This is a genomic window from Aquamicrobium zhengzhouense (genome assembly GCF_016124105.1).
Taxonomy (GTDB): Bacteria; Pseudomonadota; Alphaproteobacteria; order Rhizobiales; family Rhizobiaceae; genus Aerobium; species Aerobium zhengzhouense.
On the sequence record NZ_JADGMQ010000001.1, the window covers coordinates 230,687 to 286,859 of the forward strand.

Sequence of the window (56,173 nt, forward strand, 5' to 3'; positions counted from 1 at the left end):
CGGTGCTTCATTAACAGCTGCGTATGCTGTCGCCGCGGCAGGAGCATCAACCTGCGGGCGCGGTACCGGGACTGCGCTGGTTCCGCTGTCTTGCGGAACAGAAGCAGCCGGAATCGGCGCGCTCGGCGCTGCAGGCGGCTGCGCCGAGAGGGCTGCAGTCACAGCTGGTGCTTGAGGCTGCTCGGCTGCAAATGCCTGCCGCTGTTGTTGCAACGCTTCTGCCTGTTGCTGAAGAGTGGTCTCTTGCAATTGCGAAACCTGAGCGGCTTCACCTTCCTGAAGCGGGCGGACACCGGGGGCAGACGCAACCATCTCAGGCAGTACCGGGTCATCCTCATTCTGTACGAATGGAGGCGTCGCGGATGGAGAAGCTTCGGAATTGTCTACGCTTAAAGAGGCGAGGGGTTGGCTAGCGTTAGCTTGCAACGATGCCGAAGTCGGCGAGAACCCCATGAATTCGTCCGACCCGCTCGTGCTACACGAGGCCAGAAGGACTGACGCCAGCGTCGTTAATACAACGCGCCTTCCGGCGCGTACGAAGCGCGTGTCGCCAACTTTCAAACCGTACCCCTTCCAGGAACTGCGCGTGCCGAAAAAAAACACGGCCCTAAAGCTGAACCAGCTCAGATTTGCGATATCCCCATCCCAGCACAGACGTACCGAATCGTGAGCAGTTCCGCAACCAAAACGGCTAAGAGCGAAATGAGGCGGGAACATGGTCGGAGGCAATGAACCACGAAGCCTGTACGAGGCTTAACCGCATTACGTTTCGGCAGAAACGTTGTTTAACCCTGTTAAATCAAGCAAGAACCGCTTGGAGTCGATCCAGCTCAGCAAGCTGGTTTCTTGTGGTCTCATAGCCGATTCTTATGGCTTCATCGGCTCGATGGAACTCGGTGAGACCGATATGTCCAAGCTTGGGAAGGAGCGATAGATCCGGCGGATCACCGGCCATTCGTGCTCGAGAAATGCGATCCTGGATGATGTTGAAGGCTTCAACCATGACCCCGGTTATGCCGAGCCGGGTCTCGTTGTCGTTGCGGTGCTGCTCGAGCGACGCTTTGTCCTTCACCGGAGCAGCTGGCACATCGCCCGCATTGTGCTTGATGATGGCTGCACGGCCGAAGAGGTCGTAGTGGAGGTTCACCGCAACCACCAGCTGTTGCTCATACGCCCGACAAACGGATACCGGAACGGGATTAACCAGCGCGCCGTCGACCAGAACGCGACCATTGCAGAGCACAGGCTCGAAGACTCCGGGAAGGGCGTAAGAAGCTCGCATTGCGGTTATAAGCGAGCCGCTCGACAGCCAAACTTCATGACCAGTTCGAATCTCCGTGGCCACGCATACGAAAGGTTTCGCCAGGTCGGAGAAGGTGACGTCAGCCAGATGTTCCTGCATCCTCGCCGTCAGCTTCATCCCGCCAAACAGCCCGTTCCCACGCAGTCGAATATCGAGCAGATTGAAGATGCGCCGTTTGGTCAGCGACCTTGCGAAATCTTCAAGTTCATCCAGCTTGCCTGCGAGATAGCAGCCACCTACGAGGGCTCCGATCGATGTGCCGGCGATCATGCCGATCTCGATGCCTGCTTCATCCAAAGCGCGAAGCACGCCAATGTGTGCCCAGCCACGAGCGGCACCACCGCCCAAGGCAAGAGCTATCGGAGACTTCAGTGGCGCGGGCTGAGGGGCTTCTTGCGGGGCAGCAAGTGAAACGCCGCTCCCGTCATCTGGTTGAGTACGTAGGGAAGCCCATTGAAGCATCATGATCACTCCGTCCCCTGTCACTATTCATATAGTGCAGGTGGTATCGAAATGATAAATTGTAAGCTTCTTCGGCGCGTCAGCTTCCGTATACACCCTTTGGATCAAATCGGGCTGCATCGCCATCATCCGATAGCTTTGCGCTGCCATCTTCGGCAGTTACGATCCTGTAGAAGCAGGACCGACGCCCGGTATGGCAGGTCGCATCATAACCGGACACTTTGACCTTCATCCAGACCGCGTCCTGGTCGCAATCGGTACGCATTTCGATGACATGCTGAAGGTTACCTGAGCTTTCCCCCTTTTTCCAAAGCGTCTTGCGGGACCGCGACCAATAGTGCGCGATCCCCGTTTCAAGCGTCTTTGAAAGAGCCTCGGAATTCATGTGAGCGACCATCAGCAGAGTTCCATCCGTCGCATCGGTAACGACGGCTGTTACGAGGCCGTCGCGGTCGAAACGTGGCGAGAACTCCGCACCTTCTTCAAGAAGTGCCTTGTCGCTCGAAGGTGCGGGAAATTGCATGCGAAATCCGAATCAGCGGCTCGAACCGGCGCGCAACATCATCATGAAGCGTGCCTGCTCTTGAGGATCGTCCTGGAACGCTCCGGTGAAGGTAGAGGTCAGAGTGGTGGAGCCCTGCTTGCGGATTCCGCGCATCGCCATGCACATATGCTCGGCCTCGATCATGACAGCAACACCACGAGGATTGAGCACATCCTGGATAACGCCAGCGATTTGCGCAGTCATGGCTTCCTGCGTCTGCAGGCGGTGCGCATAAATATCGACCACACGGGCGATCTTCGACAGCCCAACGACCTTGCCGTCCGGCAGGTATCCGACGTGGGCGCGACCGATGATCGGCACCATATGGTGTTCGCAGTGCGAGTGAAACTGGATGTCCCGGATCAGGACGAGGTCGTTATAACCTTCGACCTCTTCGAAGGTCCGGCCAAGCTCGTCTGCCGGATCCTGCGAGTAGCCGGCGAACATCTCGCGATAGGCCTTGGCGACACGCTTCGGCGTGTCGAGCAATCCCTCGCGCTCCGGGTCGTCCCCTGTCCAGCGCAGCAGCGTACGCACGGCTGCTTCAACTTCCGCCTGAGTGGGGGCGGGCTCGGCTTGTCTGATGTTGTCCGCGCGGGGCGGGAAGTTCTTGACGATGGCATCCATGAAGGTGTCTCCCGTAGTCCCTTTCGGGGAAGGGACGAGTTAACGGACCACAGCCATTCACGGGGAACATCCACATCCCGGGAAGCGGCGTGCATTCCATATCCGAGCTCCCAGCAGCGCTTGTCGCTCGTGACGTCCGGCCATTATATATGCAGGTGAGAAGCGATTTGGAAGACGCAGGAATGGTAAACTGTTCGTCTTCCGGAACATGAGGGCGTGAGCCATGATTGACGACGTCTACAACGCGAAAATCCTTGGTTATGCAGGGAATATCAGCCGCATAGGGCGTCTCGACGCACCAGATGCGTCGGCTACTGCACATTCAAAGCTCTGTGGTTCAACCGTGACCGTGGACATTCGTATGGATGACGACGTCATCACCGACTTTGCCCATGACGTGAAGGCCTGTGCTCTTGGCCAGGCCTCGTCATCAATAATGGCGCAGCAGATCATCGGAGCGACAGCCGCTGAGCTTCGCGAAGTTCGCGCAACGATGCTGAAGATGCTGAAAGAAAATGGTGCGCCGCCGGCGGGTCGGTTTGGCGAACTGAAATATCTCGAGCCGGTGCGTGACTATAAGGCGCGCCATGCTTCCACCATGCTCACATTTGATGCGGTGGTGGATGCGATCGAGCAGGTAGAAAAGAAGCGTGCAGGGGAGGCGGCCTGAACCTCCTCCCCATTAATCGACTAATCCTTGGCAAGAATATCCTTCACCATCGGCATGACCCGCGTGCCATAAAGTTCGATGCTTTTCATGAGTGTCTCATGGGGCATCGGACCCGACGCGTATTTGAGGTCAAACCGTTTGATCCCTAGCGTTTTGATCGTGTTCGCGATCTTCTTCGCAACTGTCTCGGGAGATCCGACGTAAAGCGAGCCCATATCGGTTTCCATCCGCATGCGCTCTTTCGTTGTCCGGCCCCAGCCTCGCTCCCCGCCGATCCGGTTTTGCAAAGCCTCGTATCCAGGCCACAGGTCCTCAAAGGCCTGCTCGTCGGTCTCGCCGACATGGCCGGGAGAGTGAACGCCCAGAGGCTGGACCTCACCACCCAGTTGATCAACCGCGCGGTGATACAGGTCGATAAAGGGCAGGAAGCGCTTTGGCTCACCGCCGATAATCGCCAGCATCATCGGCAGCCCATAATTGACCGCGCGGACAACCGATTCAGGGCTGCCGCCGACGCCAACCCACGTCTTCAAGGTGCCGTTCTCGATAGGCGGGTAGATCATCTGGTTCTGCAGCGGCGGTCGAACTGTGCCTTGCCAACTTACCGGGCCGCCCTTCAGCAGTCCGGCAAACAGATCCAGCTTTTCGGAGAATAGCGTCTCGTAGTCGTTGAGCGCATAGCCGAAGAGCGGGAAAGACTCTGTGAAAGACCCACGCCCCAGAATGACCTCAGCCCGACCATTGGAGATCGCGTCGACCGTCGAGAAGCGTTGAAATACCCGCACCGGCTCGTCCGAACTCAAAACCGTGACGGCCGAGCCGAGGCGAATCCGTTCCGTCCGCGCGGCAATTGCCGCCAGGACCACTTCCGGTGCGGAAATTGCGAAATCGTCGCGATGGTGTTCGCCAAGCCCGATGAAATCGATGCCAACCTGGTCGGCAAGGATCCCCTGTTCAACCACGTCGCGCAGCACCTGAGCCTGGTGTTTCAACCTGCCCCCTTCGCCAGTAGTGACGTCGCCGAACGTATCGAGGCCGAGTTCAATATCATCGATCATGGCTGTTCCTTCCTGCCGCTGTCCCGCGCGGCATGGCATTTCGTTGCGTTAGCACTCAGATATATGAATATCCCGGCCGTTCAATTTTGCGTAGTTGAACGGAGTGTCACCCAAGTGTGGACTTGAAGCATCGATGCAGGATCATGAGCGGACCATTCGGCGGAGCCGGAATTGGCAGGGACCGTGGCGCAGAACACCGGGCCGGTTGCTTGGAACCGGCTTGGTGCGGCTTTACCAGCTGACCTTATCGGGGTTCGTAGGTAATTCGTGCAGGCATTTTCCGACCTGTTCGGAATATGCCTACGAGGCCATCGCTCGACATGGCCTGTGGAGCGGGGGCTTCATGGGCCTGTTCCGCGTCTTGCGCTGTGGTCCGGGCGGTACTCACGGGGTCGATCTGGTGCCCGAGAAGCTGGAGCCTCGTTATGTCTGGTTCTTGCCGTGGCGTTACTGGACGATCTCGCGAAAATAGCAGGACTCAATCTGTGTATGCTGTGTAGCATCTTGTTCTTGCCACTTGACGCGCGCTAGGTGAGGGCGGCAACCTTCCTTCGATTAATACCGGTGAAGAGAGGGCTTCATGCACAAGTTCGAAATCTACAAGGACAAGGCTGGCGAATTCCGCGTTCGGTTCAAGTACAACAGCGAAATCATGTTCTCGACCGAGGGCTATAAATCAAAAGCGAGCGCGCAGAACGCGATCGACTCAATCAAGAAGAATGGGCCTGAAGCTCCTGTCGAAGACATCAGCGTCGCCTGAATTTTACCAAGCCTGTGACTTGAAGGGCCCGCGTCGCCAGAGCGCGGGCCCTTTACCTTTCGGGAAGCCGCGATTATGTCTGCCCGCCGTGGCAGCCGACGACGTGCGCCACGATCAATGTTGAGGCCACCCGCGTTCGTAGGCGGGACTGGATAGGAGAATATGATGGCTTCCGTTTCCCTTACATTTCCCGATGGATCCGTGCGCGAATACGACGCCGCGACGACTGGCGCCGCGCTCGCAGAATCCATCTCCAAGTCGCTTGCCAAGAAGGCAGTCGCCTACGTGGTTGACGGCACTTTGCGCGACCTTTCAGACCCTATTGGCGCATCCGGTGCCGTCGAGATCGTAACGCGTGATGATCCGCGTGCGATCGAACTGATCCGTCATGACGCAGCGCACGTCCTCGCAGAGGCAGTCCAGGAGCTTTGGCCGGGTACCCAGGTCACGATCGGCCCCGTGATCGAGAACGGCTTCTATTACGACTTTGCGCGCGACGAGCCGTTTACGCCGGATGACTTTCCAGTCATCGAGAAGAAGATGCGCGAGATCATCCAGCGCAACAAGCCGTTCACCAAAGAGATCTGGTCGCGTGAAAAGGCCAAGCAGGTGTTCGCTGAGAAGGGTGAAGCCTACAAGGTCGAACTCGTTGATGCGATCCCTGAGGGGCAAGACCTGAAGATCTACTATCAGGGCGACTGGTTCGATCTTTGCCGTGGTCCGCACATGGCCTCCACCGGGCAGATCGGTAACGCCATCAAGCTCATGAAGGTGGCTGGCGCCTACTGGCGGGGTGACTCCAACAACCCGATGCTGACTCGTATTTACGGGACGGCCTGGGCCACGCAGGAACAACTCGACCAGTACCTTCACATGCTGGAAGAAGCCGAGAAGCGCGACCACCGTCGCCTCGGTCGCGAGATGGACCTCTTCCATTTCCAGGAGGAAGGTCCGGGCGTGGTTTTTTGGCACGCCAAGGGCTGGAAAATGTTCCAGACTCTGGTCTCCTACATGCGCCGGCGGCTTGATGATGACTACCAGGAGGTCAACGCACCTCAGGTATTGGACCACGGCCTCTGGGAGACGTCCGGTCACTGGGGCTGGTACAAGGAAAACATGTTTGCCGTGCAGTCGGCCGGTGAAGACGCGGAAGACAAGCGCGTCTTTGCTTTGAAGCCGATGAACTGCCCCGGTCACGTTCAGATCTTCAAGCATGGCCTGAAGTCATATCGCGAACTTCCCATCCGCATGGCCGAGTTTGGTGTTGTCCATCGTTACGAGCCATCCGGTGCTTTGCATGGCCTCATGCGCGTGCGCGGCTTCACACAGGACGACGCTCACATCTTCTGCACCGAAGAGCAGCTCGCGGAAGAATGCCTGAAGATCAACGATCTCATCCTCTCAGTTTACGAGGATTTCGGCTTCAACGAGATCGTCGTCAAGCTCTCGACGCGCCCTGAGAAGCGTGTCGGTTCGGACGAGAACTGGGATCACGCCGAGGCGATCATGACCCGTGTGCTCGAGCAGATCGAGCAGCAGTCAGGTGGCCGGATCAAGACCGAGATCTTCCCGGGTGAGGGCGCTTTCTACGGGCCGAAGTTCGAATACACGTTGCGCGACGCCATTGGTCGCGAGTGGCAGTGCGGCACGACGCAGGTCGATTTCAACCTGCCGGAGCGTTTTGGTGCTTTCTATATCGGCGCTGACTCCGAGAAGAAGCAACCGGTGATGATCCATCGCGCCATCTGCGGTTCGATGGAGCGTTTCCTCGGCATTCTGATCGAGAATTTTTCCGGTCACTTCCCGCTATGGCTGGCACCGCTGCAGGTTGTCGTGGCGACGATTACCTCAGACGCTGATGATTACGCCCGGTCCGTCGCAGCGAAACTGAAGGCCGCGGGACTTTCCGCGGAGGTGGATCTGCGCAACGAGAAGATCAATTACAAGGTCCGCGAGCATTCGCTGGCGAAGGTTCCGGTCATTCTCGTATGTGGCCGTCGCGAGGCTGAGGAGGGCACCGTCAACGTGCGTCGTTTCGGCTCGCGCGATCAGCAGTCAATGACCTTCGATGAAGCTCTTGCCCAGCTTATCGATGAAGCGACACCACCAGACGTCAAGCGCGCCCGCGAGGCTGTTGTCTGATTAAAATAGCGCTCCGGCGGACTGGGATTACTCAGCCGCCGGATCCGCTGCCGCTTCGGACACCAGGACCTCAACGTCCTGGTTCCGACCAGCCTCAACGGTAAAATCGCGCTGGTAAATCTTGTCGCGGTTCTTCGCGACGACGGCATAGTCACCCTCTGCCAGAACCAGCGATGAGAAGGCGCCCACGCTTTCTCGCACGATATCGCCGGCGTCCGACAAGACGACCCACGACGTGTCGGCAATCGCTTCGCCACCCTTTTCGCGTACAAGCTTCAATGTCACTTCCGCAGCGCGATGCTCAACCGTTGCTTCGGTGAGCTTGCCCGCCTCGACGATAATGTCGGAGCGGATCACGGCATTCACATCGCCGTAGGTAGACACGACGTGGTAGGTCCCTGCCTTGAGGCGTACGACCGTATTCGGCTTCACTTGAGGCGCGATGAGGGCGCGATCACCGTTGGCGTCCGGGTCTGCTTCATAGACGGAGAAGCTCAATTTGCCCGTAGGGATGCGCATTCCCCCGGCGAGGATGGCGTCAAGCTTCATGCCGCCAGCGTCCAGCACGACCGTTTCCGTCTTGGGATCATCTCCCACCGTAATTCGCTTGGTCGCACCAGCGCGTCCGAAGGAGGCGTGGACGAGATAGCTACCGGGCTCGAGATGGAAGACACTCGAACCGCCCTGCGCCGAGGCAATCAAGGGCAGTTTCCCATCTGATCCGACAACGGGACTGAATACCCGCCAGACAATTCCTCTGGAGATTTCGCTGCCATCTTCAGTCATCAGGGCGGTGAGCTTCAGTTCGCCGATACCTGTTTGCGCGAGCGGTAGGTTTGTCGAGGGCGGCGCGTAGGTGGACAGTCCGGGCAGGCGCAGGCCATCGATCGCGCCGTCTGGCGCGGTGTCCTGCGCAAGTGCTGGCATCGTCGCAAACAGTGCGATCGCGCCGGCGAGTGTGAACAGTCTGGAAACCCCTCTCATGGCTTGCTTTGAATCGTATGCGAGTGGCAATTTCAAGGCATTTGACGCATCTCCAGATAAGGTTAAGGCGATAAGACCCCGTCGACCTAGCTACGAAAGGAAAAAATTGTCCACGAGTGTCATCGAGTTCTTGCTGAACCGAAGTTCGGCTCCGATCGCGGAACTGAAGGAGCCAGCGCCGTCGGGAGACGAAATCAAAACGATCCTGACAGCCGCATCGCGTGTGCCGGATCACGGACGACTTGCGCCATGGCGCTTCATTATCTACCGCGGCGATGCACGGATCCAGGTTGGGGAGAAACTCCTTGAACTTGCCGTGCAGCGCGAGCCGGACCTTAGCGAAGCGCGGCAGCAGCAAGAGCGCAGCCGGTTTTCGCGCGCACCGCTGGTAATCGGGGTTGTCTCGGTTCCACGCGAGCACCCAAAGGTGCCGCAATGGGAAATGCTGCTCTCCGGCGGCGCGGCAGCGATGAAGCTGTGCCTTGCGGCGAACGCGCTGGGTTATTCAACAAACTGGATCACCAACTGGTACTCGGATGACGCCGAAGGTCGCCGCATTCTGGGCCTCGCTCCTGAAGAGCGGGTTGTCGGTTTCATTCACATCGGGACGTATGAGGGAGAGAAGCCGCAGCGTCGTCGGCCTGACATCGACACCATCGTCACCGAGTATTCAGGTCCACATGAGGATTGAGCATGTTCTATGAACCAGCCAAGGGCCACGGCCTTCCCCACGACCCGTTCAAGGCGCTGGTCTCGCCGCGCCCCATCGGCTGGATCTCGACCCAAAGCAACAGCGGCGTGCTGAACCTTGCGCCTTATTCGTTCTTCAACGCTATTGGCACCAATCCGCATATGGTCGTGTTCTGCTCCGAAGGGCCCAAGGATAGCTATCGCAATGCAGAGGAGACGGGGGAGTTCGTCGCCAATATTGTGACGAGCGATCTGATCGAGCAGATGAATGCCTCATCGGTCGACGCGCCGGCGGGCGTTTCAGAGTTCGAGTATGCGGGACTGACACCAGAGCCGTCGCGCCTTGTAAAACCGCCCCGCGTACGTGAGGCGCACGCGGCTCTCGAATGTAGGGTCACCGAAATTCATCGTCCTAAAGCGCTCGATGGCAGCCTGACGGATCGATTGATGGTCTATGGTGAAGTTGTGGGAGTGTACATAGCGGACGATGCTTTGGTCGATGGAATGTTCGACGTCGTCAAGGCTGGGAATGTCTCCCGGCTCGGCTACTTAGACTTTTCGACCGTTACTCAAGTATTTCAGCGAACTCGCCCACGCTGGGAAGGGTGATGCGGCAGGATTTGTAAGGTAAGGGTTGACTTCTTGTGCGTTTGAACCAACCTTAGCAATATGAACACGCGCAAGCACACTCGTCTTTTTCGACCGTTTCCGATCGCGGAATAGCGGCCCCGGCTCGGCAAAAAGTCCCCGAGTCCGGGGAGCGTGCACACCTTCTCAGCGATATAGCATCCAGTTTTTGAGTGCCCGGTTACCGGGGTTTGGAATGCGCAGTTATGCGCGGCTGTCGTCCGGGATTCGCGTGAAAAGAATGAATTCCCACCACTGAAAGTGAACAAAATGGCTAAACCGAAGATTGTTATCGGAAAGTCTGACCACTCAAGGCTGACACAGCTTGCGAACGGTTTGCTTGAGCGCAAGCCCGAGGTCGCTGATCTGCTGCTGAACGAACTGGAACGCGCACGCGTCGCTGAAGATAAGAACGTTCCTGCGCATGTGATCCGCATGGGATCTAGGGTGACCTACAAGACCGCCGAGGGGCAGGAGCGTACAGTCACACTCGTTTTCCCCGGAGACGCTGATATTGAAAAGGGCTGGATTTCCATCCTCACCCCTATCGGTACAGCGCTCCTTGGTCTCGCAGTCGATCAGAGCATCGACTTCACGACCAATGATGGGCGCCAGCACCGGTTGAACGTCGTCGCTGTCGATCAGGTGTCGGAACCAGCTGCCTGAACTCAGGCGTAGCAAAGCGCGAACGAGCGGTATCTGCTCGTTCGCTGCCATAGGATGTATAGTTCTCTGCGAGGCTCAATCGCATGCGCCTACCTGATGCGGATAGATCGAGGCGCTCGTCCAAATTGACTTGAGCCTGGGGCTAATGCGGGAGGCGGAAATGACGGTGGGATCTGTTGTTCGTCTATCGACGGACGACCATCGATTGCTCGAAAAGATCAGCCAGAGTGAAGATCACCCCAGCGGTAATTACGCTCTCATTCTCAATAAAAAGCTGGCGGCTTCGGAGATAGTTTCGCCGCAGAACATGCCAGATGATGTGGTCGTGACCGGATGCCGGGTCGTGTATTCGATCAATGGCGAGCGCAAGGGGCCGATGATGCTCTCTCCGCAGCACGACGCGTTTTCGGTTTACTCGCTGCACGGACTGGCGTTGCTCGGCCGCAGGGTCGGCGAAGCCGTGGAAGTGCAGACCGAGACGGGGACGATAGAGCGCCTTGTGATCGAGCACGTCTTCAGTGCGGTGAAGACACCGTGCGCGAGTTCCGCAGTCCGCAGTGGTGATACTTCGGCAAATGTTATTCCGATCCAATTCGGGCGACGTGCGGTTCAGCCGGTCGTCAGCCAGGGCGGAGATGACGACGATCCGGGTCCAAGCGCAGCCTGAGTTATCGCTCGATGAGCGCAGTCCTGGCGAGCACCCGCTGGGCGCGCTTGAAGTGAGGTAGATCGTACATTCGGCCGTCGATTGCGATGACGCCGGGATTTCCTTCGTTCTCAAACGCACCGACCACCCGGCGCGCTTCGCTCACCTGGTCGGGTGACGGCGTAAACACCTCATTGATGATCGGGACCTGGGCAGGATGAATTGCCATACGCGCGGTGAAACCATCACGCGCACTGCTGACGCAATCCTTCAGGAAACCAGCTTCGTCGCGGAAGTCGGGATAGACCGTATCGATTGCCGGAAGCGCCGCTGCCGAGGCAGCGAGGATCGTGTTAACGCGAGCCAGGCGGAAAACTTCCGTATAGCTCCCGTCCTCAAGCCTGGTTGAAGAGGCACCTATCTCGGCAGACAGGTCTTCAGCGCCCCATGTGAGTCCCGCCAATCGGCTTTCGCCGCGGCCGTAGGTGGCGGCATTGAGTACGCCGAGTGGCGTTTCGGTTATGATTGGGATGATCTGCGTGCTGCTATCCGGCATCCCATTCTCGGCCTCATGCACCCGAAGCTTAGCGGACAGTCTGCAAACATCATCGATGTGGTTCGACTTGGGGAGCATGATCCCATCAGGAGCCGCCTCCATGATCGACCGAAGATCATCGTCGATGAGGCCTGTAGAAAGGTCATTTACCCGGACATAGATCGTGGCTCGTTCCTTAGCGTGCGGGATGAATGAGCTCGCCAGCGCTCTTGCGCTTTCCTTGTTCTCGGCGCCAACCGAATCTTCCAGATCAATGATCAGAACGTCAGCGTCGGAAGTCAGCGCCTTTTGAAGCTTTCGTTTCGAGTCGGCGGGGACGAAGAGGAGTGAACGCATCAGGTCGGTCTCTTGTAGATCATGGTCTGCCGCAGGCAGCGGGCGACCAGAATGTTATTCTGATTGTAGGCTCGATGCTCCATTTCCACGATACCGCGATCCGGCTTTGATTTCGATGCTCGCACCCCTTTGATTTCAGTCTCCACGCGGATTGTGTCTCCGTGGAAAAGTGGGTGCGGAAACGACGTTTCCGTCATGCCAAGGTTAGCGACAATGGTCCCGAGGGTCGTGTCATGTACAGAGATGCCGATCATCAGTCCTAGGGTGAAGAGGGAATTGACCAATGGCCGTCCCCACTCGCTTCTGGACGCATAGTCAAAATCAATATGGAGCGGCTGCGGGTTCATCGTCATCATCGAGAACAGCATGTTGTCGCTCTCGGTGATTGTCCGGGTCACCTGATGCCGAATGACGTGACCAACTTCAAATTCTTCAAGATAAAGTCCCGTCATCGCGCTTCTCCTTTGTGAAAGGCAACCAGTGATAGCGTTGATGCCAGCTTAACAACTATGGTGAACCCTTCGTAAACCATTTTCGACTTAGCGTGCAGCGGGTTTGAGTGGTGTGGGCTGGCTGGAATGGTCGTCAGGAAATTTCTCCATTGGCTGAACAGCGCGCCCGTTGCAGAGCGGGCTGCAGCGGCAACTGCACTCGCACGGGCGTTCGTGGAGCGTGAACTGCCATTCGAAGATCGATGTGCCGCGGAAGCTGCAATGACCTTACTTCTTGATGATCCTTCGCCGAAGGTGCGGGCAGCATTATCAGAGACGTTGTCGATGAGCAGAAACGCGCCGCACCATATCGTGGCAGCTCTCGCATCAGATCAGCCGGAAATCGCCCAATTCGTTCTGGTTCGCTCACCCCAATTGTCGGATATGGATCTTGTCGACCTTGTCGCAACTTCCGGTGGGCGGTTGCAGGCGTTGATTGCCAGCCGGCCGATCGTCTCTGCAAGCATTGCAGCCGCGATCGCTGAGGTTGGGGAGGTGGATGCGTGTATTGCACTTCTCAAGAATGACGGCGCGCATATTGCGGCGGTATCATTCAGGCGCATTGCGGAAAGGCATGGAACACATGCCGGGCTACGCGAGGTGTTGCTCGCCGATCCGCGCCTACCTGGTGATTGCAGGCACATGCTCCTTCTGCGGGTCAGCGAGGCTCTGCAGAGCTCTCCCTTCGTTATTGCGTTGATGGGGAAGGCGCGGGCAGGGCAGGTAGCACGTGAGGCCTGCACTCGCGGTGCACTGCTTTTGGCGGAGCACACCGACCCGCAAGAGCGTACCGCCCTGATCGAGCATCTGCGTTTGCGAGGTGAGCTGACGCCAGGTTTTCTCGTTCGCGCGGTGGCGCATGGAAAGATCGATTTTGTCGGATCGGTGATGATCCAATTGACTGGCGCGTCAGAGCGCCAGGTCCGCGCGCTTCTGGCCTCAGGGCGCGATGTGGCGGTGATCTCCCTATTCCGCAGGTGTGGCCTCACCGACGATTATGCGGGTGTCATCCTGCACGCCCTCAAGGTTTGGCGGGAGGTGGCTAACGAGGAATGTGTAGCAGGTCCGCAGGAAGTCAGCTGGATGATGCTCAAACACTTGAATGCCGCGCCGGGGCAGGCCGGGCCCACGGAAGCTGACCGCGAACTCGCATCGCTGATCAAGCGCATCCATCTCGAGGTCTTGCGCGACAACGCTCGAACTCACGCGATGGCGATCGCCGCTGCCTGAGTGGACGGCTCCCAGTTCCGGTCAGATATCCAGTTCTTCGACGAACTCCGCACGCTCCTGAATGAAACGGAAGCGTAGCTCGGGCTTCGTGCCCATCAGTGCGTCGACCGACGCTTTAGTGGCGTCCGCATCGTCATGGATCTCGACGCGGAGCAGGGTCCGCTTGCCCTTGTCCATCGTCGTCTCCTTAAGCTGGCTGGCCATCATTTCGCCTAGACCCTTAAAGCGACCGATTTCGATCTTGCCGCGCCCGGTGAATTCGGTGCGCAGCAACTCATCCTTATGGGCATCGTCTCGTGCGTAGGCGACCTTCCCACCTTGGCTGATCCGATACAGGGGTGGAACAGCCAGGTAGAGATGGCCGTTTCGTATCAGCTGCGGCATCTCCTGATAGAAGAAGGTGATAAGGAGGGTCGCGATATGAGCACCATCGACGTCCGCGTCAGTCATGATGATGATGCGGTCGTAACGGAGATCTTCCTCGCGATACCTCGAGCGCGTGCCGCAGCCGAGCGCCTGAACGAGATCTGTGATCTGCTGGCTGCTGGCAAGCTTGTCGGCGCCAGCGCTCGCGACGTTCAGGATTTTGCCGCGCAGCGGTAGGACGGCCTGACTCGCGCGATTGCGCGCCTGCTTCGCCGAGCCACCAGCCGAGTCACCCTCCACGATAAAGAGTTCCGCGCCTTGAGCGGCTGTTTGGGTGCAATCGGCCAGCTTGCCCGGCAGGCGAAGTTTGCGCACCGCAGACTTGCGGCTGACTTCTTTTTCCTGACGTCGCTTCAGGCGCTCATCTGCGCGCGCGATCACCCAATCTAGGAGCTTTGAGGATTCCTGCGGGTTGGCAGCGAGCCAGTGGTCAAACGCATCACGAATTGCGCTGTCTACGATCCGCTGGGCTTCTACGGTCGCAAGACGATCCTTCGTTTGCCCGACAAATTCCGGCTCACGAATGAAGACAGAAAGCATTCCAGCAGCCGAGATCATCACGTCATCGCCGGTAACGATCGCAGCACGTTTGTTGCCGATGAGTTCGCCATAGGCCTTCAAGCCACGAAGAAGAACGCTTCGGAATCCGAGTTCGTGAGTTCCGCCATCGGGAGTCGGGATGGTGTTACAGTATGACTGGACGAAGCCGTCGCCGCCGAACCAGGAGACTGCCCATTCGACAGCGCCGTGACCACCCTGCTTTTCGGTCTTGCCGGAAAAAATCTCTCGGGTGACCTGGAAGTCCGAGCCGAGCGATGCCGCCAGATAATCCTTCAATCCACCCGGGAAGTGGAAGACGGCCTTGGTGGGCGTGTCGTCCTTGCCACTGATCAGTTCTGGTGCGCAGCTCCACCTTATTTCTACGCCGCCGAACAGATACGCCTTCGAGCGCGCCATCTTGAACAGCCGCGCCGGCTCGAACTTTACGTCCTTGCCAAAAATCTGCGGATCGGGGTGAAAACGAACTCGTGTGCCACGCCGATTATGAACGTCGCCGAGGTTTTCGAGCCCGCCCTGCGGCAGCCCGCGGGAAAAGCGTTGGCGAAACAGCTTCCGGCCGCGCGCAACTTCGACCTCAAGCAAGTCGGAAAGCGCGTTGACAACTGACACGCCGACGCCATGAAGGCCGCCGGACGTTTCATAGACCTTGGAATCAAATTTCCCGCCGGCGTGGAGCGTCGTCATAATGACTTCTAGCGCCGACTTATCCTTGTACTTCGGGTGCGGATCTACCGGGATACCGCGTCCGTTATCCGTGACGGACAGGAAGCCTTCAGCGTCGAGCTCAACCTCGATGAAAGTCGCGTGGCCAGCCACCGCCTCGTCCATCGAGTTGTCGATGACTTCTGCAAAAAGGTGGTGCAGCGCCTTCTCGTCTGTACCGCCAATGTACATGCCTGGACGGCGGCGTACGGGCTCAAGGCCCTCGAGAACCTCAATGTCGGCTGCATTGTAGCTCTCCTCACCACTGCGTGGTGCGGGAGCAACAGCTGGCGTCGCCGGGCGGCTCGCTGCCGCAGCCGGTTCTGCAGGCTTTGCTGCTGGCTGTTGCGGCGTGGAGATGCTGGCGAAAAGGTCTTGATCGTCCATGAAAACCTGACGTGGGTAAGCTGCGAATCACGAACGATATTGGCATGCTTCCTATTGGAAGGCGAAGCGAGTTCTTGTTCCGTTCGAGTGAAGGAGCTCGTTTATCCAGATAATAGAGGCGAGAATCCGGCGAGAGCGGAGCATTGTGTGCCGCAATGAAAAGGGGCGCCAGGTTTCCCGGGCGCCCCACCGTGTCAGCTTGCCAGCGCTTCAACCGGCGGGCAGGCGCAAACGAGGTTTCGGTCGCCGCCGACATTGTCCACCCGCGAAACGGGAGGCCAATATTTTGCAGCGAAGTCCGATTGGCCAGCCGGGAAGGCTGCTGCCTGACGCGAGTAGGGGTGCTTCCACTCGTCTGCCATTACTTCAACTGCAGTGTGTGGCGCGTTGACGAGCGGATTGTCGTCCTTCGGCCAGGTGCCATCGGCAACCTTGGCGGCCTCCTGGGCTATTCCGATCATTGCGTCGCAGAAGCGGTCCAGCTCATGCTTGGGCTCGCTCTCCGTCGGCTCAACCATCAGGGTTCCCGCCACCGGCCAGGACATGGTCGGAGCGTGGAAGCCGTAGTCGATCAGACGCTTGGCAATGTCCTCGACGCCGATGCCGGCTGTGTCTTTCAAGACGCGTGTGTCGAGGATGCACTCGTGGGCGACCCTGCCATTACGACCAGTATAGAGGACCGGATAATGGCCCTTCAGGCGCTCGGCGATGTAGTTTGCCGACAAGATCGCAGTCTCGGTCGCACGCTTCAGTCCGGAAGCTCCCATCATCCGGATGTACATCCAGGTGATCGGAAGGATCGAGGCAGAACCATATGGAGCGGCTGAGACCGCATTGTCGGTTCCTAGAGCGACATGCCCGGGGACGAACGGTGCTAGGTGCGACTTGACGCCGATCGGGCCAACGCCGGGACCGCCACCGCCGTGCGGGATGCAGAAGGTCTTGTGCAGGTTCATGTGGCAGACGTCGGCACCCAAATCTCCGGGGCGAGCCAGCCCGACCATCGCGTTGAGGTTTGCGCCATCGAGGTAAACTTGACCTCCATGTTCATGCACGAGGGCGCACATGTCACGTACACCTTCCTCGAACACACCGTGCGTTGAGGGGTAGGTGATCATAAGGGCCGCGAGACGATCCGAATACTGCGCAGCCTTGGCTTTCAGGTCCTCGACATCAATGTCACCGGCATCCGTACATTTGACGATGACGACGCCCATGCCTGCCATTGCCGCACTGGCGGGGTTGGTGCCATGTGCAGATGACGGAATGAGGCAAACGTCGCGTCCAGCGTCTCCGCGCGACAGATGATAGCGTCGGATTGCAAGGAGGCCTGCATACTCGCCCTGGCTGCCTGCATTCGGCTGCAGAGAAACTGCGTCGAAGCCGGTAATTTCCGCCAGCCAGCTTTCAAGTTCGTCGGTCATCGCCTTGTAGCCCGCGGCGTGTTCTGCCGGAGCCATTGGGTGAAGCCCGCCGACAGAGTGCCAGCTGATCGGCATCATTTCTGCGGCAGCGTTCAGCTTCATTGTGCACGAGCCGAGCGGGATCATGGCACGGTCCAGCGCCAGATCCTTGTCCGCCAAGCGGCGAAGCAGGCGCATCATTTCCGTCTCCGAGCGATGTTCGTGGAACATCGGCTGCGTCAGGAACTCCGCACCTCGTGCCTCGCCGGGAGCCGTTGAGGGGGCTTCTTCGGGAACGGTGACTCCAAACAGCGCGGCAATCGTCTCCAGATCCTCATCGGTCGACGTTTCGTCGAAGGCGATGCTGAGGCGGTCTTCATTGATGACGCGCAGCAGCAAGCCTTTGCTTTCCGCCTCTGCGGCAATGGCCTGCGCCTTGCCCGCAGCAGTCACCGTTACCGTGTCGAACAGCGGAGCATCGATACCGAGCGCAGAGGCAAGGCGCGAGGCAAGGCCGTTGACATGGCGGGCGATGTTTTGAAGCCCTTCCGGACCATGCCAGATCGCATAGGCGGTCGCCATGTTTGCCAGTAGCGCCTGGGCCGTGCAGATGTTCGACGTCGCCTTGTCGCGGCGAATGTGCTGCTCCCGCGTCTGGAGGGCCAGACGATAGCCGGGGCGACCATGCGCATCCTCGGACTGACCGACGAGACGACCTGGCATCAGGCGGGTGAGGGCGTCGGACACCGCACAATACGCGGCGTGCGGACCACCGTAGCCCATCGGTACGCCGTAGCGCTGCATAGAGCCGACGGCGATGTCTGCTCCCAGCGAAGCCGGCGAATCGGTGATCGTCAGCGCCAGAGGATCCGCCACGAAGATCACAATCGCGCCAGCGTCGCGTGCCTTGGCAATGGTCTCTGCATGATCGCCATAGACACCGTAAGTATCTGGCCACGGAACGATCAGCGCTGCAGTGTCCGCTCCGATTTCTTCGGCGCCGATATTGATCCCGAGCGGTTCGGCGCGGGTCCTGACAACGTCGAGGGTCTGTGCGTGCAACTCGCCCGCGAGAACCACATCGTTCTTTTTGGAGCGATGATGACGCCATGCGATGCCGATTGCCTCGGCAACGGCAGTCGCCTCGTCGAGCAGAGATGCGGATGCGACCGGCAGGCCGGTCAGCTCGCTCACCAGCGTCTGGAAGTTGAACAGCAGTTCCAGACGTCCCTGGCTTATCTCCGACTGGTAAGGCGTGTAGGCTGTGTACCAGGCCGGATTCTCGAAGAGGTTGCGCTGGATGACGGGCGGCACGTTGACGCCGTGATAGCCTGCGCCGATGAAGCTCTTCAGAACCTTGTTCTGCCCCATCTTCTGCGCAAGTTCGGCAAGCGCTTCAGCTTCTGTAGCCGGTGCGGGAAGATCAAGCGGACGATCAAGGCGGATTGACTTCGGGACCGCCTGGCTGATCAGCGTCTCCAGCGACGGAACGCCGAGTGTTCCGAGCATGGCGCGCAAATCAGCGGCGTTCGGCCCGATATGCCGGTCCGCAAATGCGGAGTGAATTTCTGTCATGACCAGACCCTATCCAATGAGGGCGTTGTAGCCCGCCTCGTCCAGCAGTCCCTCAAGCTGGCTCTCATCGCTGAGCTTCATCTTCCAAAGCCAGCCGTCACCTGTCGCTGCCGAATTGACGAGCGCAGGCTCTGCATTAAGCGCCTCGTTGACCTCGGCGACGTCGCCATCGACTGGCGCGTAAACGTCGGATGCTGCCTTTACCGATTCCACGACAACAGCTGCGTCGCCTTTCGCAAAGGTGCGGCCAACTTCAGGCAGTTCAACGAAGACGAGGTCGCCGAGCTGTTCCTGCGCATAGTTGGTGATGCCAACCGTAGCGACGCCGTTCTCAACGCGAAGCCATTCGTGATCGTCGGTGTAATAAGTCGTTGCCATGACATTTATCCTTTGCGGTAGCGATGCTGCGTGAAGGGAAGAGGATGGACAGACAGCGGGACGCGGGTGCCGCGCACTTCTGCGTAAACGGTGGTTCCGTGGGCGACGAGATCCGTTTCCACGTAGCCCATGGCAACTGGATGACCGACCGATGGTCCAAAACCGCCCGACGTCACTTCGCCAACGGTCCTGCCGTCGGCATTGATAAGAGCGGTGCCACCACGGACAGGCTGACGGCCTTCTGGCTTGAGACCAACGCGGGCGTGCTGCGGACCGGCGGCAATTGCGGCGCGCAGGGCATCCGCGCCGTTAAAGGTCCCGCTTTCGCGCAGAGATTTGGCGATCGCCCACATCAAACCGGCGTCCACCGGGTTCGTTGATGCGGAGATGTCGTTGCCGTGCAGGCAAAGCCCGGCCTCAAGGCGCAGGCTGTCGCGAGCTGCGAGGCCGATCCACTCGACATCTTCGTGCGCAAGGAGCTTTTCGATGAAGTCTTTTGCTTCTTCGAGCGGTATCGCGACCTCGAAGCCATCTTCGCCGGTATAGCCCGAGCGGCTGGCGAACCAGTTTTCGCGCGGCTCGATGCCCTGCATGAAGCTGAGCGAGGATAGATCCAGTCCGGCTGACAGCAGCGCGCCTTCGGCCGATGGGCCCTGCAGCGCGACGAGGACACGGTCGAGAGGTTCGACGGTTGCGTCTAAGCCGGACGCCGCCTTGGTCAGCGTATCAATGTCCTGCGCGGCATTTCCCGCATTGGCGACCACGACATAGCGGTTTTCCCCAAGGCGCGTGACGATGATGTCGTCATCGATACCTGCCTCATCGTTGAGCAGGAACGTGTATTTCGACCGACCAAGACTGATCGTTTCGGGAGCAAGCGGGCAGGCGCGTGCGATTGCATCGGCGGCCTGCGGTCCCGAAACCACGATCAGCTTCATGTGCGAGATGTCGAAAAGCCCGGCCTTCTCTCTGGTGTGAAGATGCTCCTTCAGCACGCCGAGCGGGTAAGTCAGCGGCATGTTCCAGCCGGCAAATGCGCCGAAACGGGCCTTGGCGGCCTCGTGAAACTCATGCAGCGGCAGGGTTTTCAGATTGCCGGAATTGGTGGCGTCCAAATCATTCCTCCAGACAAGCACTAACGAACTGCATGATTGCAGCACGTTCGCGCCCCTCTGTCGGAAGCCTGAGAGACTCGGCCCGCCGGAACTCTGTCGGCAAAGACCTTACACCTTCGGCGCGGGAGACCGTTCGATCGTCCCGACTTTCCAGAGTGTCCTGTCCAGCGGCGGTTCTTTTGCCTGAGAGATTTCGGGCGATTTCCCCTTCGGCGGCAGCTGTGCTGCTCTCTCCCGCAAGCCGGTGGGTCATACAACCCGGACGACTATTGTGTAGCGGATGCCGAGACCTTTGTCATCCCCGGCAACAGCTACAATTATTTGTATTAAATCAGGAGGCTGCGCGAGTAATGTCGCGTTCAAGCCGGCCGATCAAGTCTGCTGTCTGGCGATGCAGTCGCTTGAGTTGATCGAGTTGCTGTGAAAGCTGCGGCACGAACTCCGTGCGCTTTTCGGTTGCAGGGCCTTTACCGATTCCATGGAGCAGCCAGGGAAGGCTGACATTCAGAACGCCAGCGACCATGGAAAGCCGGTTTCCGCGCGGCTGATCTCGGTCGCGTTCCCACGCTTCGAGCGTGTTTTCTTGTACGCCAATGCGGCGGGCAAGTTGTGGTGCGGACATGCGGGCATTTTCTCTGGCTCGCGAAAGCCGGCCGCCAAGCGTGTCATCATCGGGGAGTTCGGAGTAGATCGTCGTCGTGGTGTCGGGCACCCGCCCACCTCCATTTCTAGTGGAAAATTCCGCCCCCTAAATGTGGGCAATGAATGTGCAAGCATAGGGGGCGAGCCTCATCGCGCAACCTTTCTGCCCGAAAAAATCACAAAAATGTCTGCCTTTTGGGGTGTTTTTGACGCCAAACGCACTTGTTCTCGCCGGTTTCTGATTGGCTGATGAGGAAAGGGCATGCTTCGCTCAACCTCGCTTACGCCACAATCGCCGATACGAATGTTCGTCCATTGTGAGGAGCCTCATTTATGACCACAACCACCATCTCCCGCCGCGTCTTATTGCAGGGGCCTGCCTGATTGCTGCCGGTCTTGCCTCCCGCGCGATGGCCGACGCTCCGGAAATTCTCGAACCGGCGAATGAAAGCCTGACTCTTCACCGCGAATGGATAGTAGAGGACGTGATGGGCGGCGGCGTGATCGACAATGCGCAGCTAACGCTCAATATCGACGAAGAAGGCCGCGCCTCCGGACACAGCGGCTGCAATCGCTTCATGGGGCAGGCGACGATTGACGGCGAAAAAATCTCCTTTGGCGCTCTGGCCGGAACCCGAATGGCCTGCGCCGAAGCGCTAATGGACATCGAGCAGAAATATCTCGACGCCCTAAGCAAAACCGCTTCGTTCCGCATCGATGAGACCGAGCGAAAGCTGGTGCTGGTGGATGCGGAGGGAGAGGAAGTGGTGAGGCTGGCGGCGGGTTGAGGGGGAGAGCGCTTCTGTACCTTCCGTCGGACATCACGAAATTCGCCGCGACGATCGTGCCGAGTTGTTGACCCAGCGGCACCCCTGAATTAGAGCAACTCCGATAGCAGAAGGAGCTTCATGCGCAGAGGATTGAGCTGAGCCGCTCAAGCGGAATTGCCGGCACCCATCGGGTCGCCGAACCTCTACGCATGTTTTCCGTCTGGAGTTCTCATGAAGAACAACCCTATATCCATCCGCGCCTATGCGCCGGAAACCGACACTCACGCTCTCTCTCAGATCTGGCTCGAAGCCGCACTCATCGCTCATTCCTTTATTGGCGAGGCAACGCTTTGCGAGCAGAGAAGCTTGATTGAGAAAGTCTATCTGCCAAAGGCGGAAACATTCGTCGCTTGCAGTGATGGCGTGCCCGTCGGTTTCGTTAGCCTTCTCGGAGATTTTATCGGCGGGCTGTTTGTCGCTCCAGCCTATCAAAGCCAGGGGATCGGCCGAATGCTGGGAGAACATGCGCTTACATTGGTGAGCGAGCTATCGCTGGAGGTCTACACTGCCAATGAACAGGCAATGCGTTTTTATCAAAAGCTTGGCTTTGTCGAGCAATCACGCAGGCAATACGATGATGAAGGCTTGCCCTTCGAGAACGCCCTGATGCGGTTCAGCCGCTAAAGGAATGGCGGGCAGGGTAGTGCCTTGTCCCGCCAAAGGCTGGCATTCACAAGCTGTCCACATGTGGCTTTGTCGCTCCTAGACTTAATCGGCGTGGTCCTCGAAAATAGGACTCAGATTCTCCTCAGGCGGCCAAAGGCAGCGACATGGCATCGACAGGCGACCCGATTGTAGGGGCTGCGCAGCGCGCATCGGCGCCCGATGAAGGCAAGACGCGTTTCATCCACCTGCGGGTGCATTCTGCCTATTCCCTGCTGGAAGGCGCTTTGCCGGTGGGCAAGATCATTGGCCACGCGCTGAGAGATCGCGCACCGGCTATTGCGGTCACCGACACCAACAATCTGTTCGGCGCGCTGGAGTTTGCCCAGAAGGCGACCAAGGATGGCGTTCAGCCGATCGTTGGCTGCCAGCTGGATAGCCGGTTTGAGGAAGGGGATGATCCCTCACGCCAGCATCGCCGTGGTGGGCCGGTTCTGCAGCCTCTGTTGCTGATCGCGGCAACGGAAGATGGCTACGCCAATCTCGTTCGCCTCGTCAGCCGTTCCTACCTCCAGGGCAAGGACGATGAGCCGCCGCATATCACGCGTGACTGGCTGGAAGAACTGGCGGACGGCATCATCTGCCTGACCGGCGGAGAACGCGGTCCGATTGGTGCATGCCTGAAGAGTGGCCACCCTGCTGAGGCCGAGGATCGGCTTGTGTTCCTCAAGCGTGTCTTTGGTGATCGGCTCTACGTCGAATTGCAGCGCCAGCGCGGTTACGATCGTGCCGTCGAAAGTGCGTCTATCGATCTTGCTTACAAGCATGACCTGCCGCTCGTGGCGACGAACGAGGCGTTCTTCCCATCCTCGGAAGATTATGAGGCGCATGACGCGCTGCTGGCGATTGCCGAAGGCTCAGTGGTAGCGGTCGACGAGCGCCGCCGGCTGACAGACGAACACTATCTGCGTACCCAGGCCGAGATGGCTGCTTTGTTCGCGGATCTGCCGGAGGCACTGGAGAGCGCGGTCGAGATTGCGCGTCGCTGTTCCTATTACCCGCGTAACCGGCAACCGATCCTTCCGCGCTTTACCGGCGCGGATGTGGAGGATCCGGAAGAGGCGGTGAAGGCCGAGGCGGACGAATTGGCGCGTCAGGCCCGAGAAGGTCTCGACAAGCGCCTTGCGGCGCACGGGCCGACCAACGGCTACACAGTCGAGGATTATCGCGAACGTCTCGAATTCGAGATCGGCATCATCACCCGGATGAAGTTTCCGGGCTACTTCCTCATCGTTTCGGACTTCATCAAGTGGGCGAAGGCGCACGACATTCCGGTCGGGCCGGGCCGTGGTTCGGGTGCAGGCTCGCTCGTAGCCTATGCGCTGACGATTACCGACGTTGATCCGCTGCGTTTCTCTCTGCTGTTCGAGCGCTTCCTCAATCCGGATCGTGTCTCGATGCCGGACTTTGATATCGACTTCTGCCAGGATCGCCGCGAAGAGGTGATCCGCTATGTGCAGCGCAAATACGGGCGCGATCAGGTCGGGCAGATCATCACCTTTGGTACGCTGCAGGCGCGCGCGGTGCTGCGCGACGTGGGCCGCGTGCTGCAAATGCCCTACGGCCAGGTCGACCGGCTGTGCAAGCTGGTGCCGTCGAACCCGGCCAACCCGGTCAAGCTGAAGGATGCGGTCGACGCCGAGCCGCGCTTTGCCGAAGAGGTCGAGAAGGAGCCGGTTGTCCAGAACCTGCTCGACATCGCGATGAAGCTGGAAGGGCTTTATCGCCACGCCTCGACGCACGCCGCAGGTATCGTGATCGGTGACCGTCCGCTTTCCGAACTCGTGCCGATGTATCGCGATCCGCGATCCGATATGCCGGTGACGCAGTTCAACATGAAATATGTTGAGCAGGCCGGGCTCGTAAAATTCGACTTCCTCGGTCTGAAGACGCTGACGACGCTGGATACTGCGGTCAAGTTCATCAGACGGCGTGGAGTTGACATCGATCTGGCGAGCATCCCGCTGGACGATCAGAAGACGTATGAGATGCTGGCAAGGGGCGAAACGGTCGGCATCTTCCAGGTGGAATCTGCCGGCATGCGCAAGGCGCTGATCGGCATGAAGCCGGACTGCATCGAGGACATCATTGCGCTCGTGGCGCTCTATCGTCCGGGTCCGATGGAGAACATCCCGGTCTACAATGCGCGCAAGCACGGCGAAGAAGAGATCGCATCGATCCATCCGATGATCGACCATCTGGTGAAGGAAACGCAGGGCGTTATCGTTTACCAGGAACAGGTGATGCAGATCGCGCAGGTTCTGTCGGGCTACTCGCTCGGTGAAGCAGACTTGCTGCGCCGCGCCATGGGTAAGAAAATTCGCGCTGAGATGGACAAGCAGCGCGAGCGTTTCGTGAAGGGAGCGCTTGAGAAGGGCGTCTCGAAGCCGCAAGCCAATACGATTTTCGATCTGCTAGCGAAGTTCGCGGATTACGGCTTTAACAAATCTCACGCCGCGGCATATGCGATCGTCTCCTATCAGACCGCATATCTGAAGGCGCATTACCCCGTGGAGTTCCTGGCAGCGTCAATGACGCTCGACATGAACAATACGGACAAGCTCTCTGACTTCCGCGCTGATGCGATGCGGTTGGGGATTCAAGTTGTCCCGCCTTCCGTCAAGACTTCCTATCGTGCCTTCGAAGTCGGGGAGAACTGCATCTATTATTCGCTGGCTGCGATCAAGGGCGTGGGCGAAGCTGCAGTCGATCACATCGTCGAAAAGCGCAAAGAGAAGCAGTTCGAGTCGCTGGAAGACTTTTGCTCACGCATCGATCCACGGATCGTTGGCAAGCGAGTTTTCGAAAGCCTGATATCTGCAGGAGCGTTTGACTGCTTCGGCTATGACCGTGCGCAGCTGTTCGCCGGCCTCGAAAGAATGATGGGTATGGCGGCGCGGGCCCAGGAGAATGCCGCATCCGGGCAGGCTGACATTTTTGGCATGGGGGGCGGACCGACCGAAAAGCTGGTTCTGCCAGCCTGCGAGCCGTGGACGGCTGCGGACAAGCTGCATCGCGAATTCGCCGCCATCGGTTTCTATCTGTCGGCACATCCGCTCGACGAGTATCGCGGCGTGCTTGAAAAGATGCGCGTGCAGAACTGGACGGATTTCCAGGCGGCAGTGAAGCGAGGTGCCACTGCCGGGCGCCTTGCCGGAACGATTACAGCCAAGCAGGAGCGAAACACTCGAACCGGCAACAAGATGGGCATCGTCAACCTGTCGGACACCACCGGTCAGTTCGAGGCCGTGATGTTCTCTGAGACCCTCGCGCAATACCGGGACATGTTGGAGGCCGGCCGTTCCGTTGTGATCACGGTGGCAGCAGAAGATCGACCCGAAGGCGTGAATCTGCGCATCCAGACAGCACAGGATCTCGATACTGAAGCGTCACGTGTTCAACGGCAGATGCGCATTTTTGTCCGGGATCCGGGGCCGCTGGACGTTATCGCAGGGCAGTTGGCGACACGCGGCGAGGGACAGATATCCTTCATCGTGCTCAAGCCGGATGGCGAAGGCGAGATCGAAGTTGAGCTTCCGAACCGATACCGTCTTTCACCTCAGCTCGCCTCCGCGATGAAGGCAGTTGCGGGCGTCGTGGATGTGGAGCTGGTTTAGCGAGCCCGCTGCGGTTCTTCCTTATCTTCTACTTCAGAGGTTGAAGGTCAGGTCGGAGAGTTGCTCTGGGTCGTGTTGTCGGTAAGTGTGATTGATCAGAAGATAGGTCGATTATTGCCGAGTATTGACAATAGTTCAATAAGATAACAATCCTTTCATACGGTCGGGCAGGAGGAGATGTCGCGGTCGGTTTTGGGAGGAACATAATGATACGACGTACATCAGTGGCCTTGGCCGCTTTGTTAGCTGCATCCGTTTTGCCGGTGAAGGCAGCGGAGGTTGAGTTCAGCCTGGCGCACTGGCTGCCACCGACGCACCCGATGCATACAGGCGGGATCGCAGAGTGGGCAGACTCCGTCAGCAAGGCCTCGGACGGCCGCATCAAGATCAACATCTTTCCGGCTGCTCAACTCGGGTCAGCCGCAGATCACTACGACATGGCCAGGGACGGCATTGCCGACATTGGCTACGTCAACCCAGGTTATCAGGCCGGGCGTTTTCCAATCTATAGCCTCATTGAGGTCCCGTTCCACGTTCGGGAAGTCGATAACGGGTCTGGCGCTATCCACGAGTGGTACGCTAAGTACGCCGAAATCGAGATGCCGGACGTCAAGTTCTGCCTGACAAACCCGCACGATCCTGGCACCATTCATGCAAACACAGAGATCAAGGTTCCTGCCGATATCAAGGGCAAGAATATCCGGGCGGCCCACGCCACGATGGCGCGGTTCGTGTCTCTGCTCGGCGGTTCCAGTGTGCAGGTTCCCGCCAACGAAGCTCGCGATGCCATCTCGAAGGGTATGGCTGACGCGATCACCTTCCCGTGGAATTCCGTCTATATTTTCGGGATCGATCCGGTCGTGAACCACCATCTCGACTTCCCGTTCTACATTTCGAACCAGCTGCTACTGATCAACCGCGGCGCGTATGACGGGCTGTCCGACGAAAACCGCAAGGTGATCGACGAACACTGCACACCGGAATGGTCGCAGAAATTTTCAGCAGGCTGGGCCGAGAACGAACGTTCTGGTCGCCAGAAGATGATCGATTCAGGCACCCACATCCTCTACCAGCCAACCGAGGATGAAATCGCACTCTGGCGCGAAGCAGCAGCTCCGCTTGTTGACCAGTGGAAGGAAGACGTGCGTAAGGCGGGGCAGGATCCGGACGCCATCTATGAAGAGTATCGTTCAGCTCTTCAGAAATACGGGTCTCTCTACTAGCAATCGGTTGGGAGCGCGTCGATGGCGCGCTCCTTGGCCTCAATCCTGATCAGGGCGCGCCGTCTTTCCAGGTAACATCCTGACCAAAAAGCGGTACTGTTGAGACAGCCATTTTAGCCGAGCCGTCTTGAACTTGGCGCGAATGCGACAAGTAGATCAACGTATTGTTGTCTTTGTCGTAGATACGCTTCACGACCACGCTTTTCCAGATTAGCGATTGGCGCTGCTGAAACACCTCCTCGCCGCTTTTCCTCAGCTCAATGTCGCCAATGACGATCGGCCCTGTCTGGCTGCAGGAGATCGCGTTGTTGGACGGGTCTTCAAACCAGTTGCCTTTTTGCAGGCGGTCGATGATCCCGCGTTCAAAATAGGTGACGTGGCAGGTGACCCCTGCGATCTTCGGATCTGCGATCGCCTCAATGACGATGTCGTTGCCGAGCCAATCGACACCAACCTTGCCGACCTCCTTGGCGAGAGCGCCAAAGCTGGAAAGAGTCGCTGCCAATGCTACTGCGGTGAAGGACAGAAATTTGCTCAAGCGTCTCTCCGCTCTGCTCCTGAAGGAATGAGGTTCAGCAGGATATAGGTACTATATCGCAGTGTCGGAGGGGAGCCTGGGCCTACTGCATATAAAAACAGCCCGGCCAGTGAAAGGGCCGAGCTGTGACGTCTGAAATAAAGAAATGCTTTAGCGCGAACGGCAGAAAGCAGTGGTTGTTCTCTCCTTGTCACCATCTTCATAAATGATGGCGAGGTTCTCACCCCCAAGCGAGGTGATCTTGCCAGCGTACCAGTCGCCCGCGCCGCGGTAGTTGCATTCAATTTGGCTGCCGATCTTCCAATCGTACGGACGGACGCTCCGGCGATTAAGAACTTCGCGGTCGCCGTCATCGTAGACGACTATGATGTTTGAGCCTTTGACAGACTGAACCACGCCCGGAAACCAGTAGTTACCGTCTTGGAAACGGCCAAGAACCCAGTCGCCTGCCGTAAAAGCCTGGGCCGAGCTGAGTGACGCGCCGAGAATTGCAAGCGCCAAGAGAGAGCGTTTCACGAGGATTCCCCCCAAATAACAAATCACAAAAATTAATCCGCCGACTGAAACGGCAGATGACGCCGCGTCATGCCCCAAAGCTGATCGTACGTCCATCCTCGTGTTGGCGTTGTCCGCCTGGATCTATTGTGCCATAGCGCCGGTATCCCGTTGATCATGGTGTTTGATCCTGATGCCCGCCCAAGACGCTATAGCTTTCCGAGTTCCGCGGACGGTGTGGATGCTTGGCCTGGTGAGCCTCCTCATGGACATCTCTTCAGAGATGATCACGACGCTTTTACCGCTCTACCTGGTGAGCGGGCTCGGAGCTTCCGCGCTGGCAATCGGCTTCATCGAAGGCTTTTCTGTATTTATCGCGACCGCCACGAAGTTGTTCTCCGGTTATTTTGTGGATTGGAGCCACCGGGCGAAACCTCTTGCAGTTTTGGGCTACGGTTTAGGGGCGCTTTCCCGATTGATATTTCCACTCGCCGCAACCATTGACCAAATTGTTCTCGCAAAGGCGATGGACCGGGTCGGAAAGGGCATCCGCGGTACTCCACGTGACGCGATTATCGCCGCAGTGTCGCCGGCGGAGATTCGGGGAGCAGCTTTCGGCTTGCGCAAGTCGCTCGACACTGTCGGAGGTTTTCTGGGGCCGTTAATTGCTGTCGCGCTGATGCTGATCCTTGCTGGTGATATCGCTGCCGTCTTTTGGTGGGCAGCGGTACCCGCTGCGCTGGCGATTGGCGTGTTGGTGCTGTTTGTGCGAGAGCCCGCTCAAGGTCTGGATGCGAAAAGTGAGGCTTTCAGCTTAAGGAGAGCAATCTCTTTGAATCGCGGCGTCTGGACGGTGATCGGTTTGGCAGGATTGATCATGTTGGCCCGCTTCAGTGAGGCATTTGTTCTGCTGAAGTCGCTGGATGCAGGCTTCTCTCCCGCCTATGTCCCGCTCGCGATGGTCGTGATGCACGCCGTTTACGGGCTGGCCGCCTACCCGGTTGGCAAGATTGCAGATCGGGTGGGCGCTGCGGGCCTGCTGGCTACCAGCCTCGCATTTCTGGGCCTGGCTCATTTGCTGCTGTCAGTGGCGGATAACGTCCCACTTTTCCTGGCAGGCACGATATTCTGGGGGCTGCATATGGGCTTTTCTCAGGGCCTGCTCGGCGCTCTGATTGCGGTAAAGACGTCAGCGTGTCTGAAAGGTAGCGCTTTCGGTACCTTCAACATGGTTACAGGCGTTGTGGTTCTGGTTGGAAATCTGGCTGCCGGTTGGCTTTGGACCACCGGTGGTTCGCAGCTACCGTTCCAGATAGGCGCAGGGATTGCGTGCGCGGCAATGCTGGTGACCTTGGCGCTGCGCAAATCGCTCGTTCTGCGCTAGTGCGACTGGCACTAAGGCTATGGTCCGCTTTTCGCCGCAATCTGTGGTACAAGCGCCAACAGGGCGCGATTCAGCAGGCTAACCTGTAGCGCGGCCGGGCATATTCAGGAGAGGGATTTCCTATGAAGAAGATCGTTCTGGCACTGACTGGTGCCGTATTTCTGGCCGGCTGCACGACCGACCCTTATACTGGACAGCAGAAAGTTTCGAACATGGCGGGCGGCGCTGCCATCGGTGCGCTTGCCGGTGCGGGCGTGGGTCTGCTGGCTGGCGGTGATGATCGCCGAAACGCGCTGATCGGTGCAGGTGTCGGGGCGTTGGCGGGTGGCGCGATAGGCGGCTACATGGATCAGCAGGAAGCTGAACTTCGCCGCTACCTCCAGGGTACGGGCGTATCGGTCAGCCGCGTCGGCGATCAGATTATCCTCAATATGCCGTCGAACATCACCTTCGCGAGCGATCAGTACGATGTCGTGCCAGCTTTCTACGAGACGCTGAATGCGGTGGCGCTGGTTCTGAACAAATACAACCGAACCTATGTCGACATTAACGGTCACACCGACTCGACGGGTGGTCTGCAGCACAACCAGACCCTTTCAGAGCGCCGTGCTGATTCAGTTGCGCGCTTCCTGGCACAGGGTGGCGTCGACAGCCGCCGCTTCCAGATTCGTGGCTTCGGCCCCTCGCAGCCCATCGCGACCAATGCGACTGCAGACGGCCGCGCGCAGAATCGCCGCGTCGAGATCCATCTGACCCCATTCAGCTAAGCCGCCAGGGAAGCCGCAATCCTCGCCGCCAGACGGGCATTGTTTTCGACAAGTGCGATGTTGGTGACGAGGCTGCGGCCTGCGGTTAGCTCCAATATGGTGCTGAGCAAAAATGGCGTGACGGCCTTGCCGCTCACGCCATTTTCGTGAGCCAGGCGGTGTGCCGCCTCGATGATGCCTTTCATATCCGCTGCCGCAATTTCGTGGGTTTCCGGGACCGGATTGGCAATAAGCACGCCGCCGCCCAGTTGCAGATCCTCTCTGGTACGGAAGAAGCTGGCGATCGCGCTGACGTCATCCAGGCGTAGCGGCGCAGGGTAGGGCGATTGGCGAGACCAGAACGCGGGCATTGTGTCTGTCTGATAGCCAATAACCGGCACCCCTCGCGTCTCAAGCACCTCCAGGGTCTTCCCGATGTCCAGAATCGCCTTTGCGCCAGCTGAGACGACAATGACTGGCGTTCGCGCCAGTTCATCAAGATCGGCCGAGATGTCGAAGCTGGTAGCCGCGCCGATGTGAACGCCTCCGATGCCGCCGGTTGCGAACACTTTGATTCCGGCAAGATGGGCAGCAATCATCGTTGCCGCGACCGTCGTCCCGCCGGTGCGGTTTTGCGAAACAGCGAAGGCGAGGTCGGCACGGGAGAGCTTCATCGCGTTCGATGATTGGGCGAGTTGGTCTTTTTCCGCTTGCGACAACCCGACCTTGATGACGCCGTCGAGCACAGCGATCGTTGCCGGAGTTACGCCTTCTTCTTCAATGATCCGCTCAACCCGATCCGCCATTTCTAGGTTTTCAGGGCAGGGCATGCCGTGCGTTATGATGGTGCTTTCAAGCGCAACGACAGGCCGTCTGCGCGAAAGTGCATCCTGCACCTTGGGGGAAATATCGATGTGCCTGGAAGACATGTAGCGCAGCCCCTAACGGTTGATCCCGATTTCCGTGAAACGTTGCGGAGCGCCGACACTCGCGAGGACGACCTCGAACGTCTGGTCGTCATAGTCTGCCACGCAGCTTTCCGCAGCGATTGTAAGTGTCGACGCCGCGATTCCCCGGCGAACCGCTTCCGGAAATGCGCAGTCTGATATCAATGCTGCCGTTGCAGCACCCGCAAGAGCGTCCCCGGCACCAGTCACGTCAACGACTGCATCAGATCGCGGAGGTCGCAGCGAATAGCACCCGCTATCGTCGAACATGATCGTATCAGCCTCGCCAGCGGTGATAACTCCGCGCCTTAGTCCTGAATTTCGTAGCGCAACCATCGCCTGGGGCAAGGATGACATGCCCGATAAGGCAAGTGTTTCGAGGCGGTTCATGAAAAGACAGGACAGGGCGGGCAGGACAGGCTCGAGACGTCTTACTTTTCCCGGTGACACGGCAATTGCGAAGACGGGACGTTCTCCTGCGCTTTGTACAAGACGCTCGAGAGCGTCAGTCGGCATATTGGCATCGCAGAGCACCGCGTCGGCGGCATCGATAGCATCGCGGATCTTTCGGCGGCGCAACTGCTTGGCGAATGCGAGGTCGTAGAGCGCCATATCAGCTACGGCTGAGACGAGTTCGCCTTGGTGGTCGAGCAGAGCCGTGTAACTCGGAGTGCTACGGTCGAGAAAGACTGCTGAAAGATCGTGGATCGACCATCTGTCGAGTGAACTGCCTACGAGATCGCCGATCATATCGCCGCCGCGGACTGACATCAGGCTGACATCCGCCCCATGACGCTTCGCGTTGCGCGCTGCATTTAACGCTCCACCACCGACTTCCTCACGTAACGTGCCCGGGTTCGACGCCCCCGATCTTAGGGGCTCAAAGCTTCGGGCGCGTCGGTCAATGTGAGCTGCACCGCAACCGAAAAGGTTTGGTCTTTGCATCACCGATCCGTCCGGCTAATTCGCAGGCACAGCCTAGTGATGAGCACCCCCGGTCGCAATGGCACGTATGGTCGGCGCGGCGCGGATTTTTCCACGCCCAGGAGGGCGCTTATCGCCGCATGCAGACGCACCTTTCAAAGACAAATAGAGAACAAAAATTGATACCGCATTTATTCCAATGAGTTAGTGCTCTTGCGAAATTGGAACAAATGCAGTACAAAAAACCATTGGACACAAGACATCCGGCTTCGCGGTCCATCAAGGGGTAAGGTATCATGGCGCAGAACACATTACGGCTTGTTGAGGACGGTTCAGTGGATAAATCCAAGGCTCTGGATGCAGCGCTCTCGCAAATCGAGCGCGCTTTCGGCAAGGGCTCGATCATGCGGCTCGGCGCGAACGAGCAGGTGGTCGAGATCGAAACCGTTTCGACGGGCTCGCTCAGCCTTGATATCGCGCTCGGTGTTGGCGGTTTGCCGAAGGGACGTATCATCGAGATTTACGGTCCGGAAAGCTCCGGTAAGACGACCATGGCGCTTCACACAATTGCTGAAGCCCAGAAAAAGGGCGGTATCTGCGCCTTCGTTGACGCCGAGCACGCCCTTGATCCGGTCTACGCGCGCAAACTCGGTGTCGATCTCGAAAATCTGCTTATCTCGCAGCCTGATACTGGCGAGCAGGCGTTGGAGATCTGCGACACCCTGGTCCGCTCGGGCGCCATCGACGTTCTGGTGGTCGACTCGGTCGCCGCACTTACCCCCCGTGCGGAAATTGAAGGTGAGATGGGAGATTCGCTGCCGGGTCTTCAGGCTCGCCTCATGAGCCAGGCTCTGCGCAAGCTGACCGCGTCGATCTCGCGTTCCAACACCATGGTGATCTTCATCAATCAGATCCGCATGAAGATTGGTGTGATGTTCGGGTCACCAGAGACGACCACGGGCGGTAATGCGCTGAAGTTCTATGCTTCGGTCCGTCTGGATATTCGTCGCATCGGCGCGGTCAAGGATCGCGACGAGGTGGTGGGCAACCAGACCCGCATCAAGGTGGTGAAGAACAAGCTGGCTCCTCCCTTCAAGCAGGTCGAATTCGACATCATGTATGGGGAGGGCGTCTCCAAGACGGGTGAGATCATCGATCTCGGCGTCAAGGCTGGCATCGTCGAGAAGTCGGGTGCCTGGTTCTCCTACAATTCTCAGCGTCTTGGTCAGGGACGTGAGAATGCCAAGAACTTCCTGCGCGAAAATCCTGAGGTGATGGGCGAAATCGAACTTATGCTTCGTCAGAGCGCTGGTCTGATTGCAGAAAAGTTCCTCGAAAATGGCGGTCCGGGAGATCAGGATGGCAACGATGCGGACGATGCGGCCGCGATCTAGCCTCTTGTTCGTCGGTTGAAGCTGAGATTGGGCCGCTGGAAGCACTCCGGCGGCCTTTTCATGTGGGGATTGACTGTATTCATCCGGATTTCTGGACAGCTTGAGTGCTGGACGTTAAAAGGCCTTTCCTTTCGGCCGCAAGGGGTGCGGCCGCTCTACCTGAAGGCATCGGCATGAGTGGTGGCGTCAACGAAATTCGGTCGACTTTTCTCGACTACTTCCGCAAGAACGGGCATGAAATTGTAGCGTCGAGCCCATTGGTTCCGCGCAATGACCCGACATTGATGTTCACCAATGCGGGTATGGTTCAGTTCAAGAACGTTTTTACCGGGCTTGAATCACGTCCCTATTCGCGTGCCTCGACTGCGCAGAAGAGCGTCCGCGCTGGTGGAAAGCATAACGACCTCGACAATGTTGGTTACACCGCCCGCCATCTCACTTTTTTCGAGATGCTCGGCAATTTTTCGTTCGGGGATTACTTCAAAGCCGACGCCATCGAGTTGGCCTGGAAACTGATCACCACGGAATTTGGTCTTCCGAAAGACAAGCTTCTCGTCACCGTCTATCACACCGACGATGAGGCGGCGGATCTGTGGAAAAAGATTGCCGGTTTCTCCGATGACAAGATCATCCGGATTCCGACCAGTGATAATTTCTGGGCGATGGGTGACACCGGTCCTTGCGGACCTTGCTCCGAGATCTTCATTGATCGCGGCGAGCACATCTGGGGGGGGCCTCCCGGAAGTCCGGAGGAGGATGGCGACAGGTTCCTTGAGTTCTGGAACCTCGTCTTCATGCAGTACGAGCAGATCACCAAGGAGGAGCGGGTCGACCTACCGCGTCCGTCGATCGACACCGGCATGGGCCTCGAGCGCATGGCATCGATCCTGCAGGGCGTCGAGAGCGTCTTTGAAACCGATCTATTCCGACACCTGATCGATGCAACGGCCTCTGCTATAGGCAAGGGCCCGGATGCGTCCAATGTCGCCTCGTTCCGCGTGATCGCTGACCATCTGCGGTCTTCCTGCTTCCTGATCGCTGATGGCGTTCTCCCATCGAATGAAGGTCGTGGCTATGTGCTTCGCCGCATCATGCGTCGCGCCATGCGCCATGCGCAGCTGCTGGGTGCTGGCGATCCTTTGATGCATCGTCTCGTTCCCGCGCTAATCCGGGAGATGGGGCAGGCCTACCCTGAACTGGTGCGGGCGGAAGCACTCATCACCGAGACGCTGAAGCTGGAAGAAACACGCTTCCGAAAGACGCTTGCGCGTGGTCTGGGGCTTCTCGCAGATGCGACTGAGGGCATGGATGAGGGCGCTCGCCTCGATGGCGAAACTGCGTTCAAGCTTTATGACACCTACGGTTTCCCCCTTGATCTGACGCAGGACGCTCTGCGTCAGCGCGGTATCCAGGTTGACACGGATGGCTTCGCATCCGCCATGGAGCGCCAGAAGGCCGAGGCACGTGCGAATTGGGCCGGCTCCGGCGAGGCAGCGACGGAAACGGTCTGGTTTGGTCTACGCGATCGCCTCGGTGCAACCGAGTTTTTGGGATACGACACCGAGAAGGCCGAGGGCGTGGTTACAGCCCTCCTCAAGGACGGTGCGGAGGTTGCTGAGGCCGGCGAGGGCGAAAGCGTATTCGTCATTGTCAACCAGACGCCGTTCTACGGCGAATCCGGTGGTCAGGTCGGCGACACCGGCATCTTCACCGGTGAAGGCTTCTCGGTCGAGATCGTGGACACGCAGAAGAAGGCAGACGGGCTCTTCATTCACTCCGGAAAAATGCGTTCCGGGACTGTCAGCGTTGGTGATGCCGTCGAGATGAGGGTAGATCATGCGCGTCGTGCAAAGATCCGCGCCAATCACTCTGCGACCCATCTGATGCACGAAGCGCTGCGCGAGGTTCTGGGTACCCACGTTGCCCAAAAGGGATCGCTGGTATCGGCCGAGCGTCTGCGATTCGACTTCTCCCATCCAAAGCCGATTTCGCAGGAAGAGCTCGATGTTATCGAAAGCTATGCCAACGAGATCGTCCTTCAGAATGCCGAGGTCTCGACGCGCCTGATGGCAGTGGATGATGCCATTGCTGAGGGTGCAATGGCTTTGTTCGGCGAAAAATACGGTGATGAAGTTCGTGTCGTGCGCATGGGAACTGCGCTTCACGGCGACAAGGAAGGCAAGGCCTATTCCGTCGAACTGTGCGGCGGAACTCACGTCTCGTCGACCGGTGACATCGGTTTGGTCCGCGTGGTTTCCGAAGGTGCCGTCGCGGCGGGCGTGCGTCGTATCGAAGCTCTCACCGGGGATGCGGCTCGCCGTTATCTCGATGAGCAGGAGCGCAGGCTCAAGGCCGCCGCAGCGGTGTTGAAGGTCGCGCCCGCTGACGTCGTCACGCGTCTTGAAGCTGTGCTGGAAGAGCGCAAGAAGATGGAGCGTGAACTCGCTGAGGCACGCCGCCAGCTTGCTTTGGGAGGCGGAAGTGCCGGTGGCGCGGCTAGCGAGGCGGAGACGGTCTCTGGCGTGGGTTTCCTCGGGCGTGTCGTTTCCGGCGTTACGCCGCGCGATCTGAAGCCGCTGGCAGATGAGGGCAAGAAAACCCTTGGGTCGGGTGTCGTCGTGTTTGTTGGTACCGCAGACGATGGCAAGGCCAGCGTTGTGGTTGGCGTTACCGATGATCTGAAGGAGCGGTTCTCGGCTGTGGATCTGGTTCGGGCCGCGTCTTCCGCCATTGGCGGGCAGGGCGGCGGCGGTCGTCCAGATATGGCTCAGGCAGGTGGCCCGGACGGGTCGAAGGCGAATGATGCCATTGCTGCGGTCAAGGCGGCAATGGCTGGTTGAGCCAACACATTACTAACTGAGAAAGGCCGCTCGAGCGGCCTTTTTTGTCGGTGCGATTTAGTCTTTCCAGACTTCCATCGCATTTACGGTATCCGTGTCTGCGCTCAAAATCAGCCGGTCATTCTCCCAAACAACCTGGTCGATGGGCACAACAACATCCTGGTCGGCGTAGCCTTCCGTGCCCTCGAAATCGATGATCAGGGCTGTCGGCGTGCTTTTGTCGGTTCCCACCATATCCTCGACTTCACCAATTTTGGTGCCTGCGGCGTTATAGACGTCAAGATCATCGATCTCGTCCACCTTAGCGCTGAACGCGGTCACCTGGACGTTGTCGTCTACTTCGACGAGCGAATTTTGGGCGAAGGCATTGAGCGCCGTCACGCCGAGGGCAGCGACGGCTGCAAGGATAGTTTTGAGTCTCATAGGGAATACTCATGCTTCATCTGAGCAGGAAATGCGCGACGTTTCGAAAAGTTCACGCGCGGTGATCTGCAGAGTACCACCAAAGAAGAGGGGCGAGCAGTTTCCCGCTCGCCCCTCTTTGTTCCCTTAGGCCATTGCCTTCTGGAGGTTCTCGTCGACCTTGTCGAGGAAGCCTGTCGTCGAAAGCCACGGCTGATCGGCACCGATGAGCAGTGCGAGGTCCTTTGTCATGTAGCCCGACTCGACGGTCTGAATGCAGACCTTCTCAAGCGTGTCGGCGAACTTCTTCAGTTCCTCGTTGTCGTCCAACTTTGCACGGTGTGCGAGGCCGCGAGTCCAGGCGAAGATCGAAGCGATCGAGTTGGTCGAGGTTTCCTCACCCTTTTGATGCTGACGGTAGTGACGGGTCACGGTGCCGTGTGCAGCTTCAGCCTCAACGGTCTTGCCGTCCGGCGTCATCAGAACCGAAGTCATCAGGCCGAGCGAACCAAAGCCCTGCGCGACGGTGTCGGACTGGACGTCGCCGTCATAGTTCTTGCACGCCCAAACATAGCCGCCCGACCACTTCAGCGAAGCAGCGACCATATCGTCAATCAGGCGGTGCTCATACCAGATGCCGAGCTCCTTGAACTGCGCTGCGAACTCCTGCTCGTAGATCTCCTGGAAGATATCCTTGAAGCGGCCATCGTAAGCCTTGAGGATCGTGTTCTTGGTCGACAGGTAGACCGGCCACTTGCGAAGCAGGCCGTAGTTGAGCGAGGCGCGGGCGAAGTCGCGGATCGATTCGTCCAGGTTGTACATCCCCATCGCGATGCCAGCTGCAGGCGCGTCGAACACTTCATGCTCGATGACCTGGCCGTCTTCACCAACGAACTTCATGGTCAGCTTGCCCTTGCCCGGGAAGCGGAAGTCGGTCGCGCGATACTGGTCACCAAACGCGTGGCGGCCGACGACGATCGGCTGGGTCCAGCCCGGAACAAGACGTGGGACGTTCTTCATGATGATCGGTTCACGGAAGATCGTGCCGCCGAGGATGTTGCGGATCGTGCCGTTTGGCGACTTCCACATCTTCTTGAGGCCGAATTCCTCAACACGGGCTTCGTCCGGTGTGATGGTCGCGCACTTGACGCCAACGCCATGCTTCTGAATCGCCTTTGCGGCGTCGATGGTGATCTGGTCGTCCGTGGCGTCACGTGCTTCGATGCCGAGATCGAAGTAATGCAGGTCAAGGTCAAGGTAAGGATGGATCAGCTTGTCCTTGATGAGCTGCCAGATGATCCGGGTCATCTCGTCTCCGTCGAGTTCGACAACCGGATTTACCACCTTGATCTTTGCCATGAGCATTGCCTCACTTTCAGGGGAGGGAGCCCCAATGGCCCCGTCGAATGAATGGATTTGCGGCCCCTATAGCATCGCCGTCGGGCCAGGCAAAGGCTTCAAGGGCGTGTAATTCCGCTTCTTTGTGCATCGTGCCCTGTTCGCGTAACGGCAAGCGGCGGGATCGAGCAGAATGTCTTCAAATTGCCTGCTGGCTGTGGCAGGGACAGGGACGCAAAACAGCAGGAAGATTTGACGTGGCAGGCACTGACCGCGAGAAAGTTTTGATCCAGGAAGGACCGGCGGTTATTCTGGTCGAGCCCCAACTCGGGGAGAATATCGGCATGGTGGCCCGGGCGATGGCAAATTTCGGTCTGGCCGAGCTGCGCATTGTCAATCCGCGAGATGGCTGGCCGAACGAGAAGGCGCGATCGGCGGCTTCCAAGGCCGATCACGTGATCGACGGTGTGCGCGTCTTCGACACATTGCCCGAAGCTCTAGCCGACTTGAACTATGTTATCGCGACAACCGCTCGCGAACGGGATGGCTTTAAGCCCGTTCGAGGCCCGGTGGAGGCGGGGAGAATCCTGCGCGGACGCTTCCAGTCAGGCCAGCGGACGGGCATCATGTTCGGAAGAGAAAGGTTCGGCCTCTATAATGAAGAGGTGGGCCTTGCAGATGAAATCGTTACCTTCCCCGTCAATCCGGCATTCGCCTCGCTCAACATCGCCCAGGCGGTCTTGCTGATGTCTTACGAGTGGATGAAAGCCGGGATGGAAAACGAACTCGAGCCTGCTTTCAGGGCGCCGGAGATTGTTACTGCGCCGAAGGTTGCCTTGCAGGGAATGATCGAGCACCTTGAAGATGCCTTGGATGTGAGAGGCTATTTTCGACCGACGGCCAAGAAACCGAAGATGGTAGACAATCTGAGGGCAGTCCTTACCCGCCCCGGATTCAGCGAGGCGGAAATTAAGGTCCTCAGGGGCATCATCGCTTCCCTCGACTATTATTCACCGAAAGAACCTCGTGGTGGTTCCTATCCGGAACGTAAGGCGAAGGCTGATGCGAAAGCACATGGCCAAGAGAGTAAGGCCGATGACTGATCGGCCGGTGCTGGTCTTCGATTCTGGTGTTGGTGGCCTCACGGTTTTGCGAGAGGCGCGGGTGCTGATGCCTGACCGCCGATTCGTTTATGTCGCGGATGATGCAGGCTTTCCCTATGGCGCATGGGCCGAGGAAGCTCTGAGCTCGCACATCGTGACTCTCTTCCGAGAATTGCTTGAAAAATACGATCCCGAAATAGCAGTCATCGCCTGCAATACAGCGTCCACGCTCGTTCTCGCCGCTTTGCGGGCCGCCTATCCGGACACACCCTTCGTTGGGACAGTGCCTGCGATCAAGCCGGCTGCAGAGCGGACGCACTCGGGTCTGGTGTCAGTGCTTGCAACGCCTGGAACAGTACGCAGGCAATATACCAGGGATCTCATCGATGAATGGGCCTCGAAGGTCCATGTGCGACTGGTGGGAAGTGAAAACCTTGCTGCACTAGCAGAGGCCTACATGCGCGACGGCTTCGTTGATGAAGAGGCGGTGAAGGCCGAAATCTCCCCCTGCTTTGTCGAGATGGATGGGCGCCGAACCGACATTGTCGTCCTTGCCTGTACGCATTATCCGTTCCTCGCCAACCGTATGCGGAAGACGGCGCCTTGGCCCGTGGACTGGCTCGACCCCGCAGAATCAATCGCCAGACGGGCACTGTCCTTGTTGCGCCCGCGGCGGCGTCGGGACATGTTTGCAAATTCGGTGGGTGCCGATATCGCAGTGTTCACTTCCGGCGCCCCAGACAATGCCGCACGACGCCTCATGCAGGGTTTTGGGCTTTACCCGGAGAAGCAGGCGGTCTCCGTTGACATTGGCTATGGAATCCCATAGTTCACCCCCAGCTTCGCACCGGAAGGTGTGATGTAGTAGTTACGTGTCCCGTGGACATCTTCGCAATGCGTGCGTGGGTTGTCCTGTCAGGTCTCCGCAGTGGGGCCAGAGGAGGGCGCGTTTCCTTCACCCGAGAGCCTCGGCTTTCGGGTACAAACATTTGAAAGGGAATGCGATGAGCAAGCGCGAATCGGCCAAGTACAAAATTGACCGCCGTATGGGCGAGAACATCTGGGGTCGTCCGAAGTCCCCGGTGAACAAGCGCGAATACGGCCCCGGCCAGCACGGCCAGCGCCGCAAGGGCAAGATGTCGGACTTCGGTCTGCAGCTGCGCGCCAAGCAGAAGCTGAAGGGCTATTACGGCGATATCTCCGAGAAGCAGTTCCGTAAGACTTACGACGAAGCTGCACGCCGTCGTGGCGACACCCCGGAGAACCTGATCGGTCTGCTCGAGTCGCGCCTTGACGCGATCGTCTACCGCGCAAAGTTCGTCCCGACGATCTTCGCCGCTCGTCAGTTCGTGAACCACGGCCACGTCAACGTGAACGGCCAGCGTGTGAACATTGGTTCTTACCGCTGCAAGCCGGGCGACGTCATCGAGGTCCGTGAGAAGTCCAAGCAGCTCGTTATCGTTCTCGAGGCTGTTCAGCTCGCTGAGCGTGATGTTCCGGACTACATCGAAGTCGACCACAACAAGATGACCGCGAAGTACCTTCGCGCTCCGGGCCTGGCAGAAGTTCCGTACCCGGTTCAGATGGAACCGAACCTGGTCATCGAATTCTACTCGCGCTAATCTGGAGCGAGCGTTCGACGCTACAGGATTTGAAAAAGCCGCCTTCGGGCGGCTTTTTTGTCACTGGTCGGGGGGAGACATGACTGACCTGCAGGCACTTGTTGACGCGATCGCGGAGGAGATTCAAACGCGTGAACAGCGGGGCAAGGTTGCGGACTATATTCCGCAGCTTGCAAAGGTTGATCCTCATCATTTCGGAATAGCGATCACCACGGTCGACGGGCAGGAATTCGTCGCAGGCGACGCCGACTTGCCGTTCTCTATTCAGAGTGTCTCCAAGGTGTTCGCGCTAACCCTCGCGCTCGGCATGGTCGGCGACCGCTTGTGGAATCGCGTTGGGCGGGAACCATCGGGCTCTGCCTTCAATTCGATCGTCCAGCTAGAACATGAGAATGGTCGCCCGCGGAACCCGTTCATCAACGCCGGAGCGATCGTTGTCGACGACATTTTGCTCGGGGGACATAAGCCGCGCGAAGCGATCGGCGAAATAGTTCAGTTCGTGCGCTTCTTGGCGAATGACGATTCGATCTACATCGACCACGCCGTCGCGCGATCTGAGCAGGAAACAGGTTTTCGAAATTTTGCGCTGGCGCAGTTCATGCGCTCTTTCGGTGTAATCGAACATCCAGCCGAGCAGGTGCTTGGAGTTTATTTCCATCAATGCGCGCTGGCCATGAGTTGCCGCCAGCTTTCGAAGGCCGGCCTGTTTCTGGCGGCGAGCGGCCGGAACCCCGAGACCGGACGAAATGTCGTTTCGCGGGACAGGGCACGCCGTATCAACGCGTTGATGCTGACCTGTGGTCACTATGATGGTTCCGGCGAGTTCGCTTACCGTGTCGGCCTGCCGGGCAAGAGCGGCGTCGGCGGCGGGATACTGGCCGTTGCACCAGGGAAGGCATCCATTGCCGTTTGGTCACCTGGCCTCAATGTGAACGGAAACTCGCTTTTGGGTTCCCAGGCGCTTGAAATCATGGCACAGCGCACCGGTTGGTCAATATTCGGGGCATAGAAAAAGGACCCTAGATGAACGCCGTCACTGGTCTGCCCTTGGGGGAGGAAGATGCCTCCGCTATCCATCCCATGTTTGGGGATGCGCCATCGTCGGGTGAGTTTAACAAGCTGCGCAAGCGACTTATCCGAAACACCCGGCAGGCAATGCATGACTTTTCGATGGTCGTTCCAGGCCAACGTTGGCTTATTGCGCTATCTGGAGGCAAGGATTCCTACGGTCTGTTGGCGATCCTGCTTGATCTGAAATGGCGCGGCCTTCTTCCGGTTGAGCTCGTCGCTTGCAATCTTGATCAGGGACAGCCGAATTTTCCGAAGCACGTCCTGCCGGAGTATCTTCAGCGGCTCGGGGTCGAATACCGTATCGAGTATCAGGATACATACTCGATCGTCACGGACAAGATTCCGGAAAACAAGACATACTGCTCACTTTGTTCCCGGCTACGGCGCGGCCACCTATACCGCGTCGCACGAGAGGAGGGGTGCTCTGCCTTGGTGCAGGGGCATCACCGAGAGGATATTCTGGAAACCTTTTTCCTCAATTTCTTCCATGGCGGAAAGCTCGCGGCGATGCCGCCCAAGCTGATGAACGATGACGGGGATCTGACGGTATTGCGGCCGCTGGCTTACTGCGCGGAAGCCGACATGGCGCGCTTTGCCGAGGCAATGGCATTCCCTATCATCCCCTGCAATCTGTGCGGGAGCCAGGACGGACTGCAACGTAACGCGATGAAGGTGATGCTGGAGGAGATCGAGCGGAAAATGCCGGGGCGTAAGGATACGATGATCCGTGCGCTTGGCTGCGTGCGGCCGAGCCATCTGCTCGACCGCAATCTGTTCGACTTCGCGTCGATAGGTGTCAGTTCTTGACACCTTCCTTGCGCTGAGGGCTTGCTGCGTAGAGCTTGCCCCTTTCGGCAATGGCTGCAAGCACCAGAGCGATCACTGCCAGGCCAAAGAAGCCTGCGGCCAGTGGGGTCGTCGTCCCGTCAAACGCCTGTCCGATAGCAGCACCGATGATCCCGCCACCAAGCGTCTGGATGAACCCCTGCACGGATGAAGCCGAGCCCGCAATATGGCCCAGCGGCTCCATGGCGATCGAGTTGAAGTTCGAGCCAATCCAGCCGAACTGGAACATCGCCAGTGCAAAGAGGATGAGGAAAGGCACGAGCGGTACCTCGCCCATCATCGACCAGCCCAACCAGATCGCTGAGACAACCAAGAATCCCGTCAACGCCCCATGGGACAGTCGGCGCATGCCGAACTGAACGACGAATCGTGAGTTCAGGTAGGACGACAGCGCCATGAAGCCGGCGATAACTGCGAAAATGACCGGGAACCAGACGCCCAACTCGTAAATGCCCACGAAGACCTGCTGGGCGGAGTTGATGAACGCGAATAGCGCACCGAACACAAACGTCGATGCGAGCGTGTACATCAGGGAGAAGCGATTGGTCAGGACGATTGCAAAAGCGCTGCCGATCGAGCCAATGGTAAACGGACGCCGATCCTCCTGCGCCAGAGTCTCGGGCATTCGAAGAGCGGCCCAGGCTATAATCGCGGTGCCGATGGCGGCCATACTCACGAAGATAAATTCCCAGCCAGCGATCAGCAGCATGATCTGACCGAGTGTGGGTGCGATGACGGGAATGACCATGAACACCATGAAGATAAGCGACATGGTTTCCGCCATCAGGCGACCACCGAAACGGTCGCGTACCATCGACACTGCGATGACGCGGGTCGACGCTGCGCCAACGCCTTGCAGAAAGCGCATGGCCAGCACGCCTTCGAAGGTCGACATGAATGCCGCGCCCAGCGCCGCCACGACATATATGATCAAGCCAATCATAAGCGGCCCGCGACGTCCATAACGGTCGGAAAGTGGCCCGTAGGGCAGGAGTGCGAGAGCCATGCCGGCGAAATATGCCGAGATCACATATTGGCGATGATTCTCGTTCTCGACGCCAAGGCTGGCGCCCATCTGCTGAAGGGCGGGCAGCATGATGTCGATTGCGAGTGCGTTTACCGACATCAAGGCCGCGGCAAGCGCTATAAACTCCGCTTTCGACAGGTTGCGCGATGGCGAGATCTGTTCTCCGGTTTTGAGTTGCATCCGGAATTTCCCTATCAAGACGAGAAATGCGCCGGCGGGGCCGACGCATTCCAAACTTTTACTAATGACGCGGTAGCTGCGGTATCAGGCAGCGCCGCGCAGGCTGATGCCCCTTTCGGACATGAAGTCCTGCAATTCGTTCGCCTGGAACATTTCACGGACGATGTCGCAGCCGCCCACGAACTCTCCCTTCACATATAGCTGAGGGATGGTCGGCCAGTTGGAGTAGTCCTTAATTCCCTGGCGGATTTCGTCAGAGCTGAGGACGTTGATCCCTTTGTAGTCGACACCCAGATAATCAAGGATTTGAACAACCTGGCCGGAGAACCCGCACTGCGGGAAGCCGGGGGTGCCTTTCATGAAAAGCACGACATCGTTCGTCTTGACTTCGTTGGCAATGAAATCTTTGATCTCGCTCATCTGGCGTGTCCTTTACTGGTCGGGTTCAAGGCCCGACGTGGAATGGTCTGAACCCTATGTATTGTAGCACGGGCGAAGGTGCAATCTCGTGACGATGCGGGGAGGCAGCTCAGCGCTCGTGCAATTGCCCTTCCGGACCAATCGGGGGCATGGCTTCGTAGTCGAACTTCGCGAAGTCTGCCGCAGGGAAGGGGCCTGCCACCATCAGACCGAAATCGTATGGCGCGCGTATGTCGGTGCCCATCACGTATTGCCGATGAATCCGAAGTATATCGTATTTGATTCGCCGATAGTGGTCGGGCGTCAGCAGCCGTTTGACACGCATCTGAACCATCGGCGGTTGTTCAACGTCCGGCAACCCAAGCGCCCTTGCAACCGGCGCTTTGTAGAAATGAACCGGATCCGTTAGGCACTGTACCTCAAGCGACGATACATTCGGGTGTTTCAGGATCAGCTCTGCCCGACTTCTGAGGTTTTTGGCGGAGCGCAGAAGAGCACACTGAAGCAAGGCACCGCCAAATGTGGCGAATGTGACTTTCTTGCCTGAAAGAACATCGGGCTTCTGCTCGAGCACGGTGCCGAGGGTATGGACGGCCCAGTTGCTGCCCATGCTGTGCGAGGCCAGCAGGTACTCGTCCGCAGGCTGCGAGAGGGCTTCGAGAAGGCCTGACTCGAAATCCTTAAGGCGACGGTTCGCTCTCTCGTCGTTCTGCCGAGCCATCGCCAGGGCAAGCCGCCAGTTCGAGAACAACAGCATCGTGTGCAGCCGTTCTGCTCTGGGCAAAAACACGTATCGGAAAAACGCATAGGCCGCTGGGAGCGACCAGAGCAGATGCAGGGGCGATAATTCGGCATATAGAGGCGCGAAGCCGATTCCGGCAGTCGCGGTCAGCGCAAGCAGCATCAGCAGGAACGGAAAAAGGAAAAACAGGCCGAAGCGCCAAGCCCAGCGGAAGTAGCGGGTGAGGCCACCTTCGGCGATGACACCCAGAAACGCACCGAAACCGCGTGCGATCTGGGATGGCAGTGATGGTTCACGTAGAGCCGCAATAACCGAGCTATGTTCCAGTAGATAGAAGCGGGTCTCGGTGCGCCAGTTTGGCCCCGACGCAACGACATCAAAATACGGATGCGCGAGCGAGCCCGAGAGAGCGCCCGTCTCGATTTTACAGTTCCATTGCGTCGCCGTCTGAGCACTCGCGCGTTGGAAACGGATTCGTTGCGCTTCGGAATCAAGTGGCTCAAAGCCACAGAAGAGAACGGCGACGCGTTTCTTCACTGCGTCGCCGAGAGCCGACGCGTGCGTCGATTTCAGATCCATAAATTCAAACTCACATGAATTTTCAGGCAGCAGAAGCCGACATACGCGTCAAATGTGTGGTCTCTATTGAGGTACGCTGGTCTGAAGGGCGAGCGCATGAAGCGCTCCCCCCATATTGCCCTTCAGGGCATCATAGACCATCTGGTGCTGCTGCACGCGCGTCTTACCGCGAAAGCTTTCTGCGATCACTTCGGCTGCGTAGTGATCGCCATCGCCGGCAAGGTCGCGAATCGTGACGACGGCATCTGGAATGCCTTCCTTGATGAGCCGTTCGATTTCTTTTGCGTCCATTGCCATCTTCATTGCCCTCTTCAGTTGCACATGAACCTGGGGAACCAGCCTTCATGGGCGGCCTTAAGTTCAGCGACCGGTATGGCATGCACACTGCCGAGCTTCAAGGATGAGCCCCCGGTCACTCCGATATGCTGAATGCTGACGCCTTCAGCCGCCAGGCCTTCCGCAGCGCCCTTGGCAACGGTGACAAGGTAACGACCCTGATCTTCACCAAAGAAAGATGCGACGGCCGAATCGGACTTTGGTTCGTCAATCGTTGCACCAATGCCCGAAGCCATCGCCATTTCGGCAATTGCGACTGCAAGGCCACCATCTGACAGGTCATGAGCCGAGGTAGCGATGCCCTTGCTGATCAGTTCGCGCACGAAATCGCCGGTGCGACGTTCCGCTGCAAGATCGACATGTGGCGCGAGGCCTTCCTTGCGGCCGTGAATCTCACGCAGATACGCGGATTGTCCCAGATGTGTCCCGAATTCGGCAGGTGCGCCGATGAGGAGGATTTCCTCGTTCTCCGCAGCAAACGCGACCCGGCCCATGCGCGCCCAGTCCGCGATCAGGCCGACACCGCCGATCGTCGGCGTAGGCATGATGCCCTTGCCAAGGGTTTCGTTGTAAAGCGACACGTTGCCCGAGACGATCGGGAAGTCGAGGGCGCGGCACGCTTCGCCGATGCCCTTAATCGCAAATACCAACTGCCCCATGATCTCTGGCCGCTCGGGGTTGCCGAAGTTGAGGTTGTCGGTTGCTGCCAGCGGTAGCGCGCCACTGGCCGTCAGGTTGCGCCAGCACTCTGCAACCGCCTGCTTGCCGCCTTCGTATGGGTCGGCCTCGCAGTAGAATGGATTAACATCCGACGAGAAGGCGAGGGCCTTCTTTTCATGGCCTTCGACGCGGATGACGCCCGCATCGGCACCGGGACGTTGCAGCGAGTTGCCCTGGATGAGGGTGTCATACTGCTCCCAGACCCAACGGCGTGAGGACAGGTTCGGAGAATCAAGGAGCTTCAACAGCGAATCGACAATGTCGCCCGCAGGGATGGTATCCGATGCGAGTGCCGCCGGTGCGACAGGCTCGACCCACGGGCGGTCGTATTCCGGTGCTTCGTCGCCTAGTTCCTTGATCGGGAGATTCGCGACCTCGACGCCCTGGTGGAAGACGCGGAAGCGAAGGTCATCGGTGGTGACGCCGACAATTGCGAAATCAAGACCCCACTTGCGGAAAATGGCTTCGGCTTCTGCTTCCTTTTCCGGACGCAGGACCATCAGCATGCGTTCCTGGCTCTCCGAGAGCATCATCTCGTATGCCGTCATGCTCTCTTCACGAACGGGAACGGTGTCCAGGTCGAGGCGGATACCGAGGTCACCCTTGGCGCCCATTTCAACTGCCGAACATGTCAGGCCGGCGGCGCCCATGTCCTGAATTGCAATCACGGCACCGGAGGCCATCAGTTCCAGGCAGGCTTCCAGAAGGCATTTTTCAGTGAATGGGTCACCAACCTGGACGGTGGGACGCTTTTCTTCGATCGATTCGTCGAATTCCGCCGACGCCATGGTCGCGCCACCGACACCGTCCCGGCCAGTCTTGGCGCCGAGATAGACGACAGGGAGGCCTACGCCTTCCGCCTTTGAATAGAAAATCTTGTCGGCGTCCGCCAGGCCCGCGGCGAACGCGTTGACCAGAATATTCCCGTTGTAGCGTTCGTCGAACTGAACCTCGCCGCCAACGGTCGGGACGCCGAAGGAATTGCCATAGCCGCCGACACCGGAGACGACGCCAGAGACAAGATGCCTGGTCTTCGGATGATCCGGCGCACCAAAGCGCAGTGCGTTCATCGCCGCGACCGGCCGAGCGCCCATTGTGAACACGTCGCGAAGGATGCCACCGACGCCCGTTGCCGCGCCCTGATAGGGCTCAATGTAGGACGGGTGGTTGTGGCTCTCCATCTTGAAGACCACTGTCTGGCCATCGCCAATATCAACCACGCCCGCGTTCTCACCCGGACCTTGAATGACCTGCGGCCCGGATGTCGGGAGCGTCCGGAGCCATTTCTTGGACGACTTGTATGAGCAGTGCTCATTCCACATCGCCGAGAAGATACCCAGTTCGGTGAAAGTCGGTTCGCGACCGATCAAGTCGAGAATGCGCTGATACTCATCCGGCTTGAGGCCGTGCGAAGCGACCAGTTCAGGCGTGATGGGAAAGTCGTTGCGGATCATGGTTCTTCCAACGTCGTCGAACTGGCATCGCCAGTCTTGATAATCTTAGCAGCTCACGCTGCCGGATCGAGGCGGTTACGTGCATCCGCTACCGCTGACGGTACCGGGGCGAGGAGACGCGATGCGAAAGCCACTCCCATGCAGGCGATCACACCGTAAGCGTTCAATTCAAGCTGTTCTTCAAGGAACACGAAAATGTTGGTCCATTCGGAGCCATCCGTGGCAAGGTTCTCACAAAGATTGGAGCCGAGCATGATGGCTGCCACAGCAACGACGGGCCATAGGTGGATCAACCGAACGGACCGCGCAGCGCGAAGCAGGGGGGCCGTGTGCCTCGCCAGAAGCGCGATCAGGACCAGCAGAACGGGCATCCAGAAGGCGAGCCGTACGGTGTCGCTTCGCATCTGATAGATCCAGCTATCAGTTCCATAAGCACTAAAATCGAACTCCCGCTGCAGCATCAACAGCATCAGCGCTGCCCAGGTTGTCATAACGGAACGCAGAGGCCCTTTCGCCAGATAGGCAGAGACGACACCCGCAAGCAACGAAACCAACAGTGCGAATAGCTGCACATCTTCGATGGGGCCGTTCTCGACCGACGCATCGACCCAGCCGACCAGTGCTACGGCAGAGAAGCCAAAGAGGTTCAATACTGCAAGAAGCAGTACCGTGTACCGCGAGAACTGACTTCCGAAAGCGAAAATCGACAAGGACTTTTCCTAATGGATGCAGAAAACTGCGCCAGGCTCCTGCCAGGCATTAGCCGCAAGATTGGTCTCCGCGCCGCCAGCGATCAACATCGCCAGCTACCCGGGAACCCGTCGGTCCATCCAGCATCGGACCAAAAGCGCTCACTTGCCCAGCGTTTCCTTCTGCCTGCACCACCAGCAACGGACGGCCGCCAAAATTGCCGCGTGGTACCAGCAGGAAGCGTGGACGCCCCGTGAACGAGTTCAATTCATTTGCGAAGCTGTAGCTACGGAACGCGGCATCGCCGCTGGCGAACCAGCAACGGTGAGCAGCCTTGGCCACTACTTCCATGTTTCGCAAGGCGGAACTCTTACCGCCCTGCTGTGCTGGCGCCGATGGCTTGGATTGGCAAGCGGCAAGGGCTGCAAGTGCGGCAATGATGGCTGCACTTGCAAGGATTCTCATGCAGCAATACCCAGAGCGCTCTCAAACAGGCCGCGCCCGTCCGTACCGCCATGGGCAGCTTCGATGAGGTTTTCCGGATGAGGCATCATCCCGAGAACGTTACCCTTCTCGCTGACAATCCCGGCGATGTTGTTGATCGAACCGTTAGGGTTGGTGCCTTCGGCATACCGGAACGCAACCTGACCTTCACCTTCGAGGCGGGCGAGCGTTTCTGCGTCAGCAAAATAATTGCCGTCATGATGCGCGACCGGGCAGCGGAGGATCTGTCCGGGCTGATAGGCTCGCGTGAAGGCAGTATTCGCGTTCGCGACTTCCAGCTTAACTTCGCGGCACACAAATTTCAGCGACGTGTTGCGCATGAGTGCGCCCGGAAGCAATCCCGCCTCAAGCAGGATCTGAAAGCCGTTGCAGACGCCCATGACAAGGACGCCCTTGGCGGCTTTCTCCGCCACGGCCTTCATTACCGGCATGCGCGCCGCAATGGCACCGCAGCGCAAATAATCGCCATAAGAAAAGCCACCGGGGATGACGATCAGGTCAACGTCCGGAATTTCGGTGTCGGTTTGCCACACCGTGAGAGGTGCGCGGCCGCCTATCTTGGTCAGCGCCGCGATCATGTCGCGGTCGCGGTTCAAGCCAGGCAGCAGGACAACGGCAGACTTCATGTCAGTCGGGCCTCCGGGTCAGGAGATGGTGACCGAGTAATTCTCGATCACGGTGTTCGCGAGCAATTGCTCGCACATGGCCTTGACCTCAGCTTCAGCCTTGGCCTTGTCAGTGCCTTCCAGTTCAAGGTCGAACACCTTGCCTTGGCGAACCCCGGAAACGCCATCAAAACCCAGCGCGCCCAGCGCGCCTTCGATGGCCTTCCCTTGGGGGTCGAGAACTCCGTTCTTGAGCGTTACGGTAACGCGCGCCTTGATCACGTGGCGTGTCCTTCAAGCTTAGTGAATGCTGCCCTTGTCGGGCTTGGAGGAGACGAGTACCGGGCCGGAGCGTGGCGGCTCGTTCTCATTCATTATGCCGAGACGGCGGGCAACTTCCTGGTAGGCTTCGACCAGGCCGCCCATGTCACGACGGAAGCGATCCTTGTCGAGCTTGTCCTGGGTGGTGGTGTCCCACAGGCGGCACGAATCCGGCGAAATTTCGTCAGCAAGAACGATGCGCATCATGTCGCCTTCGAACAGGCGGCCGCATTCGATCTTGAAATCAACGAGCTGGATGCCGACGCCAAGGAAAAGGCCGGTGAGGAAGTCGTTGACCCTTATGGCGAGCGCCATGATGTCATCGATTTCCTGAGGCGCGGCCCATCCGAACGCGGTGATGTGCTCCTCGGAGACCATCGGATCGTCGAGCGCATCTGCCTTGTAATAAAACTCGATGATCGAACGCGGCAGAACCGTGCCTTCCTCGATGCCGAGGCGCTTTGCGAGCGAGCCAGCAGCAACGTTGCGGACAACGACTTCCAGCGGGATGATCTCGACTTCCTTGATCAGCTGCTCACGCATGTTGAGCCGCTTGATGAAGTGGGTCGGGATCCCGATCCGGTTCAGGTGATTGAAGATGTGCTCTGAGATTCGGTTGTTCAGGACACCCTTGCCGTCAACGACCTCATGCTTTTTCTTGTTAAACGCGGTTGCGTCGTCCTTGAAAAACTGAATCAGGGTTCCAGGCTCCGGCCCCTCATAGAGGATTTTGGCCTTGCCTTCATAGATGCGGCGGCGACGGGTCATGGCGATCTCTGGTTTCCGGCGCGGTTTTGACGCCGCGCTCCTGTTGCTACAAGGCCATGGCGGCCTTAGCCTGCGACTGGATTCACAGCGGCTCTCTATCTTAATCTTGTGCGCGGCTCAATTGGCAAAGCTGTGATTGCACAGACGTCGGCGCCAAAACTCCAAAAAACCACAAAAGGCTTGTGTTTTTCAGCGGTACTGGGTAAGCGCCCGCAAACTACATCCATACGCACCCACACGGCGTCAAAGGGAAGTTGAAATGGCCAAAGGTAAATTTGAGCGCACGAAGCCGCATGTGAACATCGGTACGATTGGTCACGTTGACCATGGCAAGACGTCGACGACGGCTGCGATCACGAAGTACTTCGGTGATTTTAAGGCGTACGACCAAATCGACGCTGCACCGGAAGAGAAGGCACGCGGCATCACCATCTCGACCTCGCACGTTGAGTACGAGACGGAGAACCGTCACTACGCCCACGTCGACTGCCCGGGTCACGCGGACTACGTCAAGAACATGATCACCGGTGCTGCGCAGATGGACGGTGCGATCCTGGTCGTGTCGGCAGCTGACGGCCCGATGCCGCAGACCCGTGAGCACATCCTGCTCGCTCGTCAGGTTGGTGTTCCGGCGATCGTCGTGTTCCTGAACAAGGTCGACCAGGTCGACGATCCGGAGCTGCTCGAGCTGGTTGAGCTGGAAGTTCGTGAGCTTCTGTCGACCTACGAGTTCCCGGGTGACGATGTTCCGATTGTTCCGGGTTCGGCACTTGCCGCTCTGGAAGACTCCAACAAGGAGATCGGTGAAGACGCGATCCGCAAGCTGATGGCTGCGGTTGACGAATACATCCCGACCCCTGAGCGTCCGGTTGACCTTCCGTTCCTGATGCCGATCGAAGACGTGTTCTCGATCTCGGGCCGTGGTACGGTTGTGACCGGTCGTGTTGAGCGCGGCATCGTCAAGGTTGGTGAGGAAGTCGAGATCGTCGGCATTCGTCCGACCGGCAAGACGACCGTCACCGGCGTTGAAATGTTCCGCAAGCTGCTCGATCAGGGCCAGGCTGGCGACAACATCGGCGCTCTGGTTCGCGGCGTTGGCGGTGAGGACGTCGAGCGCGGTCAGGTTCTGTGCAAGCCGGGTTCGGTCAAGCCGCACACCAAGTTTGTTGCAGAAGCCTACATCCTGACCAAGGAAGAGGGCGGCCGTCACACCCCGTTCTTCACCAACTACCGTCCGCAGTTCTACTTCCGCACGACCGACGTGACGGGCATTGTGATCCTGCCGGAAGGCACCGAAATGGTGATGCCGGGCGACAACATCACGGTTGACGTCGAGCTGATCGTTCCGATCGCGATGGAAGAGAAGCTGCGCTTCGCTATCCGCGAAGGTGGTCGTACGGTCGGCGCCGGCATCGTCGCGTCGATCAAGGAATAAATCTTCGCCATCTGGCAGAAGAATCGAAACGGGCGGCCATTGGTCGCCCGTTTTGCGTTGGGGTGCTTCTTCTGGTTTTTGGGCAGTGGTTCGGGTGCGAGTAACGGATAGAGCTGCGGATTTTTCCCTGAATTTTCTTCGTTTTCAGGTCGCGCTCAAAACGGCGGAAAAACTATGCGTAACGCCCATTTAGGGGCTTGCATACCAACGAAAGACGACATAGAAGGCACTCACCAACGGTGCAGGGGTATAGCTCAGTTGGTAGAGCGGCGGTCTCCAAAACCGCAGGTCGCGGGTTCGAGCCCTGCTGCCCCTGCCAGCTTCATAAATCGCATCGCGCAAGTTCGTCCTTCATTTTGTGTTTGGAAAAGCCTCCGGAATTCGCGGAGTGATTTACCTAGGGGGCTTGCGCTGCAATTCATTCAGTTCTATATGGTTATCAACGCAAGGCGCGTAGGGCTGTTAAGAGGCTTTACGCGCCCGAATTGCATGTCTAGAAGTCAGTTACTCAGGCATCGATTCGGTGATGCGAGCGCAGTCTCCGCGGTACGGCGGCGGGTTGTGTGGAGGGTTCCAGCTCCGGATTGTCGGGGCTAATATAAAAAAGAGCGACAGATGGCGTCAAAGACCACCAATCCCTTCGTCTTCCTTCAGCAGGTTCGTACCGAGACTGCAAAGGTGACGTGGCCGACCCGGCGTGAGACCATGATCTCGACGCTGATGGTGATGGTCTTCGCCTGTATTGCTGCGCTGTTCTTTTTCGCGTCCGACCAGTTGATGGCGTTTGCCATTGAGTTGATCCTGGGCCTCGGGCGCTAGCGCCGTCGAATACGGGGATTTTTGATTATGACCGCGCGGTGGTACATCGTTCACGCTTATTCGAACTTCGAAAAGAAGGTCGCTGAAGATATTGAGAACAAGGCTCGTCAGAAGGGTATCTCCGAGCTGATTGAGCAGCTTGTTGTTCCGACCGAAAAGGTTGTCGAGATTCGTCGCGGCAAGAAGGTCGATGCAGAGCGGAAGTTTTTCCCCGGTTACGTGCTGATGAAGGCGACGCTGACCGATCAGGTTATCAGCCTGGTGAAGAATACGCCGCGTGTGACCGGTTTCCTTGGTGAGGATCCGCGCACGGCGAAGCCGGTGCCGATCCCGGAGAAGGAAGCGCTGCAGATCCTGCATCAGGTTCAGGAGGGTGTGGATCGTCCGAAGCCGTCCATCTCGTTCGAGATTGGTGAAACGGTTCGCGTATCCGATGGCCCGTTCGCTTCCTTCAGTGGTTTCGTTCAGGAAGTCGACGAAGAGCGTTCGCGTCTCAAGGTTGAAGTTTCGATCTTCGGGCGCGCTGTTCCAGTGGATCTAGAATTCGGTCAGGTCGAAAAGGCCTGATTGTAATCCTCCTCTCTCGAGGGGAGGCGGGGTGCTTAAAGTCACCCCAGAGATGGTGGGAGGTCAGGTGGCTTTAGCCGGTCGCTATGTTCCGGACCACCAACTGCAACCGCCGGTCTTGGTTGGGTCGGCATCAGACAAGGGCAGATGAGAAATGGCTAAGAAGATTGCAGGCCAGCTCAAGCTTCAGGTTCCCGCGGGTTCGGCGACGCCGTCGCCCCCGATCGGTCCTGCGCTTGGTCAGCGTGGCATCAACATCATGGAGTTCTGCAAGGCGTTCAACGCGGCGACCCAGGATGCTGAAAAGGGTCAGCCGACCCCGGTTGTCATTACGTACTACCAGGACAAGTCCTTCACCTTCGTCATGAAGACGCCGCCGGTGACGTACTTCTTGAAGAAGCACGCCAACCTGAAGTCGGGTTCCAAGGAGCCGGGTAAGGTTTCGGTCGGTTCGATCGCACGTGATAAGGTTCGTGAGATCGCCGAAGCGAAGTTGAAAGACCTGAACGCGACCGACGTGGACGCCGCCATTCGTATGGTGGAAGGCTCCGCTCGTTCCATGGGCCTGGAAGTGGTGGGCTGAGACGATGGCTAAGAAAATTGCAAAGCGTGTCGCCAAGTCGCGCGACGGCCTCGATTTCGACAAGCTGTACGACCTTTCCGAAGCTATCCAGCTTCTGAAGGATCGTGCGACGGCGAAGTTTGATGAGACCATCGAAGTTGCGATGAACCTCGGTGTTGATCCGCGTCATGCTGACCAGATGGTTCGTGGCGTTGTCAACCTGCCGAATGGCACCGGTCGTACCGTTCGCGTTGCCGTGTTCGCACGTGGCGATAAGGCAGAAGAGGCTAAGGCCGCTGGTGCTGACATCGTCGGTGCAGAGGAATTGGTCGAGATCGTCCAGAAGGGCGAAATCAACTTCGATCGCTGCATTGCCACCCCGGATATGATGCCGCTGGTCGGTCGTCTTGGTAAGGTGCTTGGCCCGCGTGGCATGATGCCAAATCCGAAGGTCGGTACCGTTACTGTTGATGTCGCTGGTGCAGTGAAGGCTTCTAAGGGCGGTGCTGTTGAGTTCCGCGTCGAGAAGGCCGGTATCGTGCACGGTGGCGTAGGCAAGGTGTCGTTCGACGCCAAGGCGCTGGAAGAAAACATCCGCGCTTTTGCTGATGCGGTCATCAAGGCAAAGCCGACGGGTGCCAAGGGCAACTACGTCAAGCGCGTTGCACTTACGTCGACCATGGGTCCGGGCCTCAAGCTCGACCTGGCAAGCATCACGGTAGCTTAAGGCTATCTGACGAATTCCGGTTCCCGTTCGCGGGGACCGGTGCGGTGTCGGGAAACCGATGCCGATCCTGTCCGAGATTGCAGGCGGTCTGGTCGCCAGTCCTTAATCCATACGGGTCTGCATGAGACGGGTAAGAACAGATTTCGGGGTTATGCCTCGCATGAAGTTCGAACCGTGTTGGCCTTTTGTCCGAACGCCGGCTTGCCGGCAGGAGAAAGGGGACAGGAACCCTCGAGCGTCGCTCGGGCGTGTTCTCAGGAAGACGTCTCTAGCGGCAAAAGGCAACCGATGCATCTTTCGAAAGAGAGATCATCAACTGGAGATAGGCAGTGGATAGAGCGGAAAAGCGCGAATTCGTCACGGCCCTGAGCGACGTGTTCAAGAGCACGGGTTCGGTAGTCGTGGCCCACTATGCCGGTCTGACCGTTGCAGAAATGACCGATCTTCGGTCAAAGATGCGCGCAGCGGGCGGTACCGTCAAAGTCGCGAAAAACCGCCTCGCCGTTATCGCTCTTCAGGGTACCGATTCCGAAGGCATGAAGGATCTGTTCAAAGGACAGACTCTGATCGCCTACGCGGACGATCCAGTTGCTGCTCCTAAGGTCGCAGCCGATTTCGCCAAGGCGAATGACAAGCTTGTCATTCTCGGTGGTGCAATGGGTGCTTCCGTGCTCAACGCAGATGGTGTGAAGGCTCTCGCCACCATGCCGTCGCTGGACGAGCTCAGAGCAAGGCTTGTCGGCATGATTCAGA

General features: G+C 58.4%; 57 protein-coding genes, 1 tRNA gene and 1 riboswitch (2 of these 59 cut by a window edge). Of the genes, 29 read left to right on the forward strand and 29 right to left on the reverse strand.

Annotated features, from left to right (window positions below):
* From IOD40_RS01045 to folE, 4 genes are all read right to left on the reverse strand, one after another.
* A protein-coding gene (locus tag IOD40_RS01045) for a YcbK family protein (protein ID WP_233713785.1) crosses the window boundary here: on the reverse strand, positions 1-312 show its 5' portion. The gene continues 699 nt to the left of window position 1, outside the view; the window shows 312 of its 1,011 coding nt (coding positions 1-312); it begins with the start codon at positions 310-312; its stop codon lies off the left edge, out of view.
* A 487-nt stretch (positions 313-799) separates the two neighbouring features.
* Positions 800-1,768 carry a patatin family protein gene (locus IOD40_RS01050; RefSeq protein ID WP_407649039.1) on the reverse strand — a complete coding sequence of 323 codons (969 nt, stop codon included), beginning with the start codon at positions 1,766-1,768 and terminating at the stop codon, positions 800-802.
* A gap of 76 nt (positions 1,769-1,844) precedes the next feature.
* Positions 1,845-2,288, reverse strand: a complete 444-nt coding sequence (hisI, locus tag IOD40_RS01055) for a phosphoribosyl-AMP cyclohydrolase (protein WP_198473397.1) — start codon at positions 2,286-2,288, stop codon at positions 1,845-1,847.
* Positions 2,289-2,300: 12 nt separating this feature from the next.
* Positions 2,301-2,936, reverse strand: a complete 636-nt coding sequence (folE, locus tag IOD40_RS01060; RefSeq protein WP_198473399.1) for a GTP cyclohydrolase I FolE — start codon at positions 2,934-2,936, stop codon at positions 2,301-2,303.
* A 223-nt stretch (positions 2,937-3,159) separates the two neighbouring features.
* Between folE and IOD40_RS01065 the strand changes: the two genes are divergently transcribed.
* Entirely contained in the window at positions 3,160-3,606 is a 447-nt protein-coding gene (locus IOD40_RS01065; RefSeq protein ID WP_198473401.1) for an iron-sulfur cluster assembly scaffold protein, read from the forward strand.
* 20 nt (positions 3,607-3,626) lie between these two features.
* On the opposite strand, the gene IOD40_RS01070 is transcribed toward IOD40_RS01065, so the two are convergent.
* Complete coding sequence (locus IOD40_RS01070; protein WP_198473403.1) at positions 3,627-4,664, reverse strand: LLM class flavin-dependent oxidoreductase; 1,038 nt, start codon at positions 4,662-4,664, stop codon at positions 3,627-3,629.
* 133 nt (positions 4,665-4,797) lie between these two features.
* Between IOD40_RS01070 and yidD the strand changes: the two genes are divergently transcribed.
* The 3 genes from yidD (at position 4,798) to thrS (ending at position 7,566) form a co-directional block, all read left to right on the forward strand.
* The gene (yidD, locus tag IOD40_RS01075) at positions 4,798-5,136 is read left to right on the forward strand and encodes a membrane protein insertion efficiency factor YidD (protein WP_198473405.1); all 339 of its coding nucleotides are present in this window, start codon (positions 4,798-4,800) and stop codon (positions 5,134-5,136) included.
* 108 nt (positions 5,137-5,244) lie between these two features.
* Entirely contained in the window at positions 5,245-5,424 is a 180-nt protein-coding gene (locus IOD40_RS01080; RefSeq protein ID WP_198473407.1) for a YegP family protein, read from the forward strand.
* A gap of 162 nt (positions 5,425-5,586) precedes the next feature.
* Positions 5,587-7,566 (forward strand): threonine--tRNA ligase, encoded by a 1,980-nt coding sequence (gene thrS / locus IOD40_RS01085; protein WP_198473409.1) that lies wholly within the window; start codon positions 5,587-5,589, stop codon positions 7,564-7,566.
* A 27-nt stretch (positions 7,567-7,593) separates the two neighbouring features.
* Here thrS and IOD40_RS01090 read toward each other — a convergent pair whose 3' ends face one another.
* Complete coding sequence (locus IOD40_RS01090; protein ID WP_198473411.1) at positions 7,594-8,550, reverse strand: hypothetical protein; 957 nt, start codon at positions 8,548-8,550, stop codon at positions 7,594-7,596.
* Positions 8,551-8,656: 106 nt separating this feature from the next.
* Here IOD40_RS01090 and IOD40_RS01095 point away from each other — a divergent pair, with 106 nt between their 5' ends.
* From IOD40_RS01095 to IOD40_RS01110, 4 genes are all read left to right on the forward strand, one after another.
* Positions 8,657-9,241 (forward strand): nitroreductase family protein, encoded by a 585-nt coding sequence (locus IOD40_RS01095; protein WP_198473413.1) that lies wholly within the window; start codon positions 8,657-8,659, stop codon positions 9,239-9,241.
* Between the two features lie 2 nt (positions 9,242-9,243).
* The gene (locus tag IOD40_RS01100; RefSeq protein WP_198473415.1) at positions 9,244-9,849 is read left to right on the forward strand and encodes a flavin reductase family protein; all 606 of its coding nucleotides are present in this window, start codon (positions 9,244-9,246) and stop codon (positions 9,847-9,849) included.
* A gap of 288 nt (positions 9,850-10,137) precedes the next feature.
* Entirely contained in the window at positions 10,138-10,533 is a 396-nt protein-coding gene (rnk, locus tag IOD40_RS01105; RefSeq protein WP_198473417.1) for a nucleoside diphosphate kinase regulator, read from the forward strand.
* A gap of 160 nt (positions 10,534-10,693) precedes the next feature.
* The gene (locus IOD40_RS01110) at positions 10,694-11,200 is read left to right on the forward strand and encodes a GreA/GreB family elongation factor (RefSeq protein ID WP_198473419.1); all 507 of its coding nucleotides are present in this window, start codon (positions 10,694-10,696) and stop codon (positions 11,198-11,200) included.
* Position 11,201: 1 nt separating this feature from the next.
* Here the strand turns inward: IOD40_RS01110 and IOD40_RS01115 are convergent, their stop codons facing one another.
* Entirely contained in the window at positions 11,202-12,071 is an 870-nt protein-coding gene (locus IOD40_RS01115) for an HpcH/HpaI aldolase/citrate lyase family protein (RefSeq protein WP_198473421.1), read from the reverse strand.
* Positions 12,071-12,523 (reverse strand): MaoC family dehydratase, encoded by a 453-nt coding sequence (locus IOD40_RS01120; RefSeq protein WP_198473423.1) that lies wholly within the window; start codon positions 12,521-12,523, stop codon positions 12,071-12,073. Before IOD40_RS01120 ends, IOD40_RS01115 begins: the two co-directional genes overlap by 1 nt.
* A 126-nt stretch (positions 12,524-12,649) precedes the next feature.
* On the opposite strand from IOD40_RS01120, the gene IOD40_RS01125 reads away from it, so the two are divergent.
* On the forward strand, positions 12,650-13,792 hold the full coding sequence (locus tag IOD40_RS01125; protein WP_198473425.1) for a DUF2336 domain-containing protein: 1,143 nt from the start codon (positions 12,650-12,652) through the stop codon (positions 13,790-13,792).
* Positions 13,793-13,813: 21 nt separating this feature from the next.
* On the opposite strand, the gene parE is transcribed toward IOD40_RS01125, so the two are convergent.
* The 5 genes from parE to IOD40_RS01150 all read right to left on the reverse strand — a co-directional run bounded on the left by parE (position 13,814) and on the right by IOD40_RS01150 (position 21,051).
* Entirely contained in the window at positions 13,814-15,868 is a 2,055-nt protein-coding gene (gene parE, locus IOD40_RS01130; RefSeq protein ID WP_198473426.1) for a DNA topoisomerase IV subunit B, read from the reverse strand.
* 194 nt (positions 15,869-16,062) lie between these two features.
* On the reverse strand, positions 16,063-18,846 hold the full coding sequence (gene gcvP / locus IOD40_RS01135) for an aminomethyl-transferring glycine dehydrogenase (protein ID WP_198473428.1): 2,784 nt from the start codon (positions 18,844-18,846) through the stop codon (positions 16,063-16,065).
* A gap of 9 nt (positions 18,847-18,855) precedes the next feature.
* Positions 18,856-19,224 (reverse strand): glycine cleavage system protein GcvH, encoded by a 369-nt coding sequence (gene gcvH, locus IOD40_RS01140; RefSeq protein ID WP_198473430.1) that lies wholly within the window; start codon positions 19,222-19,224, stop codon positions 18,856-18,858.
* Positions 19,225-19,229: 5 nt separating this feature from the next.
* Positions 19,230-20,339, reverse strand: coding sequence for a glycine cleavage system aminomethyltransferase GcvT (gene gcvT / locus IOD40_RS01145; protein ID WP_198473432.1), 1,110 nt, complete (start codon positions 20,337-20,339; stop codon positions 19,230-19,232).
* Between the two features lie 161 nt (positions 20,340-20,500).
* Positions 20,501-20,586, reverse strand: a riboswitch (glycine riboswitch).
* An 84-nt stretch (positions 20,587-20,670) separates the two neighbouring features.
* Complete coding sequence (locus IOD40_RS01150; protein WP_325099639.1) at positions 20,671-21,051, reverse strand: helix-turn-helix domain-containing protein; 381 nt, start codon at positions 21,049-21,051, stop codon at positions 20,671-20,673.
* 247 nt (positions 21,052-21,298) lie between these two features.
* On the opposite strand from IOD40_RS01150, the gene IOD40_RS19925 reads away from it, so the two are divergent.
* The 4 genes from IOD40_RS19925 (at position 21,299) to IOD40_RS01170 (ending at position 27,314) form a co-directional block, all read left to right on the forward strand.
* Positions 21,299-21,769, forward strand: coding sequence for an META domain-containing protein (locus IOD40_RS19925; RefSeq protein WP_198473434.1), 471 nt, complete (start codon positions 21,299-21,301; stop codon positions 21,767-21,769).
* 213 nt (positions 21,770-21,982) lie between these two features.
* Complete coding sequence (locus tag IOD40_RS01160) at positions 21,983-22,435, forward strand: GNAT family N-acetyltransferase (protein ID WP_198473436.1); 453 nt, start codon at positions 21,983-21,985, stop codon at positions 22,433-22,435.
* A 146-nt stretch (positions 22,436-22,581) separates the two neighbouring features.
* Positions 22,582-26,091, forward strand: coding sequence for a DNA polymerase III subunit alpha (gene dnaE, locus IOD40_RS01165; RefSeq protein WP_198473438.1), 3,510 nt, complete (start codon positions 22,582-22,584; stop codon positions 26,089-26,091).
* Between the two features lie 206 nt (positions 26,092-26,297).
* Positions 26,298-27,314 (forward strand): TRAP transporter substrate-binding protein, encoded by a 1,017-nt coding sequence (locus IOD40_RS01170; RefSeq protein WP_198473440.1) that lies wholly within the window; start codon positions 26,298-26,300, stop codon positions 27,312-27,314.
* A 49-nt stretch (positions 27,315-27,363) separates the two neighbouring features.
* Here IOD40_RS01170 and IOD40_RS01175 read toward each other — a convergent pair whose 3' ends face one another.
* Together IOD40_RS01175 and IOD40_RS01180 are read right to left on the reverse strand one after the other, a co-directional pair.
* Positions 27,364-27,852: a CreA family protein gene (locus IOD40_RS01175; protein WP_407649042.1), complete on the reverse strand. Its 489-nt coding sequence runs from the start codon at positions 27,850-27,852 to the stop codon at positions 27,364-27,366.
* Between the two features lie 150 nt (positions 27,853-28,002).
* Entirely contained in the window at positions 28,003-28,368 is a 366-nt protein-coding gene (locus tag IOD40_RS01180) for a tudor domain-containing protein (protein ID WP_198473442.1), read from the reverse strand.
* A 220-nt stretch (positions 28,369-28,588) separates the two neighbouring features.
* Here IOD40_RS01180 and IOD40_RS01185 point away from each other — a divergent pair, with 220 nt between their 5' ends.
* Positions 28,589-29,731 (forward strand): MFS transporter, encoded by a 1,143-nt coding sequence (locus IOD40_RS01185; protein ID WP_267905039.1) that lies wholly within the window; start codon positions 28,589-28,591, stop codon positions 29,729-29,731.
* 122 nt (positions 29,732-29,853) lie between these two features.
* Positions 29,854-30,498: an OmpA family protein gene (locus IOD40_RS01190; protein ID WP_198473446.1), complete on the forward strand. Its 645-nt coding sequence runs from the start codon at positions 29,854-29,856 to the stop codon at positions 30,496-30,498.
* On the opposite strand, the gene IOD40_RS01195 is transcribed toward IOD40_RS01190, so the two are convergent.
* Both IOD40_RS01195 and IOD40_RS01200 read right to left on the reverse strand, forming a co-directional pair.
* Positions 30,495-31,406 carry a pseudouridine-5'-phosphate glycosidase gene (locus IOD40_RS01195; RefSeq protein ID WP_198473448.1) on the reverse strand — a complete coding sequence of 304 codons (912 nt, stop codon included), beginning with the start codon at positions 31,404-31,406 and terminating at the stop codon, positions 30,495-30,497. The two genes, IOD40_RS01190 and IOD40_RS01195, sit on opposite strands and share 4 nt — an antisense overlap.
* 12 nt (positions 31,407-31,418) lie before the next feature.
* Positions 31,419-32,369: a PfkB family carbohydrate kinase gene (locus IOD40_RS01200; protein ID WP_210336759.1), complete on the reverse strand. Its 951-nt coding sequence runs from the start codon at positions 32,367-32,369 to the stop codon at positions 31,419-31,421.
* 275 nt (positions 32,370-32,644) lie between these two features.
* Between IOD40_RS01200 and recA the strand changes: the two genes are divergently transcribed.
* Positions 32,645-33,742 (forward strand): recombinase RecA, encoded by a 1,098-nt coding sequence (recA, locus tag IOD40_RS01205; protein ID WP_198473452.1) that lies wholly within the window; start codon positions 32,645-32,647, stop codon positions 33,740-33,742.
* A gap of 173 nt (positions 33,743-33,915) precedes the next feature.
* Positions 33,916-36,582, forward strand: coding sequence for an alanine--tRNA ligase (alaS, locus tag IOD40_RS01210; RefSeq protein ID WP_198473454.1), 2,667 nt, complete (start codon positions 33,916-33,918; stop codon positions 36,580-36,582).
* Positions 36,583-36,639: 57 nt separating this feature from the next.
* Here the strand turns inward: alaS and IOD40_RS01215 are convergent, their stop codons facing one another.
* Together IOD40_RS01215 and IOD40_RS01220 are read right to left on the reverse strand one after the other, a co-directional pair.
* Complete coding sequence (locus tag IOD40_RS01215; protein ID WP_198473456.1) at positions 36,640-37,005, reverse strand: PRC-barrel domain-containing protein; 366 nt, start codon at positions 37,003-37,005, stop codon at positions 36,640-36,642.
* Positions 37,006-37,131: 126 nt separating this feature from the next.
* Positions 37,132-38,343 carry an NADP-dependent isocitrate dehydrogenase gene (locus IOD40_RS01220; RefSeq protein ID WP_198473458.1) on the reverse strand — a complete coding sequence of 404 codons (1,212 nt, stop codon included), beginning with the start codon at positions 38,341-38,343 and terminating at the stop codon, positions 37,132-37,134.
* A gap of 236 nt (positions 38,344-38,579) precedes the next feature.
* On the opposite strand from IOD40_RS01220, the gene IOD40_RS01225 reads away from it, so the two are divergent.
* From IOD40_RS01225 to ttcA, 5 genes are all read left to right on the forward strand, one after another.
* Positions 38,580-39,425, forward strand: a complete 846-nt coding sequence (locus tag IOD40_RS01225; RefSeq protein WP_325099640.1) for an RNA methyltransferase — start codon at positions 38,580-38,582, stop codon at positions 39,423-39,425.
* The gene (murI, locus tag IOD40_RS01230; RefSeq protein WP_198473462.1) at positions 39,418-40,254 is read left to right on the forward strand and encodes a glutamate racemase; all 837 of its coding nucleotides are present in this window, start codon (positions 39,418-39,420) and stop codon (positions 40,252-40,254) included. Before IOD40_RS01225 ends, murI begins: the two co-directional genes overlap by 8 nt.
* Before the next feature lie 175 nt (positions 40,255-40,429).
* Entirely contained in the window at positions 40,430-41,047 is a 618-nt protein-coding gene (gene rpsD, locus IOD40_RS01235; RefSeq protein ID WP_198473472.1) for a 30S ribosomal protein S4, read from the forward strand.
* A 79-nt stretch (positions 41,048-41,126) separates the two neighbouring features.
* Positions 41,127-42,056, forward strand: coding sequence for a glutaminase (locus IOD40_RS01240; protein ID WP_198473474.1), 930 nt, complete (start codon positions 41,127-41,129; stop codon positions 42,054-42,056).
* A gap of 14 nt (positions 42,057-42,070) precedes the next feature.
* A complete protein-coding gene (gene ttcA, locus IOD40_RS01245; RefSeq protein ID WP_198473476.1) occupies positions 42,071-42,925 on the forward strand; it encodes a tRNA 2-thiocytidine(32) synthetase TtcA in 855 nt (284 codons plus the stop codon).
* Here the strand turns inward: ttcA and IOD40_RS01250 are convergent.
* The 10 genes from IOD40_RS01250 to purC all read right to left on the reverse strand — a co-directional run bounded on the left by IOD40_RS01250 (position 42,915) and on the right by purC (position 51,310).
* Complete coding sequence (locus IOD40_RS01250) at positions 42,915-44,171, reverse strand: multidrug effflux MFS transporter (RefSeq protein ID WP_198473478.1); 1,257 nt, start codon at positions 44,169-44,171, stop codon at positions 42,915-42,917. The two genes, ttcA and IOD40_RS01250, sit on opposite strands and share 11 nt — an antisense overlap.
* An 84-nt stretch (positions 44,172-44,255) precedes the next feature.
* Positions 44,256-44,591 (reverse strand): Grx4 family monothiol glutaredoxin, encoded by a 336-nt coding sequence (gene grxD / locus IOD40_RS01255; RefSeq protein ID WP_198473480.1) that lies wholly within the window; start codon positions 44,589-44,591, stop codon positions 44,256-44,258.
* A gap of 109 nt (positions 44,592-44,700) precedes the next feature.
* Positions 44,701-45,870 carry a hypothetical protein gene (locus tag IOD40_RS01260; protein ID WP_210336760.1) on the reverse strand — a complete coding sequence of 390 codons (1,170 nt, stop codon included), beginning with the start codon at positions 45,868-45,870 and terminating at the stop codon, positions 44,701-44,703.
* A 105-nt stretch (positions 45,871-45,975) separates the two neighbouring features.
* Complete coding sequence (locus IOD40_RS01265) at positions 45,976-46,209, reverse strand: BolA/IbaG family iron-sulfur metabolism protein (protein ID WP_198473484.1); 234 nt, start codon at positions 46,207-46,209, stop codon at positions 45,976-45,978.
* Positions 46,210-46,223: 14 nt separating this feature from the next.
* Positions 46,224-48,422 (reverse strand): phosphoribosylformylglycinamidine synthase subunit PurL, encoded by a 2,199-nt coding sequence (gene purL / locus IOD40_RS01270; RefSeq protein WP_198473485.1) that lies wholly within the window; start codon positions 48,420-48,422, stop codon positions 46,224-46,226.
* A gap of 53 nt (positions 48,423-48,475) precedes the next feature.
* On the reverse strand, positions 48,476-49,132 hold the full coding sequence (locus IOD40_RS01275) for a hypothetical protein (RefSeq protein WP_198473487.1): 657 nt from the start codon (positions 49,130-49,132) through the stop codon (positions 48,476-48,478).
* A gap of 49 nt (positions 49,133-49,181) precedes the next feature.
* Positions 49,182-49,577: a hypothetical protein gene (locus tag IOD40_RS01280; protein WP_198473489.1), complete on the reverse strand. Its 396-nt coding sequence runs from the start codon at positions 49,575-49,577 to the stop codon at positions 49,182-49,184.
* Entirely contained in the window at positions 49,574-50,242 is a 669-nt protein-coding gene (purQ, locus tag IOD40_RS01285) for a phosphoribosylformylglycinamidine synthase subunit PurQ (protein WP_198473491.1), read from the reverse strand. The genes IOD40_RS01280 and purQ overlap by 4 nt, the downstream gene beginning before the upstream one ends.
* A gap of 18 nt (positions 50,243-50,260) precedes the next feature.
* Entirely contained in the window at positions 50,261-50,503 is a 243-nt protein-coding gene (gene purS, locus IOD40_RS01290) for a phosphoribosylformylglycinamidine synthase subunit PurS (protein WP_198473493.1), read from the reverse strand.
* A gap of 18 nt (positions 50,504-50,521) precedes the next feature.
* The gene (purC, locus tag IOD40_RS01295) at positions 50,522-51,310 is read right to left on the reverse strand and encodes a phosphoribosylaminoimidazolesuccinocarboxamide synthase (protein WP_198473495.1); all 789 of its coding nucleotides are present in this window, start codon (positions 51,308-51,310) and stop codon (positions 50,522-50,524) included.
* 259 nt (positions 51,311-51,569) lie between these two features.
* Here purC and tuf point away from each other — a divergent pair, with 259 nt between their 5' ends.
* From tuf to rplJ, 7 genes are all read left to right on the forward strand, one after another.
* Positions 51,570-52,745 (forward strand): elongation factor Tu, encoded by a 1,176-nt coding sequence (gene tuf / locus IOD40_RS01300; protein WP_198473497.1) that lies wholly within the window; start codon positions 51,570-51,572, stop codon positions 52,743-52,745.
* Between the two features lie 243 nt (positions 52,746-52,988).
* Positions 52,989-53,064: transfer RNA gene (locus IOD40_RS01305), tRNA-Trp, on the forward strand.
* A 296-nt stretch (positions 53,065-53,360) separates the two neighbouring features.
* The gene (gene secE / locus IOD40_RS01310) at positions 53,361-53,564 is read left to right on the forward strand and encodes a preprotein translocase subunit SecE (protein WP_198473499.1); all 204 of its coding nucleotides are present in this window, start codon (positions 53,361-53,363) and stop codon (positions 53,562-53,564) included.
* 27 nt (positions 53,565-53,591) lie between these two features.
* Entirely contained in the window at positions 53,592-54,131 is a 540-nt protein-coding gene (gene nusG, locus IOD40_RS01315; RefSeq protein ID WP_198473501.1) for a transcription termination/antitermination protein NusG, read from the forward strand.
* 154 nt (positions 54,132-54,285) lie between these two features.
* Positions 54,286-54,714 carry a 50S ribosomal protein L11 gene (gene rplK, locus IOD40_RS01320; protein WP_198473503.1) on the forward strand — a complete coding sequence of 143 codons (429 nt, stop codon included), beginning with the start codon at positions 54,286-54,288 and terminating at the stop codon, positions 54,712-54,714.
* Positions 54,715-54,718: 4 nt separating this feature from the next.
* On the forward strand, positions 54,719-55,420 hold the full coding sequence (gene rplA, locus IOD40_RS01325; RefSeq protein ID WP_198473505.1) for a 50S ribosomal protein L1: 702 nt from the start codon (positions 54,719-54,721) through the stop codon (positions 55,418-55,420).
* A gap of 329 nt (positions 55,421-55,749) precedes the next feature.
* Positions 55,750-56,173, forward strand: partial view of a 50S ribosomal protein L10 gene (gene rplJ / locus IOD40_RS01330; protein WP_198473507.1) — the 5' portion only. 95 nt of this gene lie beyond the right edge of the window; only the first 424 of its 519 coding nucleotides appear in the window; it begins with the start codon at positions 55,750-55,752; its stop codon lies beyond the right edge, outside the window.

What these genes read in the sequence shown, in the direction of transcription:
- IOD40_RS01170 (WP_198473440.1), top strand. Translation starts at nt 26,298, where the DNA reads ATGATACGACGTACATCAGTGGCCTTGGCCGCTTTGTTAGCTGCATCC.
- IOD40_RS01090 (WP_198473411.1), bottom strand. Translation starts at nt 8,550, where the DNA reads ATGAGAGGGGTTTCCAGACTGTTCACACTCGCCGGCGCGATCGCACTG.
- IOD40_RS01215 (WP_198473456.1), bottom strand. Translation starts at nt 37,005, where the DNA reads ATGAGACTCAAAACTATCCTTGCAGCCGTCGCTGCCCTCGGCGTGACG.
- IOD40_RS01185 (WP_267905039.1), top strand. Translation starts at nt 28,589, where the DNA reads ATGCTTGGCCTGGTGAGCCTCCTCATGGACATCTCTTCAGAGATGATC.
- rplA (WP_198473505.1), top strand. Translation starts at nt 54,719, where the DNA reads ATGGCTAAGAAAATTGCAAAGCGTGTCGCCAAGTCGCGCGACGGCCTC.
- dnaE (WP_198473438.1), top strand. Translation starts at nt 22,582, where the DNA reads ATGGCATCGACAGGCGACCCGATTGTAGGGGCTGCGCAGCGCGCATCG.
- recA (WP_198473452.1), top strand. Translation starts at nt 32,645, where the DNA reads ATGGCGCAGAACACATTACGGCTTGTTGAGGACGGTTCAGTGGATAAA.
- IOD40_RS01070 (WP_198473403.1), bottom strand. Translation starts at nt 4,664, where the DNA reads ATGATCGATGATATTGAACTCGGCCTCGATACGTTCGGCGACGTCACT.
- rpsD (WP_198473472.1), top strand. Translation starts at nt 40,430, where the DNA reads ATGAGCAAGCGCGAATCGGCCAAGTACAAAATTGACCGCCGTATGGGC.
- IOD40_RS01220 (WP_198473458.1), bottom strand. Translation starts at nt 38,343, where the DNA reads ATGGCAAAGATCAAGGTGGTAAATCCGGTTGTCGAACTCGACGGAGAC.
- IOD40_RS01240 (WP_198473474.1), top strand. Translation starts at nt 41,127, where the DNA reads ATGACTGACCTGCAGGCACTTGTTGACGCGATCGCGGAGGAGATTCAA.
- IOD40_RS01110 (WP_198473419.1), top strand. Translation starts at nt 10,694, where the DNA reads ATGACGGTGGGATCTGTTGTTCGTCTATCGACGGACGACCATCGATTG.
- hisI (WP_198473397.1), bottom strand. Translation starts at nt 2,288, where the DNA reads ATGCAATTTCCCGCACCTTCGAGCGACAAGGCACTTCTTGAAGAAGGT.
- purC (WP_198473495.1), bottom strand. Translation starts at nt 51,310, where the DNA reads ATGACCCGTCGCCGCCGCATCTATGAAGGCAAGGCCAAAATCCTCTAT.
- IOD40_RS01065 (WP_198473401.1), top strand. Translation starts at nt 3,160, where the DNA reads ATGATTGACGACGTCTACAACGCGAAAATCCTTGGTTATGCAGGGAAT.
- IOD40_RS01280 (WP_198473489.1), bottom strand. Translation starts at nt 49,577, where the DNA reads ATGAGAATCCTTGCAAGTGCAGCCATCATTGCCGCACTTGCAGCCCTT.
- murI (WP_198473462.1), top strand. Translation starts at nt 39,418, where the DNA reads ATGACTGATCGGCCGGTGCTGGTCTTCGATTCTGGTGTTGGTGGCCTC.
- purQ (WP_198473491.1), bottom strand. Translation starts at nt 50,242, where the DNA reads ATGAAGTCTGCCGTTGTCCTGCTGCCTGGCTTGAACCGCGACCGCGAC.
- IOD40_RS01200 (WP_210336759.1), bottom strand. Translation starts at nt 32,369, where the DNA reads ATGCAAAGACCAAACCTTTTCGGTTGCGGTGCAGCTCACATTGACCGA.
- IOD40_RS01190 (WP_198473446.1), top strand. Translation starts at nt 29,854, where the DNA reads ATGAAGAAGATCGTTCTGGCACTGACTGGTGCCGTATTTCTGGCCGGC.
- IOD40_RS01125 (WP_198473425.1), top strand. Translation starts at nt 12,650, where the DNA reads ATGGTCGTCAGGAAATTTCTCCATTGGCTGAACAGCGCGCCCGTTGCA.
- tuf (WP_198473497.1), top strand. Translation starts at nt 51,570, where the DNA reads ATGGCCAAAGGTAAATTTGAGCGCACGAAGCCGCATGTGAACATCGGT.
- thrS (WP_198473409.1), top strand. Translation starts at nt 5,587, where the DNA reads ATGATGGCTTCCGTTTCCCTTACATTTCCCGATGGATCCGTGCGCGAA.
- IOD40_RS01250 (WP_198473478.1), bottom strand. Translation starts at nt 44,171, where the DNA reads ATGCAACTCAAAACCGGAGAACAGATCTCGCCATCGCGCAACCTGTCG.
- folE (WP_198473399.1), bottom strand. Translation starts at nt 2,936, where the DNA reads ATGGATGCCATCGTCAAGAACTTCCCGCCCCGCGCGGACAACATCAGA.
- rplK (WP_198473503.1), top strand. Translation starts at nt 54,286, where the DNA reads ATGGCTAAGAAGATTGCAGGCCAGCTCAAGCTTCAGGTTCCCGCGGGT.
- IOD40_RS01120 (WP_198473423.1), bottom strand. Translation starts at nt 12,523, where the DNA reads ATGACGGGACTTTATCTTGAAGAATTTGAAGTTGGTCACGTCATTCGG.
- ttcA (WP_198473476.1), top strand. Translation starts at nt 42,071, where the DNA reads ATGAACGCCGTCACTGGTCTGCCCTTGGGGGAGGAAGATGCCTCCGCT.
- grxD (WP_198473480.1), bottom strand. Translation starts at nt 44,591, where the DNA reads ATGAGCGAGATCAAAGATTTCATTGCCAACGAAGTCAAGACGAACGAT.
- gcvP (WP_198473428.1), bottom strand. Translation starts at nt 18,846, where the DNA reads ATGACAGAAATTCACTCCGCATTTGCGGACCGGCATATCGGGCCGAAC.
- yidD (WP_198473405.1), top strand. Translation starts at nt 4,798, where the DNA reads ATGCAGGATCATGAGCGGACCATTCGGCGGAGCCGGAATTGGCAGGGA.
- gcvH (WP_198473430.1), bottom strand. Translation starts at nt 19,224, where the DNA reads ATGGCAACGACTTATTACACCGACGATCACGAATGGCTTCGCGTTGAG.
- secE (WP_198473499.1), top strand. Translation starts at nt 53,361, where the DNA reads ATGGCGTCAAAGACCACCAATCCCTTCGTCTTCCTTCAGCAGGTTCGT.
- nusG (WP_198473501.1), top strand. Translation starts at nt 53,592, where the DNA reads ATGACCGCGCGGTGGTACATCGTTCACGCTTATTCGAACTTCGAAAAG.
- rnk (WP_198473417.1), top strand. Translation starts at nt 10,138, where the DNA reads ATGGCTAAACCGAAGATTGTTATCGGAAAGTCTGACCACTCAAGGCTG.
- IOD40_RS01160 (WP_198473436.1), top strand. Translation starts at nt 21,983, where the DNA reads ATGAAGAACAACCCTATATCCATCCGCGCCTATGCGCCGGAAACCGAC.
- IOD40_RS01115 (WP_198473421.1), bottom strand. Translation starts at nt 12,071, where the DNA reads ATGCGTTCACTCCTCTTCGTCCCCGCCGACTCGAAACGAAAGCTTCAA.
- alaS (WP_198473454.1), top strand. Translation starts at nt 33,916, where the DNA reads ATGAGTGGTGGCGTCAACGAAATTCGGTCGACTTTTCTCGACTACTTC.
- IOD40_RS01100 (WP_198473415.1), top strand. Translation starts at nt 9,244, where the DNA reads ATGTTCTATGAACCAGCCAAGGGCCACGGCCTTCCCCACGACCCGTTC.
- IOD40_RS01050 (WP_407649039.1), bottom strand. Translation starts at nt 1,768, where the DNA reads ATGATGCTTCAATGGGCTTCCCTACGTACTCAACCAGATGACGGGAGC.
- purL (WP_198473485.1), bottom strand. Translation starts at nt 48,422, where the DNA reads ATGATCCGCAACGACTTTCCCATCACGCCTGAACTGGTCGCTTCGCAC.
- IOD40_RS01265 (WP_198473484.1), bottom strand. Translation starts at nt 46,209, where the DNA reads ATGGCAATGGACGCAAAAGAAATCGAACGGCTCATCAAGGAAGGCATT.
- IOD40_RS01080 (WP_198473407.1), top strand. Translation starts at nt 5,245, where the DNA reads ATGCACAAGTTCGAAATCTACAAGGACAAGGCTGGCGAATTCCGCGTT.
- parE (WP_198473426.1), bottom strand. Translation starts at nt 15,868, where the DNA reads ATGGACGATCAAGACCTTTTCGCCAGCATCTCCACGCCGCAACAGCCA.
- IOD40_RS01195 (WP_198473448.1), bottom strand. Translation starts at nt 31,406, where the DNA reads ATGTCTTCCAGGCACATCGATATTTCCCCCAAGGTGCAGGATGCACTT.